The sequence below is a fragment of the Nocardia jejuensis NBRC 103114 genome, from assembly GCF_001613145.1.
Lineage (GTDB): Bacteria > Actinomycetota > Actinomycetes > Mycobacteriales > Mycobacteriaceae > Nocardia > Nocardia jejuensis.
This window is the reverse complement of sequence record NZ_BDBU01000016.1, coordinates 1-57671: the sequence shown is the minus strand read 5'-3', so window position 1 is coordinate 57671 and position 57671 is coordinate 1. Positions and strand designations below refer to the sequence as shown.

The 57671-nt window shown below is 68.1% G+C and carries 53 protein-coding genes and 1 tRNA gene (1 of these 54 running past the window's edge); 25 read left to right on the top strand and 29 right to left on the bottom strand.

The features are described from left to right. Nucleotides 1-1373, top strand: the 3' portion of a protein-coding gene (gene xylB / locus NJ1_RS12325; protein ID WP_067692190.1) for a xylulokinase. 16 nt of this gene lie to the left of the window's left edge; the window shows 1373 of its 1389 coding nt (coding positions 17-1389); its start codon lies beyond the left edge, outside the window; its stop codon occupies nt 1371-1373. Between the two features lie 9 nt (nt 1374-1382). Here the strand turns inward: xylB and NJ1_RS37915 are convergent, their stop codons facing one another. Both NJ1_RS37915 and NJ1_RS12320 read right to left on the bottom strand, forming a co-directional pair. Next, nucleotides 1383-1553 (bottom strand): ribbon-helix-helix domain-containing protein, encoded by a 171-nt coding sequence (locus NJ1_RS37915; RefSeq protein WP_157573918.1) that lies wholly within the window; start codon nt 1551-1553, stop codon nt 1383-1385. Between the two features lie 185 nt (nt 1554-1738). Further along, complete coding sequence (locus NJ1_RS12320) at nt 1739-3214, bottom strand: FGGY-family carbohydrate kinase (protein WP_067692187.1); 1476 nt, start codon at nt 3212-3214, stop codon at nt 1739-1741. 213 nt (nt 3215-3427) lie between these two features. Here NJ1_RS12320 and NJ1_RS12315 point away from each other — a divergent pair, with 213 nt between their 5' ends. Further along, entirely contained in the window at nt 3428-4519 is a 1092-nt protein-coding gene (locus NJ1_RS12315) for a winged helix DNA-binding domain-containing protein (protein ID WP_067692184.1), read from the top strand. A 224-nt stretch (nt 4520-4743) separates the two neighbouring features. After that, nucleotides 4744-7428 (top strand): AAA family ATPase, encoded by a 2685-nt coding sequence (locus NJ1_RS12310; protein WP_067692181.1) that lies wholly within the window; start codon nt 4744-4746, stop codon nt 7426-7428. Here the strand turns inward: NJ1_RS12310 and NJ1_RS12305 are convergent. The 4 genes from NJ1_RS12305 to NJ1_RS12290 form a co-directional block, all read right to left on the bottom strand. Continuing rightward, entirely contained in the window at nt 7388-7939 is a 552-nt protein-coding gene (locus NJ1_RS12305; RefSeq protein ID WP_067692179.1) for an anthrone oxygenase family protein, read from the bottom strand. The two genes, NJ1_RS12310 and NJ1_RS12305, sit on opposite strands and share 41 nt — an antisense overlap. Nucleotides 7940-7979: 40 nt before the next feature. Next, entirely contained in the window at nt 7980-9356 is a 1377-nt protein-coding gene (locus tag NJ1_RS12300) for an FAD-binding oxidoreductase (RefSeq protein ID WP_067692175.1), read from the bottom strand. Between the two features lie 33 nt (nt 9357-9389). Beyond that, on the bottom strand, nt 9390-9764 hold the full coding sequence (locus tag NJ1_RS12295) for a DUF4267 domain-containing protein (RefSeq protein WP_067692172.1): 375 nt from the start codon (nt 9762-9764) through the stop codon (nt 9390-9392). Between the two features lie 86 nt (nt 9765-9850). Continuing rightward, nucleotides 9851-10495 (bottom strand): class I SAM-dependent methyltransferase, encoded by a 645-nt coding sequence (locus tag NJ1_RS12290; protein WP_067692169.1) that lies wholly within the window; start codon nt 10493-10495, stop codon nt 9851-9853. An 85-nt stretch (nt 10496-10580) separates the two neighbouring features. On the opposite strand from NJ1_RS12290, the gene NJ1_RS38965 reads away from it, so the two are divergent. From NJ1_RS38965 to NJ1_RS12275, 4 genes are all read left to right on the top strand, one after another. Beyond that, nucleotides 10581-10796, top strand: coding sequence for a hypothetical protein (locus NJ1_RS38965; RefSeq protein WP_157573917.1), 216 nt, complete (start codon nt 10581-10583; stop codon nt 10794-10796). A gap of 182 nt (nt 10797-10978) precedes the next feature. Continuing rightward, nucleotides 10979-11052 (top strand) — tRNA-Met (locus NJ1_RS12285). A 361-nt stretch (nt 11053-11413) separates the two neighbouring features. Further along, a complete protein-coding gene (locus NJ1_RS12280; RefSeq protein ID WP_067692165.1) occupies nt 11414-12886 on the top strand; it encodes an MFS transporter in 1473 nt (490 codons plus the stop codon). After that, a complete protein-coding gene (locus tag NJ1_RS12275) occupies nt 12873-13532 on the top strand; it encodes a TetR/AcrR family transcriptional regulator (protein ID WP_067692162.1) in 660 nt (219 codons plus the stop codon). Before NJ1_RS12280 ends, NJ1_RS12275 begins: the two co-directional genes overlap by 14 nt. Nucleotides 13533-13567: 35 nt before the next feature. On the opposite strand, the gene NJ1_RS12270 is transcribed toward NJ1_RS12275, so the two are convergent. From NJ1_RS12270 to NJ1_RS12250, 6 genes are all read right to left on the bottom strand, one after another. Next, complete coding sequence (locus tag NJ1_RS12270) at nt 13568-15040, bottom strand: DUF1254 domain-containing protein (protein WP_084478056.1); 1473 nt, start codon at nt 15038-15040, stop codon at nt 13568-13570. A 108-nt stretch (nt 15041-15148) separates the two neighbouring features. Beyond that, complete coding sequence (locus NJ1_RS12265; RefSeq protein ID WP_067692159.1) at nt 15149-16552, bottom strand: DUF1254 domain-containing protein; 1404 nt, start codon at nt 16550-16552, stop codon at nt 15149-15151. Nucleotides 16553-16589: 37 nt separating this feature from the next. Continuing rightward, nucleotides 16590-16730: a hypothetical protein gene (locus NJ1_RS38960; protein ID WP_157573916.1), complete on the bottom strand. Its 141-nt coding sequence runs from the start codon at nt 16728-16730 to the stop codon at nt 16590-16592. Nucleotides 16731-17064: 334 nt separating this feature from the next. Next, nucleotides 17065-18303: a fatty acid desaturase family protein gene (locus tag NJ1_RS12260; protein ID WP_067692156.1), complete on the bottom strand. Its 1239-nt coding sequence runs from the start codon at nt 18301-18303 to the stop codon at nt 17065-17067. An 8-nt stretch (nt 18304-18311) separates the two neighbouring features. Then, the gene (locus NJ1_RS12255; protein ID WP_067692153.1) at nt 18312-19427 is read right to left on the bottom strand and encodes a ferredoxin reductase; all 1116 of its coding nucleotides are present in this window, start codon (nt 19425-19427) and stop codon (nt 18312-18314) included. 257 nt (nt 19428-19684) lie between these two features. Next, nucleotides 19685-20518 (bottom strand): class I SAM-dependent methyltransferase, encoded by an 834-nt coding sequence (locus NJ1_RS12250; protein WP_169813131.1) that lies wholly within the window; start codon nt 20516-20518, stop codon nt 19685-19687. 411 nt (nt 20519-20929) lie between these two features. On the opposite strand from NJ1_RS12250, the gene NJ1_RS12245 reads away from it, so the two are divergent. Beyond that, on the top strand, nt 20930-21211 hold the full coding sequence (locus tag NJ1_RS12245) for a helix-turn-helix transcriptional regulator (RefSeq protein ID WP_218025177.1): 282 nt from the start codon (nt 20930-20932) through the stop codon (nt 21209-21211). Here NJ1_RS12245 and NJ1_RS12240 read toward each other — a convergent pair. Beyond that, nucleotides 21205-22074: an alpha/beta hydrolase gene (locus tag NJ1_RS12240; protein WP_067692145.1), complete on the bottom strand. Its 870-nt coding sequence runs from the start codon at nt 22072-22074 to the stop codon at nt 21205-21207. The genes NJ1_RS12245 and NJ1_RS12240 overlap by 7 nt on opposite strands. A 414-nt stretch (nt 22075-22488) precedes the next feature. On the opposite strand from NJ1_RS12240, the gene NJ1_RS12235 reads away from it, so the two are divergent. Genes NJ1_RS12235 through NJ1_RS12210 form a run of 6 tightly spaced genes read left to right on the top strand, consistent with a single transcriptional unit; the run spans nt 22489 to nt 28097 of the window. Further along, entirely contained in the window at nt 22489-23679 is a 1191-nt protein-coding gene (locus tag NJ1_RS12235) for a lipid-transfer protein (protein ID WP_067692142.1), read from the top strand. Further along, entirely contained in the window at nt 23676-24134 is a 459-nt protein-coding gene (locus NJ1_RS12230) for a MaoC family dehydratase N-terminal domain-containing protein (protein WP_067692139.1), read from the top strand. Before NJ1_RS12235 ends, NJ1_RS12230 begins: the two co-directional genes overlap by 4 nt. Further along, complete coding sequence (locus NJ1_RS12225) at nt 24131-24541, top strand: MaoC/PaaZ C-terminal domain-containing protein (RefSeq protein WP_067692136.1); 411 nt, start codon at nt 24131-24133, stop codon at nt 24539-24541. The genes NJ1_RS12230 and NJ1_RS12225 overlap by 4 nt, the downstream gene beginning before the upstream one ends. Nucleotides 24542-24554: 13 nt before the next feature. Then, the gene (locus NJ1_RS12220) at nt 24555-25385 is read left to right on the top strand and encodes an SDR family NAD(P)-dependent oxidoreductase (protein WP_067692133.1); all 831 of its coding nucleotides are present in this window, start codon (nt 24555-24557) and stop codon (nt 25383-25385) included. Continuing rightward, the gene (locus NJ1_RS12215) at nt 25385-26539 is read left to right on the top strand and encodes an acyl-CoA dehydrogenase family protein (protein WP_067692130.1); all 1155 of its coding nucleotides are present in this window, start codon (nt 25385-25387) and stop codon (nt 26537-26539) included. Before NJ1_RS12220 ends, NJ1_RS12215 begins: the two co-directional genes overlap by 1 nt. A gap of 10 nt (nt 26540-26549) precedes the next feature. Continuing rightward, nucleotides 26550-28097, top strand: a complete 1548-nt coding sequence (locus NJ1_RS12210; protein ID WP_067692127.1) for a long-chain-fatty-acid--CoA ligase — start codon at nt 26550-26552, stop codon at nt 28095-28097. A 61-nt stretch (nt 28098-28158) separates the two neighbouring features. On the opposite strand, the gene NJ1_RS12205 is transcribed toward NJ1_RS12210, so the two are convergent. From NJ1_RS12205 to NJ1_RS12195, 3 genes are all read right to left on the bottom strand, one after another. Beyond that, complete coding sequence (locus NJ1_RS12205) at nt 28159-29367, bottom strand: TetR/AcrR family transcriptional regulator (RefSeq protein WP_067692124.1); 1209 nt, start codon at nt 29365-29367, stop codon at nt 28159-28161. Between the two features lie 350 nt (nt 29368-29717). Continuing rightward, a complete protein-coding gene (locus tag NJ1_RS12200) occupies nt 29718-30488 on the bottom strand; it encodes a tyrosine-protein phosphatase (RefSeq protein ID WP_067692121.1) in 771 nt (256 codons plus the stop codon). Continuing rightward, the gene (locus NJ1_RS12195) at nt 30478-32643 is read right to left on the bottom strand and encodes a pyruvate, phosphate dikinase (protein ID WP_067692118.1); all 2166 of its coding nucleotides are present in this window, start codon (nt 32641-32643) and stop codon (nt 30478-30480) included. The genes NJ1_RS12200 and NJ1_RS12195 overlap by 11 nt, the downstream gene beginning before the upstream one ends. Before the next feature lie 197 nt (nt 32644-32840). Here NJ1_RS12195 and NJ1_RS12190 point away from each other — a divergent pair, with 197 nt between their 5' ends. Then, a complete protein-coding gene (locus tag NJ1_RS12190) occupies nt 32841-34502 on the top strand; it encodes a FadD3 family acyl-CoA ligase (RefSeq protein WP_245717347.1) in 1662 nt (553 codons plus the stop codon). Nucleotides 34503-34611: 109 nt separating this feature from the next. Here NJ1_RS12190 and NJ1_RS12185 read toward each other — a convergent pair whose 3' ends face one another. The 4 genes from NJ1_RS12185 to NJ1_RS12170 are packed head-to-tail and all read right to left on the bottom strand — an operon-like array spanning nt 34612 to nt 38736. After that, nucleotides 34612-35427 (bottom strand): SDR family NAD(P)-dependent oxidoreductase, encoded by an 816-nt coding sequence (locus NJ1_RS12185; protein ID WP_067692116.1) that lies wholly within the window; start codon nt 35425-35427, stop codon nt 34612-34614. Between the two features lie 44 nt (nt 35428-35471). After that, complete coding sequence (locus NJ1_RS12180) at nt 35472-36203, bottom strand: glucose 1-dehydrogenase (RefSeq protein WP_067692112.1); 732 nt, start codon at nt 36201-36203, stop codon at nt 35472-35474. Between the two features lies 1 nt (nt 36204). Further along, a complete protein-coding gene (kstD, locus tag NJ1_RS12175) occupies nt 36205-37965 on the bottom strand; it encodes a 3-oxosteroid 1-dehydrogenase (protein WP_067692109.1) in 1761 nt (586 codons plus the stop codon). A gap of 15 nt (nt 37966-37980) precedes the next feature. Next, a complete protein-coding gene (locus NJ1_RS12170) occupies nt 37981-38736 on the bottom strand; it encodes a glucose 1-dehydrogenase (protein WP_067692106.1) in 756 nt (251 codons plus the stop codon). 151 nt (nt 38737-38887) lie between these two features. On the opposite strand from NJ1_RS12170, the gene NJ1_RS12165 reads away from it, so the two are divergent. From NJ1_RS12165 to NJ1_RS12150, 4 genes are all read left to right on the top strand, one after another. Next, entirely contained in the window at nt 38888-40015 is a 1128-nt protein-coding gene (locus NJ1_RS12165; protein WP_067692103.1) for an LLM class flavin-dependent oxidoreductase, read from the top strand. Between the two features lie 82 nt (nt 40016-40097). After that, complete coding sequence (locus tag NJ1_RS12160; protein WP_067692100.1) at nt 40098-40853, top strand: SDR family NAD(P)-dependent oxidoreductase; 756 nt, start codon at nt 40098-40100, stop codon at nt 40851-40853. 11 nt (nt 40854-40864) lie between these two features. After that, nucleotides 40865-41824: a LipP1 family hormone-sensitive lipase gene (lipP1, locus tag NJ1_RS12155; RefSeq protein WP_067692097.1), complete on the top strand. Its 960-nt coding sequence runs from the start codon at nt 40865-40867 to the stop codon at nt 41822-41824. 134 nt (nt 41825-41958) lie between these two features. Next, a complete protein-coding gene (locus NJ1_RS12150; protein ID WP_067692094.1) occupies nt 41959-42381 on the top strand; it encodes a DUF4189 domain-containing protein in 423 nt (140 codons plus the stop codon). A gap of 174 nt (nt 42382-42555) precedes the next feature. Here NJ1_RS12150 and NJ1_RS12145 read toward each other — a convergent pair whose 3' ends face one another. Together NJ1_RS12145 and NJ1_RS12140 are read right to left on the bottom strand one after the other, a co-directional pair. Beyond that, on the bottom strand, nt 42556-42924 hold the full coding sequence (locus tag NJ1_RS12145; protein ID WP_174557072.1) for a DUF5313 family protein: 369 nt from the start codon (nt 42922-42924) through the stop codon (nt 42556-42558). Beyond that, complete coding sequence (locus NJ1_RS12140) at nt 42921-43397, bottom strand: MarR family winged helix-turn-helix transcriptional regulator (RefSeq protein ID WP_067692091.1); 477 nt, start codon at nt 43395-43397, stop codon at nt 42921-42923. Before NJ1_RS12140 ends, NJ1_RS12145 begins: the two co-directional genes overlap by 4 nt. Before the next feature lie 366 nt (nt 43398-43763). Between NJ1_RS12140 and NJ1_RS12135 the strand changes: the two genes are divergently transcribed. Beyond that, complete coding sequence (locus NJ1_RS12135) at nt 43764-44987, top strand: RtcB family protein (RefSeq protein ID WP_067692088.1); 1224 nt, start codon at nt 43764-43766, stop codon at nt 44985-44987. 60 nt (nt 44988-45047) lie between these two features. Here NJ1_RS12135 and NJ1_RS12130 read toward each other — a convergent pair whose 3' ends face one another. Next, the gene (locus tag NJ1_RS12130; protein ID WP_067692084.1) at nt 45048-45530 is read right to left on the bottom strand and encodes a hypothetical protein; all 483 of its coding nucleotides are present in this window, start codon (nt 45528-45530) and stop codon (nt 45048-45050) included. Between the two features lie 222 nt (nt 45531-45752). Between NJ1_RS12130 and NJ1_RS12125 the strand changes: the two genes are divergently transcribed. Next, nucleotides 45753-47909, top strand: coding sequence for a RecQ family ATP-dependent DNA helicase (locus NJ1_RS12125; protein ID WP_084478049.1), 2157 nt, complete (start codon nt 45753-45755; stop codon nt 47907-47909). Between the two features lie 172 nt (nt 47910-48081). Here NJ1_RS12125 and NJ1_RS12120 read toward each other — a convergent pair whose 3' ends face one another. Beyond that, nucleotides 48082-48564 carry a MarR family winged helix-turn-helix transcriptional regulator gene (locus tag NJ1_RS12120; RefSeq protein ID WP_067692080.1) on the bottom strand — a complete coding sequence of 161 codons (483 nt, stop codon included), beginning with the start codon at nt 48562-48564 and terminating at the stop codon, nt 48082-48084. A gap of 111 nt (nt 48565-48675) precedes the next feature. Here NJ1_RS12120 and NJ1_RS12115 point away from each other — a divergent pair, with 111 nt between their 5' ends. From NJ1_RS12115 to NJ1_RS12100, 4 genes are all read left to right on the top strand, one after another. Then, nucleotides 48676-49518 (top strand): NAD(P)H-binding protein, encoded by an 843-nt coding sequence (locus tag NJ1_RS12115; RefSeq protein WP_067692076.1) that lies wholly within the window; start codon nt 48676-48678, stop codon nt 49516-49518. 94 nt (nt 49519-49612) lie between these two features. Continuing rightward, complete coding sequence (locus tag NJ1_RS12110; RefSeq protein ID WP_067692073.1) at nt 49613-51001, top strand: DHA2 family efflux MFS transporter permease subunit; 1389 nt, start codon at nt 49613-49615, stop codon at nt 50999-51001. A gap of 60 nt (nt 51002-51061) precedes the next feature. Next, a complete protein-coding gene (locus NJ1_RS12105) occupies nt 51062-51466 on the top strand; it encodes a winged helix DNA-binding protein (protein ID WP_067692070.1) in 405 nt (134 codons plus the stop codon). Between the two features lie 230 nt (nt 51467-51696). Next, a complete protein-coding gene (locus NJ1_RS12100; protein ID WP_067692067.1) occupies nt 51697-52794 on the top strand; it encodes a methyltransferase in 1098 nt (365 codons plus the stop codon). A 107-nt stretch (nt 52795-52901) separates the two neighbouring features. Here the strand turns inward: NJ1_RS12100 and NJ1_RS12095 are convergent, their stop codons facing one another. The 5 genes from NJ1_RS12095 to rplU form a co-directional block, all read right to left on the bottom strand. Beyond that, the gene (locus tag NJ1_RS12095; RefSeq protein ID WP_245717346.1) at nt 52902-53414 is read right to left on the bottom strand and encodes a DUF4254 domain-containing protein; all 513 of its coding nucleotides are present in this window, start codon (nt 53412-53414) and stop codon (nt 52902-52904) included. A 405-nt stretch (nt 53415-53819) separates the two neighbouring features. Next, nucleotides 53820-54920, bottom strand: a complete 1101-nt coding sequence (proB, locus tag NJ1_RS12090; protein WP_067692822.1) for a glutamate 5-kinase — start codon at nt 54918-54920, stop codon at nt 53820-53822. Nucleotides 54921-55005: 85 nt separating this feature from the next. Continuing rightward, on the bottom strand, nt 55006-56457 hold the full coding sequence (gene obgE / locus NJ1_RS12085) for a GTPase ObgE (RefSeq protein ID WP_067692820.1): 1452 nt from the start codon (nt 56455-56457) through the stop codon (nt 55006-55008). A 170-nt stretch (nt 56458-56627) separates the two neighbouring features. Then, entirely contained in the window at nt 56628-56894 is a 267-nt protein-coding gene (gene rpmA, locus NJ1_RS12080) for a 50S ribosomal protein L27 (RefSeq protein ID WP_067692064.1), read from the bottom strand. 87 nt (nt 56895-56981) lie between these two features. Continuing rightward, the gene (rplU, locus tag NJ1_RS12075; RefSeq protein ID WP_067692061.1) at nt 56982-57293 is read right to left on the bottom strand and encodes a 50S ribosomal protein L21; all 312 of its coding nucleotides are present in this window, start codon (nt 57291-57293) and stop codon (nt 56982-56984) included. Nucleotides 57294-57671 lie beyond the last annotated feature (378 nt).

The window sequence follows — 57671 nt, the reverse complement described above, 5'->3', positions numbered from 1 at the left end:
GAGTGGACTCCTCCACTCAGTCCTGCAAGATCGTGGTGTGTGACGCCGACACCGGAACGGTGTTGCGACAGCGCCAGATTCCACATCACGAGGGCACCGAGGTGCCGCCGGACATGTGGTGGGAGGCGCTACGCGCGGCATGCGATCGGATGATGAGAGATGTGGAGGCCATCGCGGTGGCCGGGCAGCAGCACGGGCTCGTCGTCCTGGACGCGGCTGGACACCCGGTCCGGGACGCGCTGCTGTGGAACGACACTCGTTCGGCCGAGGCCGCCGGGCAGCTGGTCGACGAACTGGGCGGTCCGCAGGCGTGGGCCGACGCGGTGGGCAGTGTGCCGCTGGCCGCGCACACCGTGGCCAAGCTGCGGTGGTTCGCCGACCACGAACCCCGGCTGGCCGACCGCACCGTGCGGGTCCTGCTGCCGCACGACTATCTGACCTGGCAGCTGCGCGGCGGGGATCCCGATACCGAACCCACGACCGATCGCGGCGACGCGTCGGGCACCGGCTACTGGTCCCCCGCCGAGGAGCACTACCGCACCGATCTGCTGTCGATGGCGTTCCGCGGGCGGACTCCGGATGTGCCGCGGGTGCTGGCTCCGTCCGAGGTCGCCGGGCACACCCCCGGCGGGCGGATGGTGGCCGCCGGAACCGGCGACAATGCCGCCGCCGCACTGGGTCTGGGCATCGAGGACGGCGATGTCGTGGTGTCCCTGGGCACCAGCGGCACGGTGTTCACCCGAGCCATGAGCCCCAGCGCGGATCCGTCCGGCGCGGTGAACGGCTTCGCCGATGCCACCGGCGCGTTCCTGCCGCTGGTGTGCACTCTGAACGCGGCCCGGGTGCTCGATTCCGCGGCCATCCTGCTCGGCACCGATGTGTCGGGGCTGGAAGTGCTTGCCGCGCAATCACCGGCGGGCGCCGACGGTCTCACGCTGATCCCGTATCTGACCGGTGAGCGGACTCCGAATCTGCCCAATGCCACCGGCAGCCTGCACGGTCTGCGCCCGCACACCATGCGCCCGCATCTGCTGGCGCGCGCGGCCATCGAGGGCATGCTCTGCAATATCGCCGAGGCCTTCGATCGGCTGCCGAGCACTCCGCGCCGAATCCTGTTGATCGGCGGCGCATCCCGCTCACGGCTGATCGCCCATGCGGCGGCGACCATTTTCGGGCGGACCGTCACCGTGCCCGATCCGGGCGAATACGTCGCGCTCGGAGCGGCTCGGCAGGCGGCCTGGGCGCTACGGGGCGGTCCGCGCCCGCCGCGCTGGGCGACGCCGCCGGGGACCGAGTTCTACACGCTGGTGGCCGGGGCCGGGGATGCGATTCGGCAGCGCTACACGGAAGTTCGCGATCAGCACTACCCGTAGACGACCGGACTATCCGTAGACGACCGGCCCCTCGGACAGGTATTCGTCCCAGGTCCGATGCCGGTTGATGTAGTTGCGGAGCGCGTCCCGGGTGATCTCCTGTTTCGATCGCCCTTCCGCCTCCGACTGCGCGCTCAACGCAGCCTCTTCGTCATCGCTGAGCCGCAGAGTCCATGCCACCGGCAAAGTAATACCACCTCCCACGAGTTATGTCCTCGATTCCGCGATTGCCCGGCAACCGCCGATAACCCGCAGGTGGTAGCCGATACATCGAGGCGGCGACCGATACGCCTACAGCCAGTGGCCATACGAAAAAGCCATGGTTCACCAACGGCACAGGAATTCTCCCGGTCGGCCGCACGGAGCTACCCGGCCGCGCGATGCTGTTCGGCGGCGAGGAAATGGGCGGTGGCGCGGGTGGATTCGTAGAGGGTTCGGTAGTGGCGGTAGTACGGGTCGTAGTGGGCGGTGCGGACGGGGTCGGGGTCGATGGTGGTGATGATCGGGTTCCAGGTGGAGGTGTCCATGCCGATGGCCTCGGCGGCGAGCAGTGCGTCGCCGAGTGCCGCGCCGACCGTATCGGCCGGAAGTTGCTGGGAGAGGCCGGTGACATCGGAGACGATGCGGGTCCAGAGTCCACCCTTGGTGCCGCCGCCGACCGCGACCAGCCGCGTGGCGTGCCCGCCCGCCGCGGCCATGGCCTCGAGATTGTGGCGCACACCGTAGGCGGTGCCCTCGAGCACCGCGCGGTACAGCTCGGCGCGCTGATGGGTGAGGGTGAGACCGGCGATCATGCCGCGTGCGTCGGGATCGAACAGCGGTGTGCGTTCCCCGGCGAAGTAGGGCAGCACCAGCAGCCCCCGGCTGCCCGGCGGGACGCGCGCCGCCTCGTCCACCAGTTCGCCGAAATCGCCTCCGGTGAGCGCGCGCAGCCAGTCGGTGACCGCTCCGGAGGTGGCCATGCCCGCGGCGCAGGTGTAGGTGCCGGGCCAGGTTCCGCAGGTGGTCCACAGACCCGGCTGCGGCGAGGGCGCGGTGAGCACCTGGGTCAGGAACATGGTGGTGCCGTACATGATCATGATGTCGCCGGGGGCGCGCACGCCCACACCGGCGGCCTCGGCCCAGGCGTCGATGGTGCCGGTGGTGACGGGCAATCCCGCCGGCAGGCCGGTGGCCTCGGCCGCCGCCCGGGTGACCTCTCCGACTATCTCCGCGGGCCAAGCCAATTCGGGCAGACGCAGGCCCGGCGCGACCGACTCGGCCCAGTCGATCGCCCATTCGCGGGCCATCAGGTCGTACATGGGCACGCACTGGCTCGCGGACTGGTGATCGAGCACGTACCGTCCGGTCAACCGGTGCACCAGAAACGAACTCGCCATCAACAGCATTCGCGTGTCACGCCAGACCCGCGGCTCGTTGCGCATGAGCCAGCGCACCTTCGGGCCGACCGCCTGACTGGTGAGCGGCGAGCCCGCCCGCTCCAGCACCGTCGCCGCACCCAATTCGGCTTCCAATTCGGCGATTTCGAGCCCCGCGCGGGTGTCGATGCCGTACAGGATCGCGGGCCGCAGCGGCGTGCCGTCGGCATCGGCGGCCAGCAGGCACGGCCCGATACCGCTCACCGCGAGCGCCTCGATCGGCTCGCCGTCCGCGGCCGCCACCAACTCGCGCGCGATGGCGACGAAATCAGCCCACCACACCGTCTCCGCGTCGTGCTCGGCCCAACCGGGCCTGGGCGTCGAGACCCGGTGCGGGCGTTCGACTCTCAGTTCGACCAGACCGCGCCGGTCGACCAGCACGCCCTTGGATCCCGAGGTTCCGATGTCTATGCCGAGGAGCATGTCAGCTCACTCGGGTGAAGAAGATGACGCCGATCCTGGCCATGCCTGCCTCCCCGCGCTGGGTGGACTCTCGACTTGCCCTACAGAATCCCAGCACGGTCGGTTCGCCATGCCCGAAATCAGCAGAATCGGGTTCGGTCCGGGCGGATCGGATTGTCCGCACTCCCGGAAGATAGGACCGAAGCTGACCTATATGGCCGAGACAATGGGCTCATGCCGGACATTTCACTGCGCGAGCTGAATCGCACGCTGCTGCAGCGCCAACTACTGCTGGACCGGGTCTCGATGCCTGCCGCCGACCTGGTGCGGCACTTGATCGCGGTGCAGGGGCAGGAACCGAACTGGCCGTATGTCGGGTTGTGGGCGCGGCTCACCGACTTCCGGCACGAGGATCTGATCGCGCTGCTGCAAGAGCGAAGCGTGGTGCGTGGAACCACCGTTCGCCGGACCGTGCATCTGACCGATGCTCAGGACTTCCGCTGGTTGCGGCCCACCGTGCGGCCGATGCTGGAGCAGACGGCGCGGTTGGCGTATTTCGGCGATGTCGTCGCGGGCCTGGATCTCGGCGCATTCGCCGCCGCGGGACGGGAATTGCTCACCGGCAGGACCCTGTCGCGCCGCGAACTCGGCAGGGCTTTGGTGGAACGGTTTCCCGATCGCGCGCCCGGCAAGCTGAATCACCTACTGGGAGTTCTGGTTCCCATGCTGCACGACGCCGATGCCGGACGCTGGGGGCGCTGGCGCACCAGGTACGTCTCGGTGTCTTTGGCCGAGGAGTGGATCGGCGCGCCGCTCGCCGACTCCCCGCAGCCGGAGACACTGGTGCTGCGCTACCTCGCGGCCTACGGTCCGGCGACCGCCGCCGATGTGCAGGCGTTCTCCGGGGTGACCCGGCTGGCGGAAGTCATCGCGCGCCTGCGCCCCCGGCTGCGGGTCTATCGCGACGAGACCGGTCGCGAACTCTTCGACCTCGCCGATGCCGTCCTCGCCGATCCCGATCTACCCGCGCCGGTGCGCTTCCTGCCCGCGTTCGACAATTCCCTGCTGGGGCACCGTGACCGCAGCCGCATCTTCAGCGACGAGGATCGCGCCCGCATCGCCAAGGAGGCCTCCGCGGGCGTGCCGATGTATCTGGTCGACGGATTCGTGCACGGTCGATGGGCACTGGACGGGAACACGGTTCGCATCACCCCGTGGCATCCGCTCTCCCCCGCCGACGAGGACGCCGTCCGCGCCGAGGCCGACTCGCTGTTCCCGGTGATCACTCCGGGCGAGGACGGCAAGGTCGTCATCGAGCGCCGCTGACGCGAGAGCGCCGCGGCACGGCGACTCGGTTCCCGATTTCGGCGGGCCGGATTCGCGAAGACCCCCGCGCCACCGGTATCGCCGAGCCGGTTAGTCCGCGTGTTTCCTGGTCGACGGGTCTGCCGCACCCGTTGTGTCGTGCTAATACCCTTGCCCATAACGATAATTCGTGCAGGAATCAACCAGGTTTGCCGAAATGTTTTCGGGCGCTTACCTTGACTGGCGTGTTGTATGGGCGTGGCTTCGAGGAAAGCAAGATTCGGGGGCTGCTCGACGACGCGGCCGGGAGTTCGAGCGGGTCACTGGTCGTCGTGTCCGAACCGGGACTGGGTAAGTCCGCGCTGCTCGAGCACGCGGCGAACTCGGTGGACGAGAGCTGGCAGGTGTTGCGGTGCACCGGAGTCAAGTGTGAGTCCGAGTTGCCGTTCGCCGGGCTGCAAATGCTCGTCGGGCCGCTGACGGCGCCCTTCGAGGCGCTACCGGAACGGCAGGCCGACGCGCTGCGGGGTGCGCTCGGAGTCGGCGCGGCGCCGCGCACCGGGGACCGATTCCTCGTCGGGCTCGGAATGCTGGCGCTGCTGGCCGAGATTTCCGCCGCCGGACCGCTGCTGTGCCTGATCGACGACGCGCAGTGGGTGGATCAGCCGTCCATTCAAGCCCTGCTGTTCGCCGCCCGCAGGCTGGGCGACGAACCGGTCGTGATGCTGTTCGCCGGGCGTGAGGAGTTCGCCGCCCAGGGCGTGCCGGAGCTGCGATTGACCGCTCTCGACACGCGCGCCGCGCGAAAGCTCCTGGCGGACAAGTTCCCCGAACTGACTCCCGAAATTCGCGACCGGGTGCTCGCGGAGGCGGCGGGCAATCCCCTGGCGCTGCTGGAAATGCCGGCCATGGACCTGGACCTGCTGCCCGTCGGCCCACTGCCCCTGCCGGATCGGCTGCGCAGTGGCTACGAGCGCGCGCTCGCGGGTCAGCCCGACCGGGTGCGCACCGCGCTGCTCGTCGCGGCCGCGGAGGAGACCGGCGATCTGGGCCTGGTGCTGCGCGTCCTGGCCGCGCTCGGGCTGACCGACGAGGCATTGGCCGCCGCGGAATCGACCGGCATGCTGCTGATCTCGGAGCAGGCGATCAGCTTCCGGCATCCGCTCAGGCGCGCGGCGGTCTACGAGTCGGCGGACTTCACCCGGCGCAGGAGCGTTCACGCCGCCATCGCCGCCGCGATCACCGAGGATGCCGATCGCCGCGCCTGGCATCTCGCCGCCGCCGCGAACGGACCCGACGAGCAGGTCGCCGCGGCGCTCGAGGAGGCCGCCGAGCATGCCCGGTTCCGGACCGGATATGCCACGGCCGCAGTCGCTCTGGAACGGTCGGCGCGATTGTCCCCGGAGCCGGACGAGCGACAGCGCCGATTGGCGCTCGCGGTCGAGGCCGCCATGGACTCGGGACGCCACGAGCGGGCGCTGCGGCTCATCGCCGACACCGAACAGACCTCGCCGAGTCCGATCGTGCGGGCTCGGCTCACCGCGGCCCGCGCGCGCATCGAGATCGAACACGGCTCTCTGCGTACCGCATACGAGCTTCTCACCGCGGGCACGGCCCAGGTCCGCGGATCGGACCCGGACCTGGCCGCGCGCATGCTGGTCGAGGCGGCGCACGCCGCGTGGACCGCGGGTGATCTGCCGGCGGTGGCCGCGGTGCGCGCCCGACTCGCCGAGCTGGACGCCGACTCCGCGCTGCTCGATCTCATCGACGGCCCGCTGGCGCTGCATTCAGCGGATCCGGCGGCCGGAGTGCGGTTGATTCGCGCGAATGCCGCACGCACCGAAGCGATTCCGGGCGAGGGCCCCGCGATCCGACTCGATGTGGCATTGCAGTCCCTCGTGACCGGCGATCTGGACGAGGCCCGACATCTACTGTCGGACTTGACCACCGAGTGCCGGGATCGAGGGATGGTGGGCTGGTTGCCCGCGATCGGTTGCGGGCTGGGGAAATCGGAACTGCTGCTCGGCCGATTCCGGGAGGCGGAAGCCGCGCTGACCGATGCCCTGCGGATCGCCGAGGACATCGGCCAGCCGGACCGGGTCGGCCAGGCACAGGCCATCCTGTCCGTTCTCGCGGCCTATCGGGGCGAGGATGACCGGTGCCGCACGCTCGCGCGCAGTGCGCTGCGGCAGGCAGATCGAGGCTCCAACTCCGTGGTCGCCGCGCACGGCGGATGGGCGCTGGCCCTGCTCGACCTGGGGTACGGGCGGTACGAGCAGGCCCTGGACCGACTCGAGGCGATGTACCGCAATCCGAATCACGCTCTCGGCCAATGGATTCATCTGATGAGCGACCGGGTTGAGGCCGCGGCGCGATTACGCTCCCCCGAACGGGCGGCCCAGCCGCTGGCCATCCTCGAGGGTTGGCTGGCCGCCACCGGATCGACCTGGGTGCAGGCCCACGTCCTGCGCTGCCGGGGCCTGCTCGAGAACAACGGCGAGCTGTTCGCCGAGGCCATGAAAATACATGTCACCCAAGGACGTTCGTTCGATCAGGCCCGCACCGGTCTGCTGTACGGGGAATGGCTGCGGCGCGAGCGATACAAGAGCGAGGCCCGCGCCGAACTGCGCACGGCCCTGGAGATCTTCGAGCGATTGCGTGCCGAGCCGTGGGCCGAACGCACCCGCGCCGAGCTGCGGGCCGCCGGAGCCGGTGCGGCGCAGAGCGAGCGGGCCGCCTCGGATCCGGCCGCCGTACTCACCGCACAGGAGTTCCAGGTGGTCCAGCTCGCCGCCGCCGGCGCGACGAACAAGGAGATCGGAGCCCGGCTGTTCCTGAGCCCGAAAACCGTGGGGAACCATCTCTATCGGGCGTATCCGAAACTCGGTGTCACGAACCGGGTCGAACTGGCTCGACTGGAGTGGGAATGAACCGCGGTGCGGGAGCCGCCTGCGGGCTCCGGCTGAAAAGCACCAGCGCCCAGGTGAAGCTCACGAACGCGACCAGGTTCGCCAGCGCCCGCACGATGTTCCACACCACCCAGGTGTCCTCGAAATCCGAGCGGACCGCGGCCAGGTCGATCTGGTTCAGATCACCCACGGCCAGTTGGTCGTTCAACGGCACATTGATACCGCTCGTCACACCCAGCATCACCACATAGGACGCCACCCCGGCCACGAGCCACAGCCGCAGCCGGGCGCTCACCTCGGGCCACAGACCCAGCATCGCGATCACACCACTCATCAGGCCGCCGAAGAACAGCGTCATGAACAGCGGATTCACGATGACCACATTGATGTTTCGCATGACCTCGACGAAGGCGTGATCGTCGCTGCGCTTCAGGCCGGGCATCACCGAGTACGCGAAGCCCGCGAACAAGCCCGCCGTCAGGCCGGAGGTGAGCGTGGCCACGACCAGCGCGCCGGTCTTCCAATTCTTCACAATCGTTCCCCTTCGTTCTCGGGTGTGGGTCCGGTGCGAACTACCAGCCCCACGGGGGCATGGCGGGCCGATGGCAGTCGCAGTCTCTGCGAAACACCGCGCGCATCTCGGCGCGGTGGATCGGGAAGTTGGCGCGAAAGACGGTGTACGGGTCGCGGATTCGCTTGAGGTCGCTGAGGCGATCGACGGTCGGGCCGTCGAAGGCGGCCGCGATGCTCTCGCCGGGGATCAGCGAGGTGAACGGCTTACGCGCGCCGATCCGCCCGCCCAGGCCGACGACTATGCGGCGCTGGGTGTCCCGCACTGTCCGCGCCGTGGCCGGGCTGGTCGCGAGACCGTGCAGGTGAACCGAAAAAGGTTCGGCCACAGCGGGATGCGCGCCCGAGTGCGGTTCGGCGAACGCGCCGCCGAGCAGGCGCACCTGCACGCCGATCAGCGGGCTGATCGATTCGGCGAACAGGATCTCCACGGCCTCGTCGTCCAGCTCGGTCAACAGCTCCGACCGGGTGATTCCCGGTCCCGGATCGACCGGTTCCGAGGTCAGCGCACCGAGATTCGAGGGGGTCAGCGGACCACGGGTGTCCGCGACCGGAGCGTCGATGGCGTCGAAACCCCGCAGCAGCGCACGCGCCTCGTCGGCGTCGCCCAGGTAGGTGGCGGCGATCGCGATCCGGCCCTCGGCCCCCGGCAGCTGCCGCCGCTCGGCCCACACCGACAGCTCCGGCGGAGCGTGCCGGACGATCTCCCGATAGGCGGCGAGCACCTCACCGGTCCGGTCCGCGCTCCACATGAGTTGCCCGCCGTACAGATTCGGCGCGGGATACAACTCGAGCTCCATGCCGGTGACGATCACGAGGTCGCCGCCCCCGCCGCGCAGCGCCCAGAACAGTTCGGGATCGGAATCGGACGTGACCCGCGCTCGCGCACCCTCGGCGTCGACCACGTCGAAGGCGCGCACGCCCGCGGAGGCGAGGCCGTACTTGCGGCCGAACCACGACATTCCGCCGCCCAGCGTGGAGCCCACCACATTGACCACCGGCGAATTCCCGGCCGGGCCGATCAAGCCGTGCGGCTCGGCCGCCGCGAGCAGTTGCCCCCAGGAGACGCCCGCGCCGATCCGGGCGATGCGCCGCGCCGGATCGATCCGGATCTCGTCGAAGCGGCTGGTGCGCAACAGAATCACGCCCGCGGTATTGCCGGACGCGCAGGATCCGGTGGGTTGCACCGCCACCGTGGAGCTGGTTCGGCGCGCGTAGCGCACCAGCGCGACCACGTCCTCGACGTCCCGAGCCTCCACGACCGCCGCCACCGGCTGCTCGACCGTGAGATGCCACGCCTGGCGGGCCACGTCGAATCCACGTTCACCCGGCAGCCAGACCCGGCCCTCGACGACCGTGCGCAATTCGTATTTGGTCATCCTCGACACTCCGGTGTGGTGATCGTCGACGCGTCAGGCCGCGAGCAGCAGTGCGCCACTGAGCACCACGACCACGGCGGTGGCGAAGTGGATGCCGAAGGCGGCGGCCTTGGTGCCCCCGTTGCGCAGCACGATCGCGGTGTCGCCGAACGGAGTCAGCGACACCGCCAGCATGGCCCAGCCCGCCGGATGCGCTCCGGCGAAGGCCAGCACCGCCAACCCGATCACCCCGGAGGTGACGTCGCGCAGACCTTTGACCGTGAGGTACGTACCGGCATCGCCGTCGGACCGAGCGGGGACGCCGAAGGCCGTGGCCGCGGCGTCGGGAACCAGGAAGAATCGGACTCCGATGAAGATGATCGTGAGGTCGAGCACGATGGCGAGTCCGTAGGCGATGGGGCTGAGCACGTTTCTCCTTGTTCACTGGTGGTGAGGAGAAACGTATGGCGGAACACAGGTCCGCGGTATGGGGCGATTGCCCTAATTACCGTGCCCTAGTCCGGCTTGTTCCAGACCAGGAGATACCGCCAGAACAGCAGGCGTCGCACTCGCGCGCCGGACAGCAGCGCGGTCGCCTGTTCGCGCACCTGGTGTGTGGTCAGCGGCGGGTCGAGCAGCACCGGCATCTCATCGTGTGTCGATTCCCTGGCGTACCAGCTCCCGCGACCGATCGTCCGCAGCGCCGCGAAGGTGAGCGTGCCGACCCGCTGCGCGAGGAACGCGGCCAGTTCCACCGGAATATCGCGAACCGGATCGAATTTCGGCAGTGCGATGGCCACGAGCACTCCGCCCGGACGCAGGGCGCGATCCAGGATCGGCAGCACCTGCGGCAGCGGGAGATGATGCAGCGCGGTGACAGACACGATCGCGTCGTAACTCCCGGCGGGCAGCGGCTCGGTCAGAATGTCGCCGAGAATGCAGGTGACGTTCACCGGGACCGTGCGCCGCGCCTGGGCGATCATCACCTCGGACCGGTCGATGGCATCCACCCGACCGCCCCGGGCGGCCACCTTGCTCGCGAAAACCCCAGCGCCACAACCGACGTCGAGAACACGGGTCGCCGACGCCGGAATTCTCCGCAGCAGCAGGCGGTGATAGAACGCGTTGTGATCCCACAGATTCCTGGTCACCCAGCTCACCCGCGCAACCCTACCGACACTCGGATAACCGGCCTCTCCCCCACCGAAATCGGTTTCGGTCGGACCACCCCACTAGGCTGTCGGAATGAACGACGACCACCACCCCTCATGTCCGCAGTGCGGCACCCCGGCGACGCCGGTCCATTACGGCCTCCCCGCCGCCGCTGCCTCCGAGCAGGCCGCCCGGGGTGAAATCGTGGTCGGCGGCGGTGTCCTGGGAGCCGGCTCTCCCCGCTGGGCCTGCACCCGCTGCGACACCCGCTTCGGCGACATCCGCCCCCTTTTCTCTTCCGGAAACTGACCTCTCGATACCCGAATAACCCGATCCAGCAACACCTTTCGGTCGCCCGTCGGTGGGGGAACAACCACGGCCGACCGCTTCACCAGCCCACGAGGCACACCTGGGGTACGCGACACGCGCCCCGAAAGCCGCCCCACCGCGAGCACCCGCCACACCTTGCGCTACAGTTGCTCTCACAACGACGCGGGGTGGAGCAGCTCGGTAGCTCGCTGGGCTCATAACCCAGAGGTCGCAGGTTCAAATCCTGTCCCCGCTACTACGAAAGGCCCGGAACCATTGGTTCCGGGCCTTTTTCGCGTCGATTCGACACCCACTGATCAGCCAGGGCCGATCCGAGCGCGGCCTTCGGCCGTGACGACGTCCTTCGCCGGTCGGCCATTCCTTCTGTCCTCGAACAACTTTCGCGCATGCCCAGAACTCGTTCTGCCTCAGTGCTTCTACACATCCCCCTTCGCAACCGCGGTCGCCCGACACCCGGCAGGTCCGTCGTAGATGTGATCGGGACCGCTATCGCGTACCCCCTGTGACCCATCCCCTATGCGGAGCGGGTACTCCGCTTCAGATGCTACTTTTCTCAGCATCCGGAGTCTGTTCTCCGGTTCGACGAGGAGTCTTGAATGGAAACCGCCCGTCGAGCGCACTATCAGGTGACGTTCGTAGTTCTCGCGCTCGGGGTCGGCGCTTTCGCGCTGTTGCAGTCGCTGGTGATGCCCGTATTGCCGACCATCCAGGAATCGCTGGGTACCAGCCAGACCGATGTCACGTGGGTGCTGACGGCGTATCTGTTGTCGGCGTCGATCTTCACGCCGATCATGGGCCGCCTCGGTGACATGCACGGTAAGAAGCGGCTGTTCGTGATCGCGCTGGTGGCGCTCGGAGTGGGCTCGCTGCTCGCCGCACTGGCCACCAGCCTGTCGGTCATGATCGTGGCGCGGGCGATCCAGGGCATCGGTGGCGGTGTGCTGCCCTTGGCATTCGGCATCATTCGCGATGAGTTCCCCGGGGAGAAGGTGCCCGGCGCGGTCGGCATCATCGCGGCTCTGACCGCGGTGGGCGCGGGTCTCGGAATCGTGTTCGCCGGCCCGATCGTCGACGTGCTGAGCTACCACTGGCTGTTCTGGATCCCGCTCGTCATGATCGCCATCGGCGCGGCGGCGGCGTACTTCCTGATCCCGGAGTCGCAGAACCGCAACGAGGGCAAGGTCAACTGGGCCACGGCGCTGTTGCTGTCCGGGTGGCTGGTCGCGCTGCTGCTGGCGGTGAGTCAGGCGCCGAGCTGGGGTTGGGGTTCGCCCAAGGTGCTGGGCCTGCTGGTGGCCGCGGTGATCATCCTGGTCACCTGGGTGGTCGCCGAGACGCGCTCGGCCAATCCGCTCATCGACATGAAGATGATGCGGATTCGTACGGTGTGGGCGGCGAACCTGGTGGCCCTGCTGATGGGTGTCGGCATGTACGCGAACTTCGGTTTCCTGCCCCAGTTCCTGCAGACTCCGACCTCGGCCGGTTACGGCTTCGGCGCGTCGGTGACCCGGTCCGGTCTGATGCTGCTGCCGATGACCGTCGGAATGTTCTTGCTGGGCTTGGCATCCGGGCCGCTGGCAGCACGCTTCGGTTCCAAGAACGTGCTGTTCGCCGGCTCGCTGATCGGCGCTGTCGGCTACTTCATGCTGGCGTTCCTGCACGACTACGAGATCGACATCTACATCGCGATGGCCATCATCGGCATCGGCTTCGGCGTGGCCTTCTCGGCCATGTCCAATGTCGTCGTGGCCGCCGTGTCACCGGCGCAGACCGGCGTCGCCAGCGGTATGAACGCCAATATTCGGACCATCGGCGGTTCGCTCGGCGCCGCGTTCATGGCCAGCGTCATCAGCATCGGGGCCGCGCCCTCGGGCCTGCCGAAGGAATCCGGCTACACCAACGGATTCGTGATGCTCGGCATCGCGGTCGCCCTGGCCGCCTTCGCCGCACTGTTCATCCCCGCGATCGCACGGAACCGGGACTCGCGTCTCGAGGATCCGGCCGAGCTCGCCCACGGCGAATTGGCGCTGGTCGCGGGCGGTACCGTAGTGGGCGATGAATCCGAATGAGCCCAAGGTTCTGCGCCGCGACGCCGCGCAGAACCGGCAACGGCTCCTGGACGCGGCCGAGCTGGTCTTCACCGAGTCCGGGATGGACGCCAGCGTCGATGAGATCGCCCGCGTCGCCGGAGTCGGAATGGGCACGCTCTACCGCCGTTTTCCCACCAAGGACGCACTGATCAGCGCCCTGGTCCGCAAGCTCCTGGACGACCTGGTGGTCATCGCGAACACGGCGCGCGACCGCACCGACGGCCGCGGCCTGGAACAGCTGCTCTACCGGACGGGCGAGGTCATCGCCTCCCAACGGGGCTGCCTCCCGCGCCTGTGGAACGACGAGGAAACCCAGGCCCTCAAGGCCGAATACTGGCGAATCGTTGCCGAATTGCTGGTCGCGGCCAAGGCCGCGGGCCACATTCGCGAAGACCTCACCGACACCGACCTCGAGGTCCAATTCTGGGCGATGCGCGGCGTGATCGAGACAACCCGCGGCGTCGCCGACACCGCGTGGAAACGCCATCTGGCCCTGTGCATCGCCGGAATGCGCCCTGGCGCAGAGGAACTCGTAGAGGAACCCCTCGACGAACAACTCGCGTTCCGAGCCAGGGCCCGCCTGCATTCGCGTGGCCACACCACCGAGAGCCACTCGCCCGAGTAGTCCGGCCGCGCGAGTTCAGCTCTCGATGGTGCGGGTCATGAGACGGTGTTCAACGCGGGCACTTGCCAGCTGCCGTCGATGACGTTGTCCTTCGGTGAATACATGCGCAGGGTGAGAGAGAAGGGACCGGCGGCCGGGATGGGCAGCCAATTGCCCTGCGGCACATCGGGTCCCGGGTCCGCGTTCTGGACCACCAGGTTCAGTGAACCATCCGGATCGAGTGTGACCGGCACCTGGTGGCCGATGGCGTAGATGGCCGCCGAATTCGGGATCAGGAAGCCGTCGGCGTCGTAGGCGGTGATCGACCAGAACGCGTCGACCGGCGGGGTTTGTCCCGCAGCGAAGCGCAGCCGGAAGCGCTTGGGTGTGCCGTTGGTGTCGGCGGTGGTGAAGATCGTCGGGTAGACCGCGTCCCGTGGAAGATTCGCCCCCAGCCCCTGCAGAGCGATATTGGCGCGCAACAGGTAGTCGGTGCCGTAGGTGCCTACGTCGGTGGCGAATTTCCAGCCGTTCTCATCTTTCTGCTCGGGATCGTCGAACTGCTGAATCCGCTGTGCGGCCGCACTTGCCGCCGCGGTGAGATCCTCGGCAGAGATACCGGTCACGGTGCCGCCGGGTGTGACGCCGATCTTGGCGAACCGGCTCATCGCATCGGCGTCGGCGGCTGCGGGCGGATTCACCGCCAGTAGCGCGTCGACGCGCTGGAAGAACGCCGCGGCGTCCATCGCGGCAACCTCCTTGACCGGCGGCATGGAGGTGTCCGCCGGTACGGTCGGTGCGACCGGAGCATCGCGCCCGGCCGTCCAGTCGCTCAGTGGTACCAGCTTCATCTTCTGTTGCACGGCTTCGACATTGGGGATGTCGTCATTGCCGTTGACTTCGATGCGCCCCAGAATCCAGGCCGTCGGCGTCGGCACGGCCAATTGCGTGACGCTGTCGGGCAGGCTGCCCGACCAGCCCGGCCCGGTCAGCGCGTAGGTGTAGGGCGGGGCACTCGCACCCGATTTCACCTGTGGCCGAACGCTTCCCGGGTCGTGCTGGGTGTTGCTCCACGCGTCCATGATCTGCATGAGCCAGTACCGGTTGTCCGGCACCTCGGGTATCTGCAGCACGACCGGCTCGGCCGCGAGATCCAGCCAGGCCATCGAGTACAGGGTGTCGAGGTTGAGCCGGACCACGTCCCGGCGCTCCGGACCGGGCAGGGTGGTGGCGTGCTGGAACCGATTGACTGGTGTCACCGCCTCCGCCTGTGTCCGGGTGACGTCCATGAGCACCAGCGGATATCCGAATACGTAGGCGTCGATGGCAATCGACTTGGGGTCCTCGGATCCGGAACCGGCGGCACTCGACCCGGAACCGCTGTCCGAGGATGTGTTGTCCGAGGAGCAGGCCGCCAGCGCGAAGGCCGCGGTACCCGCCGCGGCGAGCCCGAAGAACGAGCGTCGCGACCGCCCACCCCGGGCGCCTGACCCGGTTCCCCGCTGGGCGACTTCCCGGTCTTCACGCATGATTCTCCTCTGGACGGCAGGTCTCGGGACAGAGCGTGAGGCGCAGTGCGGTATCGCTGTTGGAACCGGAAATCAGTCGGATGTCTTGTGCCGCAGGGTCGTAACGCGTTAGCTACTCGAGGCCCGGGCCGCGCGGGTGATGTCACCGAGCTTCCAGCTGCGATCGAAGTACGGTTCCAATGGACCGTAGAAGCGGGCGTAGGAGAACCAGTGCTTGCCGGGGATGGTCTGGATCCAGTTCGTGGTGCCGCTGTCCGGCGGCGTCGGGCCGAAGTACACGTCGACCGATCCGTCCTCGTTCATCACGAGTTCCGGATCGCGAGAACCGCGATCCCCGCGCTGCTGCTCGTTGTCGATCAGACAGCGAGTCCAGGCGTCGTACACCGTGACCGACCAGAAGAGTTTCGCGGGCGGGTTCGCCGGAACACGCAGGGTGTAGGACTCTCCGCCGTCGAGCCACTCACCGTCGGCATCGGTGTAGGCGCCCAGGTAGGCCTGGCCGACCCCCGGGGTCTGACTCTTCATCGCGGAGGAGAAGCTGACCGCCTCGTAGAACCAGGCGGCGCGTTCGAGCAACTGGTCGTAACCGGACGCGCGCTGATTCGAGTGGTCGAGTTGCAGGACCAGATCCCAGCGCCGATCGGGCCAGTACATCGCGCCCGGGAAGCGTTTGGCGAACGAGTTCGCCTGTGCCATGAGCTCTCCCGCCGCCGCACCGTCCCGCAGGATGGCGGAGAGTCGCTCGTCGGGCTCGAAGGGTGTGCCCTTCTCGATGCCCAGTTGTTTGAGCATGGCGAGGTAGAAGCGGTCGCGTTCGTCGACGATTTCGCGCTGATAGATATCGTGCAGGCGAATCCAATAGTCGAGGCCGCGCGGCTGGTCGCCGGACCAGGGCCGGCCCTGCGGCGAGATGAGTCGAGTCGGGGGCGCCTCACCGGTGAGGGGCCGGACCCGCACCTGATCGACCAGGGCGCGCGAGCGTTCCGGGTCCGGGTCCAGGGTGCGGAATCCGAACATCACGTTCGTCCCGGTTGCCTGATGAATGTAGTAGTCGCCGTCCAGCTTCGGCGTATCGTGGCCGGGCGGCAGGATCAGGTGGCGGCCGCCGCGTCCGCCGTCGGGCCCCATTTCGCCGAGGATTCCGAATTCACGCTGCCAGAAGTCGGAGAACCCACCCGCGGTATGTCCGGCGGGCACCTCCACGACCAGCGGCCCGGTCGCGTCGAGGTCGATGAAGTTCAGGATGTACGGGGTGGTGGCGTTCGCGGTGATCAAGCCCAGGCGGTCGGCGTAGCTGACGTAGTGAACCAGGTCGAAGTCGGTGGCGCCGAACACCTCTCGATGCTGCTGTTCCCACTGGGCGTACGACACCAGCGGCAACGCCCACAGGTACACCTGGCAGGCGAGCTGATAGTCCAGCTCGTCGAAGATCACCGGCAGATCCGCGCGCTCGGGCAGCTCGCCGGACATACCGACCCGCGCCAACCGGCCGGGCAACGACGGATTCACCATTCGTCTCTCCTGTTCACCAGTCGTCGGGGACATGCGCTCACAGGCCACCCGGATCCTTGCCGATCACCGCGCCGCCCGCATGCGCCGACAGCGGCCGCGAGATGGCGGCTAGCATCGGAATCGGCGAGATCGCCATACCGACCGCCACCGGCGGCGCATCACCGATCACCGTTCCCATACCGGGAACATAAGGCGGTTTTCCGTGTCTCGGCCTCACCCTTTACGGGTGAAACTGCCGATCGCCACGTGAGATGGGTATATGTGCCCACGACGGCGTGTCGCGGACTGCGTGATCAGGATTCGGAACGGAGATTGTCAGCGGGTGTGGCATCGACGATCCGCAAGCCGCCCCGATCGGCACCATCGCATCGGTGCGCGCCCATCTGTACCCGCACGGCTCCGGCCGCGATCATCGGCGGACTGGACTGCGGCGGCCGATATCGCGCAGGCCCAGGCGTGGTGTGCCGGCCGGTCCGCACTCTCCCGAAGGTCCCGGAATTCGTAACCCGGCGTCAGCTGGTTCGTACCGGCGCCCGCTTCAACTCGCGCAGGGCCGTGCGGAGCCCGCGGCGCTTGCCCGTTTCGGGGTCGGCACCGAAGTGGGTCTGGATGCCTTCGCGAATGGCGAATCGGAGTTCCGACGCGGTTTCGGGGGCGTCGTCGGTGGTCGCTCGGAGCAGGGCGTTCGGCAGGGCCAGTTTGGCGATCGTGCGGAACGACTGCAGGTACTGGCCGCCGAGGGATCCGGTCGTGTACGGGAGGTCGTACTTGTCGCACAGTTCCCGCACGCGCACTCCGATCTCCTCGTAGCGGTTGCTCGGGAGGTCGGGGTACAGGTGGTGTTCGATCTGGTGGCTGAGGTTGCCGCTCATGAAGCGCATCAGCGGTCCGGCTCGGAAGTTGGCCGATCCCAGCATCTGCCGCAGATACCAGCGGGGCTGATCCTCGGCTTCGAACTCCGCGACGGTGAATTTCTCCGCGCCGTCGGGGAAATGGCCGCAGAAGATCACCATGTAGGTCCAGTAGTTGCGGACGAAGTTGGCGGTGGCATCGGCCGTGAGGGTTGTCTTCCAGTTCTTTCCGGCCAGCGCGGGGAAAATCAGGTAGTCCTTGGCGGCCTGCTTGCCGACCTTGGTTCCGATGATGCGCAGATCCCGGAACGCCTGGCGCCACTGCTTGTCGCCGCTGCGAAGCTTCTCCACCTCGAGGTGGTGCAGGGCCACGCCCCACTCGAAGAACGTGCCGAGAATCAGGTTGTAGACAGGGTTTCCGACGTTCCACCATTCCCAGCGCTGGTCACGCGTCACGCGCAGGATGCCGTAACCGACGTCGTCGTCCATCCCGACGATATTGGTGTACTTGTGGTGCACGAAGTTGTGCGAATGCTTCCACTGCACGCTGGGGCAGGTGGTGTCCCACTCCCACGAGGACGAGTGGATCTCCGGATCGTTCATCCAGTCCCACTGCCCGTGCATGACGTTGTGGCCGAGCTCCATGTTCTCGATGATCTTGGCCAGCGAGAGCATCGCGGTGCCCGCGAGCCAGGCGGGCTTGCGGTTGCTGAACATCAGGGCGACGCGGCCGGCGACCGCCAGTGCGCGGTGGATCGCGATGGCGCGCCGGATGTAGCGGGCGTCATCGACGCCGCGCGACTCCTCGATGTCGCGGCGGATGGCGTCGAGTTCGGCGCCGAGAGCCTCGACGTCGTCCTTGGTCAGATGTGCGTAGGTATCGATGTCGGTAATGGCCACGGGGCCTCCTAGATATCGAGAGTGCATTCACCAGAGGCACTGCTGATGCACGTTTGAATTCGTTCTCCTTCGCGGCGCTCCTCACCGGTGCGCAGGTCGCGGACGTAGCCGCCCGCGAGCGGCAGGACACAGGTCTTGCAGATGCCCATCCGGCAGCCGAACGGCATCTGGATGCCCAGCTTTTCGCCCGCCTCGAGAAGTGTTGTCGCGCCGTCGATCTCGACCGTCTTGTCCGAGACGGCGAACCGCACCGTCCCACCCTCACCGCCGTGATCGGTGCGGGCGATGGCGAAGCGTTCGACGTGCAGGCGTTCGCGCAGGCCGCCGCCCTCGTAGTGCGATTCCATCGCGTCCAGCAGGGCCGGCGGTCCGCAGGCCCAGCATTCGCGCTCACGCCAGTCGGGTACCCACTCTTCGAGACGGGACACCGAGACCTTGCCCATCTCCCTGGTGAGCTGCAGGCGCAACTCGTAGCTCGGCACCTGTTCGGCGAGAGCTTCCATCTCGTCGAGGAAGATGACGTCGTCGCGGGTCGGCGCGGAATGTATGTGGTGGATATCGGGCCGCTGGCCGCGTGCTGCGAGCGAGCGCAGCATGGCGATCACCGGGGTGATCCCACTGCCCGCCGTGACGAACAGGATCTTGCCCGGAATCGGTTCCGGCAGATGGAAATCACCCCGCGGCGCGGCCAATCGGATGATGGTGGAGGGCTCGACCCCGTCCACCAGATGCGACGACAGGAACCCGTCGGGATTGGCCTTCACCGTGATCGCGATCGTCTTGTTGTCCGCCGACCCCACGATCGAGGTGAGCGAATAGGACCGCCACCGCCACCGCCCATCCAGCTGCAACCCGATCCCGACATACTGACCCGGTTTGTACGCGGCCGGAAACCCCCACCCGGTACGGATCGTCACCGTAGCGGTGTCCTCGGTCTCCTTCACCACGTCGATGACCTTCCCGCGATGTTCACGGGCGGTCCACAGCGGATTGATCAGGTGCAGATAGTCGTCAGGCAGCAGCGGCGTGGTGGCCCGCGCCAGCAGTCCACGCAAGACGTTGACCTGGGGTTTCTTCGCGTCGATGTCGACGGTCGGACGAGTGCTCCATTTCAAGAGGCCCACAGCAACTCCTCAATTTCTGTGTACAACTGTACACTGAAACTGTCGATTGCCGACCGGAACCAGCCCGGAGACCCCCTGCGTCGGACCGATCCCGGCAGCTGCGTCGGACCGATCCCGGCAGCCCGAACTGTCACGAATCCTTCTGCGCAACTGCATGATTCAACCGATCGAAGACGCGTAGGATCCGTCGAGCCGCGACGCGCGACCTTGTCGAGCCGGCGCCGGCCATGCTGCCGCTGTGCACCGAGAGGGCGTCCCTAGCGCCGGGTGGCGTGGGTGATGTGGCCGGAGAAGACGTCGTGGTCGGGGGTGGGGGTGAAGCCGTAGCGAGTCAGGACTTCCGGGACTGTGGCGTCGGTGATCTCGTCGTAGCCGAGGGCTTCGAGTTCTCGGGTCAGTTCGGGCGGGGTGAAGAAGCATTGCCAGGGTTCGCCCTGGTCGGCGACTTCGGACAGGACCGCGTCGCCGACGGCGCGGCGGTGGGCGGGTTGGGCGGCGGAGGGGTCGGTGTAGTCGAGGATGAGGTGGGTGGGGGCGTCGAGTGCGGCGGTGCGGGAGAGCAGGTTCAGGGTGGCGGGGCGGGTCAGGTACATCACGACGCCGAGGCAGAGGAAGATCGTCGGGGCTGTGCGGTCGAAACCGACGGGGTCGAGTGCCTCGTCCCAGCGTCGGTCTTCGAAGTCCGCGGGGACGAAGCAGACCGACGGCGGGACCTCGATATCGGCCGCCCGCAACCGTTCTCGCTTCCATGCCTGGGTGCTCGGATGGTCCACTTCGAACACCACCAGATCGGGATGGGGGTTGCGGTAGGCGAAGGTGTCGAGGCCGGCGCCGAGGATCACCAATTGGCGGGTTCCGGTAGCGGCGGCGGCCGCGATCGCGTCCTCCGCCACCTGGAACCTGGCGAGGATCCAGGGGTGCAGCTGCTCCGGGATCCAATTCTCGTGTGCGGCGGTCACTTCGCCGAGCGGCACCCCGGAAATCGCCGCGGCCAGCGGGTCATCACACAGCCTCGGCGGCGGGCTCGCCTGGTGCACGGCTCGAATCAAGGCGATCGACAATGCCGTGCGACTCGGCTGCCCCTGCTCCACGATGCCCCCGTTCGCGAGACCTGTTCCAGCCCAGCGTATCCGGCGACTCGTCGATCGACAGGCCTTTCCCACACACCCGCGACCGCCCGACCAGCAAACCTTCCGGTATTTTCTCCCGATATGCTCCGCCGGTGATCGAAGGCTCCATCCCCGCGCGCACCGCGCTCATGCTCCAGCGGACGGCGTTGTCCCTGGGGATTTCACCGGCGCAGCTGACCGGTTCCGTCGCGGTGGACACGGCGCAGTTCGCGAACGACCGGGTGCGGGTTCCCATCGAGTCCGCGTGGCGGATGTGGGAGATCATCGGGTTCGCGGGCGGGCCCGGAGCGGGGTTGTGCGCCGTCGTGGCTCGACCGCTTCCACCGCGCGGTCTCCGATGCGCTGGCACGCGGCGACTTGAGCCTCGCGGTGGTGGCCGCCCGATTGGCAACCAGCCCACGCACTGTGCAGCGCAGGCTGACCGACCTCGACACCAGCTGGCGGGACGAGGTCGACCAGGTGCGCCGGGCGCGCGCCATGGATCTGCTGCGCGACACCGAACTCACCGTCCAGGCGGTGGCGGCCCGCGTCGGCTATTCCGACGCCAGGGCGCTACGCCGGGCGTTCGTCCAGTGGACGGGGCGGAGCCCCGGCAGCTTCCGGACCGACCCCTCGCCGGTCCGCACCGACGGGCGCGCCTCGATCGTTCAGTGAGCCAGCGTGGTTCGGAACAGTGCGGCGGCCGCGTCCGCGGCGGCGTCGATGAGTCGCGGATCGTCGTAGAAGTCGATCTGCCCCACCGAGTCCAGCCACAGCTCGGACTCGGGGCTCGACACCGTCGCGTAGAACTTACGCGCGAAGGCCGGGACGAGCGCGTTCTCCGAATGCACCATCGTGTACGGGACCGCGAGCCGGGCGGCGGCCTCGATGGTGTCGAAATCGCTTGTGTACGCGAAGGATTGCACGGCGAATCCGTTGGTGTAGTTGGGCACCGCGCCCCGGGCGGTGCCGTAGTACTCGTAGGCCTCTCGCAGCGGCATGCCCACATCACCGCCGTCCGGCGCGACCGCCGGGATCGTCTCCGCGACGCCGGTGTCGCGCCATACCCGCTCGGCGGCGCGCCCCCGCGCGATGGCCTCCTGACTGGGCGGGGCGGCGGCGATGTCGGAGTAGTACCCGGCCACGCCCGCGAATGACCGAATCCGCGGATCGTCCGCGACCGCGCGGGCCATGTATCCGGCTCCCGCGCAGACGCCGACCGCGACCACGGGCAGCTCCCGGGTCCGCTCATCGGCGAGCAGCGCCGTCACGGCCCGGCGAATGTCCTGCGCCTTGCCGATCGGATTCTCGAACTGCCGCGGCTGCCCTTCGCTCTCACCGAAGGTGCGGTGATCGAAGGCCAGCGCGGCGAATCCGCGCTCGGCCAGGGCGCGGGCGTACGCCCCGGATGCCTGCTCCTTGACCGAGGTGAGCGGACCGCTCGTGACCACGGCGGCGAGGGCGTCGCCCTCGGGCAGGTGCAGAACCCCCACCAGTCGATCGCCGTCGTTGCTGAAAATGAATTGTTCGGTTCTCATCGTCCGGATCCCTCGAAGTGGTGCTGACCGGAAAAGCCTAGAGCCGGTTCCGCGTCGACCGGCGGCCATCGGATGACGACTGGGGGACCACGCACGCCACCCACCGGACCACACCGCACACCCGCGTCGGTCGCACCCGCGCGGAACGCCCCGGTATCCGCGACACGAACGGCTCCGACAGCGTGATGCACCTCTGGCACACACCACCCGGGGTCCACGACCTGCACGTCGGCCGAACTCACGCGAAGGCTCCGCCATCCGCGATGCGGAGGGCTCCGACGGCGTGGAGCACGTCCGGCACGCCACTACCCCCGGCTCCACGACCGGCGCGCCGCATCCTCTCACTCATCGGCTATTGCGGATTCACTTGGCGTGTGTTGTGCTATGTGAATCACCATTAGCTAGGAGGTTCCCATGGGGACGCGGGTTTTCGTGGCGGGCGTTGGGATGATTCCATTCACCACTCCGCGGCACAGCCAGACGTACGACGTGATGGCCGAGCGGGCCGTGCGGGCGGCGCTGTCCGATGCCGGGGTCGAGTACGACGCCGTCCAGCAGGCCTACGCCGGGTACGTGTACGGGGATTCGACCTGCGGGCAGGCGGGGCTGTATCGGGTGGGGCGCACCGGCATTCCGGTGGTCAACGTCAACAACAACTGCTCCACCGGGTCGTCGGCGCTGTATCTGGCGCGGCAGGCGGTCGAGTTCGGGATCGCCGATGTCGTCCTGGCGGTGGGATTCGAGCAGATGCAGCGCGGGGCGCTGGCCTCACAGTGGACGGATCGGCCGACGCCGTTCGACCGGTTCGACGGCGTCGTCCATCGCGTGCAGGGTGCAAGTGAAGCGCCGTTCGCCGCACAGTATTTCGGTGGAGCCGGGCGGGAATACTGCGAACGCTACGGAGTGGATCCGAAGGTGTTCGCGGAGATCGCGGTGAAGGCACGCCGCCACGCGGCCGGCAATCCGTACGCGGTGTTCCGCGATCCGGTCACGGCGCAGGAGGTGCTCGACTCCCCGCGGATCTACGGTCCGCTCACCCGGCTGCAGTGCTGTCCGCCCACCTGCGGTGCGGCAGCCGCGATCCTGGTCAGCGAGGAGTACGCCCGCGCACACGGCCTGAACCGCGAGGTGGCGATCCGGGCACAGGCGATATCCACCGACTTCGACTCGACGTTCGCCGAGGACTCGATGATGAAGATCGTCGGCTACGACATGACCAAGGCTGCCGCGGACCAGGTCTATCGCGAATCCGGCATCGACCCGGCCGAGATCCCGGTCGTCGAACTGCACGACTGCTTCACCACGAACGAACTGCTCACCTATGAGGCGCTCGGGCTCACCGCCGAGGGCACCGCGGAGAAGTTCATCGCCGACGGCGACAACACCTACGGCGGCCGGGTGGTCACCAACCCGTCGGGCGGACTGCTGTCCAAGGGACATCCGCTCGGCGCGACCGGTCTGGCCCAGTGCGCCGAACTGGTGTGGCAGCTGCGCGGGCAGGCCGAGACCCGCCAGGTCGAGGGCGCGCGAATCGCGTTGCAGCACAATATCGGCCTCGGTGGCGCCGCGGTCGTGACCCTCTACGAGAAGACGAGCCGCGCATGAGCCTGGATCCGAGCGTGGTCGGCACCGAATTGCCCGCCACCGAACTGACCCTCGACGCGGGACGGCTGCGCTTCTTCGCCGCCGCGATCGGTGAGACGAATCCGATCTTCACCGATCTCGCGGCGGCGCGGGCGGCCGGTCACCCGAGCGTGCCCGTCCCGCCCACATTCCTGTTCGCGATCGAGCTCGAGAATCCGGACCCGTTCGGCTGGGCGGCCGCGCTCGGCATCGATCTGCGCTTCGTATTGCACGGTGAACAAGAATTCACTTACCACTCGGTGGCGCATGCCGGTGACGTGCTCACCGCGACGCCGCGCATCACCGACGTCTACAGCAAGAAGGGCGGCGCGCTCGACTTCCTCGTCAAGCACACCGCGGTCACCCGCGCGGACGGCAGCCTCGTCGCCGACCTGAAGTCCGTCATCGTCGTTCGCAACCCGGGAGTGACCTCATGACCGCCGTCGACTCGCTCACGCCCGGAACCGAATTGCCGCCACTCGCGATCGCGCCGATCAGCCGCACGACGCTGGCACTGTTCGCGGGCGCCTCCGGCGATCACAACCCCATGCACATCGACATCGATGTGGCGAAGTCCGCGGGCCTGCCGGACGTGTTCGCGCACGGCATGCTCTCGATGGCGTATCTCGGCCGCCTGCTGACGAATTGGTTCGCGCCCGAGGCGATCCGCTCCTACGGCGTGCGGTTCGGGGCGATCACCCCGGTGCTCGCGACTCCGACCGCCACCGCGACCGTCGTGACCGTCGAGGAAACCGACGGGGAACGCCGCGCCACTCTCGATCTGACGATCACCCTCGCCGACGGCACCGTGACGCTCACCGGCTCGGCCGTCGTCGCTCTCTGAAAGGAACTGCCCCATGGGAAATCTCGACAACAAGGTTGCGATCGTCTCCGGCTCCGGCCGCGGCATCGGGCGTGAGATCGCACTGAAGCTGGCCGCCGAGGGCGCGCGCGTGGTGGTGAACGATCTCGACGCGGAACCCGCGAAGGAGACCGTCGCCGCCATCGAAGCCGCGGGCGGCGCGGCCGTCGCGTGCCCCGGATCGGTGACCGACCCGGACTTCGGCGAGCTGTTCGTCGCCAAGGCGGTGGACACCTACGGCGGGCTGGACATCATCGTGAACAACGCCGGGTACACCTGGGATTCGGTGATCCAGAAGATGACCGACGAACAGTGGGACGCCATTCTCGACGTCCATCTCAAGGCGCCGTTCCGCATTCTGCGCGCGGCGCAGCCGGTGATCGCCGGATCGGTGAAGCAGGCCAAGGCTTCCGGTCAGCCGGTCCCGTGCCGCAAGGTCGTCAATATCTCCTCGCTGGCCGGGACCGGAGGCAATGCCGGACAGGCGAACTACTCGGCCGCGAAGGCCGGCGTCACGGGCTTGACCAAGGCGCTGGCCAAGGAGTGGGGCCGCTACAACGTCACCGTCAACACGGTCGCGTTCGGGCTGATCAAGACCCGGCTCACCGAGGCTCCGGCCGATTCGGGCGGCACCATCGACGTCGCGGGCAAGCAGATACAGGTCGGGGTCAACCCGAACCTGCTCACCGCGATGGAGCAGATGATTCCGCTCGGCCGAAGCGGCACGCCCGCCGAGGCCGCGGGGGCGGTGTACCTGTTCTGCACTCCCGAATCCGATTACGTCAGCGCGCAAACGCTGGTCTGCGGCGGCGGGTTCAATCTCTGATGTCCGCGGTGGTCAGATCGTCGTGGATGGACGACGAGGTCGTCGCGCTCAAGAAGATGGCGACCGCCTTCTTCGAGGCCGAGGCGCTGCCGCATCGGGAGCGATGGATCGAGCAGAAGCACGTCGATCGTGAATTCTGGCGCAAGGCAGGCGAAGTGGGACTGCTGTGCGCGGCGATTCCGCAGGAGTACGGCGGCGGGGGCGGCACCATCGCCCACGATCTCGTGGTCGCTCAGGCCGCGATGGAGCTCACCGAGATGGGCTTCGGCATCGGCGTCAGCGTGCACAGTGGGCTGGTGGCGCACTACCTGCTCACCTACGGCTCCGAGGAACAGAAGCTGCGGTGGTTGCCGAAGATGTCCTCCGGCGAATACATCGGAGCCATCGCGATGACGGAGCCGGGTGGTGGTTCGGACCTGAAATCGCTGCGTACCACGGCCATTCGCACCGGGGACCATTTCGTGGTCAACGGCGCCAAGACCTTCATCTCGAACGGTATGCAGGCCGACCTGGTGGTGCTGGTGGTCCGCACGGATCCGTCGGCGGGCACCCGGGGATTCTCGCTGCTGGTTCTCGAAACCGCCGGGGCACAGGGGTATCGCGTCGGGCGCGTGCTGGACAAGGTCGGACTCCGCTCTCAGGACACCGCGGAGCTGTTCTTCGACGACGTGCGGGTGCCGACGGCGAATCTGCTCGGGCAGGAAGGGCAGGGCTACGCCTACGCGATCAAGCAGCTCGCCCACGAGAGGGTGCTCATCGCCGACGGCGCGGTGGCGGTCGCCGAGGCCGCACTCGCCGAGACTGTCGCATACACCAAGGCGCGCAACGCCTTCGGTGCACCGCTGTTCGACATGCAGAACACCCGCTTCGAGCTCGCCCAGTGCGCGATCCTCACCAGGACCACGCGGGTCTTCGTCGATCACTGCCTCGAGGCGCGTTTGCGCGGCGAACTGGACGCGCCCACCGCGTCCATCGCGAAGGCGCATGCGACCGAGGTGCAGTGCGAGGTGATCGATCGATGCGTTCAGTTGTTCGGCGGGTACGGCTACATGCTCGAGTACCCGATCGCGCGCCGCTATGCCGACGCCCGGGTCCAGAAGATCTACGCCGGCGCGAACGAAGTCATGAAAGAACTCATCGCCCGTTCCTTGTGAGGGATCAACCATGTATCTGACGCAATCGCTGCATCGCGCGCTTCAGCACGAACCACAGCGCATCGCGACAATTTTCGGCGATCGAGTGCGCACGGTCGCCGAGTCCGCCGACCGCATCGCCCGGCTGGGCGGCGCCCTGCGCGCGCTGGGGGTGCGCCCCGGGGATCGAGTCGCCTATCTGGGGCTCAATTCCGACCGCTATCACGAGTATCTGTTCGCGGTGCCGTGGATCGGGGCGGCGGTCAATCCGGTCAACATTCGCTGGAGCCCGGACGAGATCGCCTACTCACTGACCGATTCCGGAACCCGCGTGTTGTTCGTCGATGATGCCTTCGCGGGCGTATTGGACGCTGTGCGGGCGCGATTCGACGGATTGTCGACCGTGGTGTTCACCGGTGAGGCCGACACTCCGCCGGGTGCGCTGCGGTACGAGGATCTGATCGCGGACACCGAGCCGGTACCCGACACTCGCACCGGCGGCGCCGAGCTGCTCGGGGTCTTCTACACCGGAGGAACCACCGGGCATCCCAAGGGCGTGATGCTCAGCCACGACAATCTCGTCGGATCCGCCATGGGCACACTGTCCACCGGATACGTGGTCTCGCACGGAGGCCGGGTGCTGCATGCCGCGCCGATGTTCCACCTCGCGGCCATCGGCATGTGGTCGATCGGCAATCTGGCCGGTGCGACGCACGCGTTCATTCCGGTGTTCACCCCGGCGGGGACGCTCGAGGCGATCGGCGCCCACTCGATCACCGACGCGCTGTTGGTACCGACCATGATTCAGATGCTGGTGGATGATCCCACTGTCCACGAGCACGACCTGAGCAGCGTCACGAACTTTCTCTACGGGGCGTCACCGATCTCGGAGTCGGTGCTGCAGCGGGCTCGGAAGGTCTTTCCCGCAGCGGGTTTCACCCAGGCGTACGGCATGACCGAGCTGTCTCCGGTGGCCACCCTGCTCTCCCCCACCGACCACGACGACCCCGGCCTGCGCCGCGCGGCCGGACGCGCCGCCCCGCATGTCGAGGTGCGCATCGTCGATCCCGAGGGCACGGAGGTACCGCGCGGGACCGTCGGTGAGGTGGCGGTCCACGGCGACAATGTCATGCTCGGCTACTGGGGCAAGCCCGAGGCCACGGCCGAGGCGGTGCGCGAGGGTTGGATGCACACCGGCGACGGCGGGTACATGAACGACGACGGGTACGTGTTCATCGTGGATCGGCTCAAGGACATGATCATCACCGGCGGTGAGAACGTCTACTCCGCCGAGGTCGAGAACGCGCTGGCCAAACATCCGGCGGTGGCCGCCTGCGCGGTGATCGGGGTGCCCGACGAGCGCTGGGGCGAACGCGTGCACGCCGTGGTCATGCTGCGGGCCGGAAGCGAGTGCACCGCAGCGGAACTCACCGAGCACTGCCGGGAACTGATCGCGAACTACAAGGTTCCGCGCAGCGTGGATTTCACCGATGCGCTGCCCATGTCCGCAGCCGGGAAGATTCTGAAAAGGGCACTGCGGCAGCCCTATTGGGAAGGTGTGGCCACCGAGGTCTCGTGAGGCCCGGCACGCGCGCGGCCGGTTCGGGATCGACTGTCCGAACCGGCCTTTCGTGCGTCCGTCACATGCCCTGGCGGGGCGGTTGGATCCCGAGCAGTGTCGCGCAGACCGCGACGATCGCCGCGCCCACGTCGGAGTGGGCCCGCACGTGCGGGGTCGAGGCGAGGTCGTTGACCACACCCAGCACCGCCTGCACTCGAATCCGCGCCTCGACGGCGTCCTGGTCGGGATGGATCTGGCGCACCAGCTGCACCCACTCGGCGACGTACGCGAGTTGGACGTCGCGGATGCGGCGATGTTCCGCGGGGTCCAGTATGTCGACCTCGAGGGCCAGCAGGCCGAACAGCGCCGGATTGGTCAGCACGTAGGTGCTGTAGGCGACCACCAGAGCGCGCAGCGCGTCCTGCGCGCTGTCGGCCGCGTCCAGGGCGCGGATGAGATCGGCTCGCAGGATCACGCTGCCCTGATCGAGCACCTCCACCAGGATCTCGGCCTTGCCCGCGAAATGCTTGTAGATGCTCGCGCCGGCGATGCCGACCGCCGCGCCGATATCCTCCATGCCGACGCTCGAGTATCCGCGCTGGGCAATGAGTTCCGTTGCGGCGGAAATGATTTCAGCCCTGCGCGAGGGGTACCAGCGCGGGGCGGGCGTCCGGCGCGGCGAACGCGGGCCCAGGGCCGCAAACTCCGCCGAGCACACCGCCTCCAGCATGCTCGCGAGCACGCGGGTGAATCGTTCCGCGGGCAGCTTCAGACCGTGGAACGAGATGCTGGTCGCCACCGCGAGCAACGCCCAGGCCAGCAGATCGGCCTCGGCCTGTCGCAGCTCCGGACGACGATCCCGCACGATCTCGGTGAGCCGCGCGGAGATCGCCAGTACCTGATCCTGGATCTCCGCGCGCGTCGACTCGGCCAGGTGGCGCGATTCGCGGCGCCACAGCACACCCACCCGGCGAAACTCGAGAGCCGTGGCCGCGACCCGGGTCAGCAGGTCCGGTGAGTCGGTCCGCGCTCGGTCCAGGACGTCGCCGACCGCCGAAAGCGACTCTTCCACAACGGCGGCCAGCAGATCATGCTTGCTCGAGAAATGCCGATAGAGCGCCGAGGGTCCGACCGCCACCGCCTCGGCAACCCCGCTCATGCTCACCGCCGCGTACCCGTCGCGGTAGAACATCTCCTCGGCCGCGGCGATGATCAATGCGCGCCGATTGGACGGCCTGGTGCCCCGAACCGGCCGGGTGGTGGCGACTCGGACGCTGCCAGAACTCACGTGCCACTCCTTCGCGCCGCCCGCCGGGACTCGATCCAGGTCATCGAACGCCGCCGAACGGTTCGACCAGGATTCACTTACATTGGCACCATCAGAGCATATTCAGCCAACATCGAGCAAGTCGCGCTATCTGCGATTCACTTATGCCGGTGGATCCGGACCGACCGCAGACGTGCTCGATCCTCGCCGACCTCGATCCTCGCCGACTCCGATCCTCGCCGACCCCGAACTCCCGAGGGCGATGAGGCCCACCCTGATCATCGTCCGGCACCCCGCGTGGCGGGCCCGCACCTTCCCGATCCCCGTGCTGATCGTGTTGCGCGGCGATTCGCGGGTGCGGGGGGACGCGATCAGTCGGCGATCAGCACGCGGCGGAGTTGCTCGAGTTCGGTTTCCGACAGGCCGTTCGACCGGAGCCAGGCGGCTGCTCCACCGTGGTCGGCGTGCAGGTTCTTCAGGAAGCCGAGCATCACCTCCTCGGTGATGGCGAGAATGCCCGTGTTCGCCTGGGGCAAGCCCGCGTACGACGGGAGGGCGTCGAGGCGGTCGCGGACTCGTTGCATGCGCAGGTTGGTGAGTGCGTAGTCGGCGGCGATGTGCTCGGCGGGGACGCCTACCGCGTCCAACAGGACCGCGGCCAGCACGCCGGTGCGGTCTTTGCCCGCCGCGCAGTGGAACAGGACCGAACGGCAGTCGGGGTCGATGATCAGGCGGACCGACTCGACGATGTGCTCACCGCTGCCGGCCAGCAGCAGGCCGTACAGCTCGGTGAGGTCGACGCGGGTCTTGTCGGGGACGAGATCCCTTGCCGCCAGCGAGGACTGGGGCGACTTGCGGATCGGGAGGTTGGCGATGTGCACGGCCGCGCCGGCGATCAGGCCGTAGCCCTCACGCTCGACCTCGTCGGCCAGGCGCAGGTCGATGACCGTGCGCAGGCCGAGAGTGCCGGTGAGGTGGGCGAGGTCGTCGCCGGTGGCCTGCTGCAGCGTGCTGCTGCGGAAGACCACCCCGAATCGGGTGCTGCGGCCGCCCTCGACCGGCAGCCCGCCGAGATCTCGGACATTGTCGATCTCGGCGAACTCGATCCACCGGGGGCCGAGGTCGCAGGAGTCAGTGGGCACGGCCGGCCGCCGCTTCTTCGGCGCGGGTGAGACCGCACAGGCCGATCAGGTCTTCGTGGAGTTCGAACCACACGGTGTGGTAGCTGTCCATGATGGGGCGCGCGACGTAGGTGTGATCACCCTCCCCGATGCGCTCGACGGCGCGGTCCAGGCGGTCGATGTAGCGGACCAGGCGGGGCGCCAGGGCACCGATGCGCGCGATCAGCGGGCGCAGGCTCCGGTGCGTATCGCTCAGGCGGGCAAGCACTCCGGCGTCGTAGTCGGCGTCGGCGTGATCGTTGACGGTGCCCGCGTCCTTCATCTGCCAGTCGGTGATGATGACCTTCAGGTCGGCATTGAAGACGCAGAACTCGTCGTAGGCCGCGATCATGGCGGCGTGATCGACGGTGGCGCGCTCGGCCTCCAGCAGTTCGGCCAGGCGGGGCCTGCCCTCGGGGGTGAGCCGGAAGCCCGCCGGAGTGGAGGCGCTCAGCCCCGCGGTCACCAGATCCGCACAGCACGAAGCGATCTCGGCCGTGTCGGCGAACAGTCCGGCCGCCAGGTTGTCGACATTCACCCGGCCCTTGATGCCGATCAGCCGCAGCACGGCCAGTTCGGTCACGGGTGTCGCCACGGCGGTGGTTCCCTGCTGCTCAGCACTTCCGGGTGCGGCGGCGCGCTCCTCGAGCCGGGCCGCGAGCTGTTCGCTCGACACGCCCGCCCACTGCGCCAGCTGTCGCACGTCGTCGAGGATGATCTGTTCCACCGGTTTGCCGGTGACCTCCCCCGCCAGCACCAGACCCGCGCCACCGTCGACGGTCACGGTCTTCCCGGTCAGGGCGGCCACCACCCCGGGGCCGCAACCGACCACACACGGGCGACCCAGTTCCCGGCTCACCAGCGCGGCATGCGATGTGGTGCCACCCAATTCGGTGACGATGGCGCGCGCGGCGATCATGCCGTGCAGATCGTCGGGACTGGTGGTGGGGCGCACCAGAATGACGTCCTCACCGGCCTCGGCACGGGCCTCGGCCTCGTCCGGATCGGTGACGACGACACCGGATGCCAGTCCGGGACAGGCGGATTCGCCACGCGCGAGGGGCTCCCGCCCGCCGGACTCCCCCGAAGCGGGGCGCAGCACATCGCGCACCTGATCGGCGGTGATCCGGCGCAACGCCTCCTCGGTGTCGATCAGACCCTCGGCGACCATGGCGACGGCGGTGCGCACCGCGGCCCGTGCCGAACGCTTGGCCGAACGGGACTGCAGCATCCAGAGCGTGCCGGATTCGACGGTGAACTCGATGTCCTGCAGATCGCGGCCGTCGCGCTCGAGCAGTTCGGTGGCGGCGATCAGACGCTGGTGCACCGCGGGCTGCGCGGCGGCCAACTCGTCCAGCGGTCGCGGCGTGAGGCGACCGGACACCACGTCCTCGCCCTGCCCGCCGACCAGCCACTCGCCGTACACCGGTCCGTCGCCGGTGTTGGGGTTGCGACTGAAAAGTACTCCGGTGCCGGAGGATTCGTCGAGGTTGCCGAACACCATGGCCTGCACGGTCACCGCGGTGCCCAGGGTGTCGGGCACGCCGCGATTGGCGCGATAGGTCTTGGCGCGGGCGGAGTCCCACGAGCGGAACACCGCTTCGACCGCACCGCGCAGCTGATCCCAGGGATCGGCGGGCACCGCGCCGTCGGCGTCACCGAGCACGGTCTCGCAGTACTGGTGCACGAAACGCTGCCGAGTATCGATGGCGTAGCCGGGATTTCGGGTCTCGTCCGCCAGCGCCCGCTGCACCTCGTCGGTCATGCCGAGATTCAGGACGGTGTCCATCATGCCGGGCATGGAGATCGCGGCGCCCGAGCGCACCGACACCAGCAGCGGTCGATCGGGCGAGCCGAACCGGCGGCCGGTGCCGCGCTCGATCATGGCGACGCCGGCCAGCACCTGCTCCCAGATCTCGGCGGCGATCGAACCCCGCGAGGTGAAGTCGGCCCACGCGTCGGTGGTGATCACGAACGCCGGCGGCACCGGCAGCCCGAGCGCCCGCATATGGTTGATGCTCCACGCCTTGCCGCCGACCTTCTCCCGCGACAGCACGCGGCCGCCGTCGAGTTCGACAACGGTCACGGCGTCGGCCGCCACCTCAGGTCGCTGCGCAAGCTCGGCTCCCGCGGTCATGTCACTCCTTCGATGCGCTGAACAATCCCCATCCCCGCCCCGGCTCGGGTCCATATATCGAGCGTGCCGCGTGATGACCCACACACCCAACCCGCATCCCGATCAGCGGACCGCCGCTCCCGCTCGCGGTCCCGCTCACCGCGCTGGGGCGGCGCGTCACTCCTGGCACGCCCGGTCAGCGGGATGGCACTCGAAATGTGAGCGACAAGGGTGGGGTGGTGCGGCAGGATGGGCGCATGGATCGGCGGCATTCGGCGTCCATCGGCTCGCACACAGTGGGCGCACCGATTTCGACCATTCCGGCCCTGGTGGCGGACCGGGCGCGGCGGTACCCGGACGCCGTGGCCGTTTCCGGGCCGCTGGGGCGCCTGAGCTTCGCCGAACTCGCGATCGAGGTGCAGGCGGCGACCCGTGCGGCCATGGCCTCCGGAATCGAGCCCGGTGACCGGGTTGGCATGTGGGCGCCCAACAGCGTCCGATGGATCGTGAGCGCCCTGGGCATGCTCGGTGCGGGCGCGACCCTGGTGCCGATCAGCACCCGGCTGCGCGGTCCGGAGGTCGCCGAGGTCCTGGCCCGCAGCCGAGCCACCGCGGTCTGCACGGTGCAGACGTTCCTGGGCAACGACTATCCGGCGATGCTCGCCGACTCCGGTCGCGAACTGCCCGCGCTGGAACACCTGATCCTGCTCGACGATTCACTCGGAGAAAGCCCGGCGCAGTGGGACATCAGTTCGTGGGCGGGGTTTCTGGCCCCGGGCACGGTCATCGCACCGGACGACGCCTGGGCGCGCACCGACGGGATCGATCCGGATTCGGTGTGCGACATCCTGTTCACCTCCGGCACCACCGGAGCACCCAAGGGCGTGCTCGCCACCCACCGCCAGACCCTGGAGGTGTTCGCGCAGTGGGCCGACGCGGTCACCCTGCGCCCCCGCGACCGGTACCTGCTGGTGAATCCCTTCTCGCACACCTTCGGATACAAGGCCGGAATCCTGGCCTGCCTGCTGCGCACGGCGACGATGGTGCCGATCGAACGCTTCGATCCGGATGTCGCGCTGCAGCTGATCGAGAACGAGCGGATCACCGTATTGGCCGGTCCCCCAACCCTGTTCACCGACCTGCTCAACGCCGGATACCGCGAATACATGCTGGGGTCGCTGCGGCTGGCGGGCACCGGCGGGGCCACCATTCCCGAGGAGCTGGTGGATCGCATTCGCGAGGACCTGCGGGTGCCCTACGTGTTCACCGCCTACGGGCTGACCGAATCCATCGGCGTGGTGTCGGTCTGCCCGCCCGCCGCGGCCACCGAACTCGTCGCCGGAACGGTCGGAAAGGCATTGCCGGGTACCGAGATCCGCATCATCGATCGCCAGGGGCAACCGGTGATCACCGGGGCGGCGGGCGAGATCACGGTCCGTGGGCCGAACGTCATGCTCGGATACCTCGACGACCCCGCGGCCACCGCCGAAGCCGTCGACGGTGAGGGGTTCCTGCACACCGGCGATGTCGGAACCCTGGACGAGAGCGGCTATCTGCGGATCACCGACAGGTTGAAGGACATGTTCATCGTCGGCGGCTTCAACGCCTATCCGGCCGAGATCGAGCGAATCCTGTTGCAGCACCCCGATATCGAGGATGTCGCCGTGGTCGGCGTTCCCGACGAGCGACTCGGCGAGGTCGGCCGGGCGGTGGTGGTCGCCACCCGCGGCGTCACGGTGGATCCGGCCGCCCTCATCGCGTGGTCAACCACGCGGCTCGCGAGTTACAAGGTGCCCCGGGAGGTGCTGTTCGCCGACAGCCTGCCCCGCAATGCCGGCGGCAAGGTGAACAAGGCTTCGCTGCGAAAGCCGCCCGCCTGAACCATATTCACGACCGATAGCCCCGGGCTGCAGGGGCTCGGGGCTACGGTCGCCGTCCGGAGACCGGGATCGCGGATAGGCGACCGGACGCGGATCCTGGTGGCGGGACTCAGATTTCCTTGCGCATCTGCGAGGTCAGCGGCTTCATGTAGCCCGACCCGAGCAGACGGCGCATGACGTTCATGGCCTTGGCGTCCTTGCCGATCAGGATGAGCGGCTTGTTCTTGCGGATGCCGTCCAGGATGGTCCGGGCGCATTCCTCGGGGGTGGTCTTGGCCAGCCCGTCGAAGTTGGCGGCCAGGGCATCACGATCGCGATTCGCCGAAGCGCGTGCCTTCCAGGCGATCTCGGTCTTGATCATGCCCGGGTGCACGCTCGAGACGCCGACATTGTTCTCCGCGATGATCATCTCCTGGCGCAGCGCGTCGGTGAACGCGTGCATGGCGTACTTCGAGGAGCTGTATCCGCTCTGGCTCGGGCAGGCCACCAGTCCGAACATGCTGGACACATTGGCGATATGGCCGTCACCGGAGGCGATGACGTGCGGCAGGAACGCCTTCGTGCCGTGCGCGGTGCCCCAGAAATTGATGTTGAAGATCCATTCGAAGTCGTCCCAGGCGACGTCCTCGACATTGGCGGTGAGCGAGACACCGGCATTGTTGATCACGATGTTGACCGTGCCGAAATCGGATACGACCTCATCGGCGTGCGCGTACACGGCGGCGCGATCGGACACGTCCAGCTTGTAGGCGCGGGCCTTGGCGCCCTCCTTCTCGCACAGCGCCGCGGTCTCGGCGACGCTGTCGATCGAGCGGCCCGACAGCGCCAGCCGCGCGCCGTTGCGAGCCAGTTCGAGCGCGAGCGCCCGGCCGATGCCCGCGCCGGCACCCGTGATGACGGCGACCTTGCCGTGGAAGTCCTTCATGGCCAATGTCCTTCGAGAAGTCGGTCGTGCTGACGTTGGTCGTGCTATTGAGTGGTGAAGCCGCCGTCGGCGATGAATTCCGAGCCGGTGCTGTAGGAGGAGTCGTCCGAGATGAGGAACAGCACCAGATTGGCGAGTTCCTCGGGGGTGCCGGGGCGCGCGATCGGCTGAGTGGCCGCGATCGAGCTGGAACGTGCGGACGTCGCGACCATCTCGGTGGCGACGATGCCCGGATGTACGGAGTTGACCCGGACGTTGTCGGGCGCGAACTCCTGCGCGGCGGTCTTGCTCATCCCGCGCACCGCCCACTTGGACGCCACGTAACCCAGGATGTTGGAGTAGCCGATCAGGCCGCCGGTCGAGGAGATGTTCACGATCGATCCGATGCCCGCGCGGCGCATGGACCCGATCACGGCCTTCATCCCCAGGAAGACGCCGACCTGGTTGACGTCGATGACCCTGCGGTAGTCCGCTTCCGAGAGCTTCTCGATCGGATCCACGTGCACGATGCCCGCATTGTTGACCAGCCCCGAGACCGGGCCGAACGCGGCCTCGGCGGTGGCGACCACCTCGTTCCACGCGCCCTCGTCGGTGACGTCCAGCGGCAGGAACAGCGCGGATTCGCCGATCTCGGCGGCCAGCGCGGCGCCCTCCTCGAGCAGCACGTCGGTGATGACGACCTTCGAACCCTCGGCGGCGAGCGTGCGGGCGAATGCCGCACCCATGCCGCGCGCGCCACCGGTGACGATGACGTGCTTGGTGTCGACCCGTCCCATCTCAGCGCTCCTGGTTCTGCGCGGTCGCGCGGCGGGAGGCGCGCGTGGGCGCTGCGGTTTCCGGGACGCCGTCGGCAGCCGAAGTCGCCACGGCCGCAGCCGGTTCCAGATCGGCGAGGTGATTGGCGGCGATGTAGCCGAAGGTCATGGCGGGACCGATCGTCGCGCCCGCGCCGGCGTAGTCGTTGCCCATGACCGCGGCGGAGTTGTTGCCCGCCGCGTACAGGCCGCGGATCACCGCGCCCTGCTCGTCCAGGACGCGGGCGTGCTCGTCGGTGACCAGACCGCCCTTGGTGCCCAGGTCGCCGGGCACCATCTCCACCGCGTAGAACGGGCCGCGTTCGAGCGGTGCGAGAGTCGGATTCGGTGTGACGGTCGGATCGCCGTAGTAGCGGTCGTACGCCGAATCCCCGCGCTGGAAGTCCTCGTCCCGGCCGTTCTTCGCGAACACGTTGAAGCGCTCCACGGTCGCGGCCAGCCTGTCCGCCGGAATGCCCAGCTGCGCAGCCAATTCCGCGAGCGTCGCGGCCTGCTTGACGATGCCGGTGTCGTAGTACTTCTGCGGCAGCGGGCGCTTGGGGAAATTGCCGAGGAACAGGTACCGGTCGCGGAAGTTCTGATCGAAGATGAAGTGCGCCGGAATGCTGCCCACGCCCTGGGCGTGCATCTCGTACATCTTGTGCACCACGTTCACATACGGCGCGGACTCGTTGACGAAGCGCTCACCGTTGTCGTTGACCATGATGGCGCCGGGCTGCGAGCGCTCGGCCAGGCAGAAGAACGGCGGCCGGTTCTCGGGGCTGCGCACCGACGGACCCCACCAGGCGTCGTCCATGAGATCGACCGCGCCGCCGACGTTCTGGCCCGCGAGGATGCCCTCACCGACGTTCTCGACCGCGCCCACGGTCCACTCGGTGGACTGCGGACCGGAGAGGTACTGCTTGCGCATCTCCAGGTTGTGCTCGAAACCACCGGCGGCCAGGATCACCCCGCGCCGCGCCTTGATGGTGACCGCACGCCCCTCGTGCTCGACCCGCACGCCGACGACGGCGCCGCCCTCGGTGATCAGCTCGGTCAGCGGGGTGCTCAACCACACCGGAACGCCCGCGTCGCGCAGCGACAGCCACAGCCGCGCGGCCAGCGCCTTGCCCAGGCTCAGCGGCAGCGCGCCCTTGATCATGTTCAACGCGGTCAGCGCACCGACCTTCACGGCGGTCTTCTTGCCCGCCCAGGTGCGCGCGATCATGTTCAGGTCGTGGAAGTCCTTGACCGTGATGGCGATTCCCTTGGGCGCGGACATGGTCGGCTGGTTGATCTTGTGCAGATCACCGCCGAGCAGACGGCCGTCGATCGGCTTGGGCTCGATACTGCGGCCCTGCGCCAGACCGCCCGGGTACTCCGGGTGATAGTCGGAATAGCCGCGATCGTAAGCGAATTCCCAGTGCTTGGAGCGAGCCCCGATGTAGGACATCATCTCCGGGCCCCTGTCCAGGAATGCCCGCTGCTTCTCGTCCGGAACCCGATCGCCGACAACGGCTTTCAGGTAGGTGCGGGCCATTTCCGGGCTGTCCGGCACTCCGGCGGCGTTCAGCACCGGATTGTTCGGGATCCAGATGCCGCCGCCCGAGCGCGCGGTGGACCCGCCGAACAGGCGGCTCTTCTCGATCAGGGTGACCGACAGGCCACGGTAGGCGGCGGTCAGCGCGGCGGTCATCCCCGCGGCGCCGGAACCCACGACAACGACGTCGAATTCGAATTCCATGTGCAGTATCAGTCCTTAGTAGCCGCAACTGGTGAGCATGCCGCCGTCGACGACGAACTCGCCGCCGGTGCAGTAGCTCGAGGCGTCGGACGCCAGGAACAGCGCCACCTCGGAGACCTCGGCGGGCTGACCCCAGCGCGGAATGGGCAGTTCGGAGAAGAAGGTGTTGCCGTCCACACCGCTCGCGCCGGCCACGGACGCGGTCATCGGGGTGGCGATACCGCCGGGATGGATCGAGTTCACCCGGATACCCGAGTGCCCCAATTCCCGAGCGGCGGACTTGGTGAGACCGCGCAGCGCGAACTTGCTCGCGCTGTACGCGGCCAGGCCGGACGCGCCGACGAAGCCCTCGACCGAGGACACGTTGACGATGGAACCGCCGCCGGCCGCGGTCAGGGCGGGCGCGGCGGTCTTGATGCCGAGCCACGAGCCCGTGACGTTGATCGCCATGATGGTGTTGAACTCGTCCAGGCTCATGTCCGCGATCTTCGAGAAGCGCAGGATGCCGGCGTTGTTCACCAGCACATCGAGGCGGCCGAACCGCTCGACGGTCTCGGAAACGGCTGCCTGCCAGTCACTTTCACTGGTGACATCGTGGTGCACGTAGTGGACGGCCGCGCCGAGTTCGGCGGCCAGGGCCTTGCCTTCCTCGTCCAGCACATCACCGAAGACCACTCGCGCGCCCTCGGCGACGAAGCGGCGCACATGCTCCGCGCCCATCCCCCGTGCGCCACCCGTGACCAGGGCGACCTTCCCGTCCAGCTGTCCCACCGATTCCCGTCCTTCCTGAGCCTTGGATTCCGACGCTAAGGGCGATGGGGACCCCCGGCACGATGTGGTCCCGGCCACTGAGACACCTGAATGACCTGAAGGTATGGGTCCTGAACTATTTCGGTTAGGCATAGCGATTCAGGAGCCCCGGATGAAGTTCTCGATGATCTTCGAAGCGCAGATGGCCGACCCCACCGCCGCGCACGAGGCCCAAGTGCTGCGCGAGTGCGTCGAGCAGGCGATCCTCGCCGACCAGGTCGGATTCGACACCGTCTGGGCGGTCGAGCACCACGGGCTCAAGTGGTACGCCCACATGAGCGCGCCGGAGATCTTCCTGACCTGGGTGGCCGCCAAGACCGAGCGGATCCGGATCGGGCACGGCGTGGTGTGCATGCCGTTCCACTTCAACCATCCGGTGCGGGCCGCCGAGCGCGCCGCCATGCTCGACGTGCTCTCCGGCGGCCGGCTGAACCTCGGCGCGGGGCGCGGGGCGACCGCGGTGGAGACCTCGATGTGCGGGGTGGATCCGGCCCGCACCCATCGGGAGGTCGAGGACTCGCTGCGGATGATCGCGGCGGCCTGGCAGGATCCGGAGGGCGAATTCGAGTACCGCGGTGAGCTTCTCGACATCTCGCCGCACCACCTGCTGCCACGCCCGGTCCAGCGGCCCCATCCGCCGCTGTTCATGGCGTGCACCAGGAAGGACACGCTGAAACTGGCCGCCGACTACGGAATCGGCGCGCTGGTCCTGGGTTTCGCCGGCGTCGAGGAGATCGCGGAGCTGCGCGGCATCTACGACGCCGCGATCGCCGAGCGCACCGGGGAACGGTTCGTCTCCACCGTGGTCAACGATCACTTCGCGGCGCTGTGCCCGACCATCGTGCTGGAGGATCGAGAGCGGGCACGGCAGATCGGCGCGCGCGGACAGCGGTTCTTCGCCCAGGCCATCAAGCACTACTACGGCGCGGGGCCGGTACCCGACGAGGCCGTGGAACCCGGCGTCGACCAGGTCGCCAAGATGCGGGAAGCGGCCGAGGAACACGTCGCCTACCTGCACGAAGCCAGGATTCCGGTGAAATCCGGGTCCACCGCCATCTTCAATACCGAGCACGCCTACGGCAACGCCGAGGACGCGATCGCCTACGTCGAGCGGCTGCGGGCCGCCGGGGCCGACGAGATCCTGTGCCTGATCCAGATGGGCACCGTCCCGCAGGACGCGTGCCTGGAGACCATCCGGCAGTGGGGCGAGAAGGTCATCCCGCACTTCCGCGAGAGGTAGTGACGGAGCGAGTCCTCGTGTCGCCACCACCGAAACCAGCACCGACGCAACGACAAATCCATCCCGAAGACAAGGAATCGAAATGGCTGAACTGAACGGCAAAGTCGCCCTGATCACCGGCGCCGCTCGCGGTCAAGGCGCGGCCGAGGCGCGACTGTTCGTCGAACGCGGCGCGAAAGTGATCATCACCGACGTGCTCGAGGCAGAGGGCAAGGAGCTCGCCGAATCACTGGGCGAGGCAGCGATTTTCGTGCGCCACGACGTGACCGACACCGAGAGCTGGGATGCCGCCGTCGCGGCCGGAATCTCGGCCTTCGGCAGGCTGGACGTCCTGGTGAACAATGCCGCCATCTACCTCATGAAGCCGCTCGTGGAGACGAGTTCCGAAGAGCTGGAACGAATCCTGAAGGTCAACCTCCTCGGTGCGTTCAACGGAATCAAGGCGGTGCTGCCCGCCATGACGGCGGCCGGGGGCGGTTCGATCGTGAACATCTCCTCGCAGGCCGGGCTCGAAGGTCTGATGAACCACTCCGCCTACGGCTCGTCCAAGTGGGGTCTGCGTGGCCTGAGCAAGATCGCGGCGCTGGAGCTGGGCCCGTCTCAGATCCGGGTCAACTCGGTGCATCCCGGGCCGATCGCCACCCCGATGGTGCCGTACCTGACCACCGGGCCGGGCAGCTTTCCGACGCTGCCGCTGGAGCGCTCGGGGCTGCCCGAGGAGGTCGCCGAACTGGTCGCGTTCCTGGCCTCCGATGCCGCCGCGTACATCACCGGTGCGGAGGTCACCGTCGACGGCGGACTCGCCGCCGGCAAGTTCATTCCGCGAAACATGCAGTAGGGAAACCAGCGATGCCCCTGTCCCCCGAATGGCGAGACCTCGTGGAGGCCGCGACGGCCGCGTTCCCCGCGCTGGGCACCGAGGTGCTCGACGCCGCCGAAGCCCGCGCGTTCCTGGCCGCACGATCCACACCTGTCATGGAACCGATTCCCGTTGCGGGAGTAGAGGAATGGCTGGTTCCCGGACCGGCGGGAGCGCCGGAAGTGCCGGTGCGGCTCTATCGGCCGCTCGATGCCGAGAGCACGCCCGGGGTGGTGGTGTTCTATCACGGCGGCGGATTCGTGCTGTGCGGCTTGGACAGTCACGACCGGTTCTGCCGGACCATGGCGAACGAGGCCGGGGTGATCGTGGTGTCGGTGGACTACCGCCGGGCGCCCGAGGCCCGGTTCCCCGCCGCCGCACAGGACGCGTACGCGGTGCTGCGCTGGGTCGCGGACAATGCCGAATCCCTCGGGGGTGATCCGGATCGGATCGCGGTCGCCGGTGACAGCGCGGGCGGCAACCTCGCCACCGTCGCCGCGCTCCACGCGCGCGACAACGGCGGACCGGACATCGTGTTCCAGCTGCTCATGTATCCGATGCTGGATCCGGCCTGCGACAGCGCCTCGTACACCGAGAACGCCGAGGGCTACTTCACGACCGCCACCCACCTGCGCTGGTACTGGCGGCAGTATCTGAGCACCGGAGCCGATGCGACGGACCCCTACGCGAATCCGACCGTCGCCGATCTCACCGGGCTGCCGCCCGCGCACATCGCCACCGCGGAGTTCGATCCGCTGCGCGACGAGGCCGAGGAGTACGGTCGCCGCCTGCGCGAGGCGGGCATCGAGGTCGAGATGCACCGCTGGGACGGGACCGTGCACGGGTTCATGTCCATGGCGTTCCATCTGCGAGAAACGCAGCGCGCCAACGCCTCCGCGTTCACCGCGCTGCGACGCGCGCTCACCCGCACGGTCACCGAGGTGCCGTGATCGCGCGGCGGGGCGCCGTTCATCCACGAGTCGACTGTTTCTCAGCGCGGTCCCAGCCGAAAGACACTCGCGCGTAGTTGATCACCGTCTACCATCGCGGCTGTTGGATGATCGTCTAAACAACGGGGTTTCACTTGTCGTTCGCACGTACCGCCGCATTCGCCGCCGCCGTCACCGCCGCGGGCTGTTCCGTGGCCGCCGCCGGGCCCGCCGACGCGGCGGCCCAGTACTACGGCAATATCGCGGTCTCCCGGCTCAAGAACACCGCGGTCGTCACGACCGACCAGACCAGCAAGGTCAAGGCCGACGCCGCCGCGATCCGCGACTGCGCCAATTACGACTGCGAGATCGTGCTGAACTTCGCCGACGGCTGCGGGGCCATCGCGCGGGGCGCGGACGGGCGCTGGGGTTGGGCCGCGGGCGGTTCGCTCGCGGACGCCGAGCAGGCGGCGGTCGCCGGGCTCGGCGAGAGTGCGCCCGCCTTCCCCGATCTCGGCAGTTCGACCCCGCGGGCGGCCGCCGTCGTCGCATCGGGGTGCACGAAAAACGTTCAGTAGGAGGGCGGTTCATGCCGTAGTGCCGGGTGAGCGATCGGCGTCGCCGGTCGATCACCCGTATCGCGAGCCGACCGCCCGCGGCACGAGGACGCCGGAGTCTCGGAGCCGGTGCGCGATCGCGCTCACCCCCACGCGTAGGCGGTCCGGGGAGCGAGCCCGCTCCAGGGTTTCGGCTCAGTGCGGGTAGCGGGCCTCGTAGGCCGCCCGCTCGGCCGCGCGACGCGAGGCTCGCTGCGGATTCTCCAAATCCTGTGGGAGACCGTGCTTCGCGAGCCGGTGGGCGCGATTCATCGGCATATAGGCGACGATGTAGAACAGCGCCAGCAGCACCGCGAGCAGAATCATCGCGCCGCGAATCCAGAGTTCGCCGGGGAACAGCAGAAACAGGGCGAAGATCGGAATCAGCGGAAACAGCCCGCGTACGAGATGCCGTGGGAACGCGAAGGTTCCGGTGAGATCGTTACGGACCCACTGCTGCATGGAATCCGGCAGCCGGCGACCGCAGGCGTAGCCGACCCACTGGATCGGATTCGGGCGTTTCATGCGGGCGATCCCTTCTCGGCGGCAGCGGGAGCGGGACGCCGAGCTGCCTGATTGACGCGGTTGAGCACATCGCGCAATTCCTCCAGATCGGCCAGGCTCACACCCAGCCGCTCCACCACCGCGGGCGGAATCCGCTCGGCCTGCGAGCGCAACTCCCGGCCCTGCGCGGTCAGGTCGACGACGAGATTGCGCTCGTCCTGCACGTCCCTTCGCCGCGTGATGAGCCCCGCCGCCTCCAACCGTTTGAGCAGCGGCGACAGCGTCGGCGAATCGAGCTGAATGGCCTCCCCGATGTCCTTCACCGACATCGGCGCCTCGCCCCACAGCGCCAGCATCACCAGATACTGCGGATGCGTCAGCCCCATCGGCTCCAGCAGCGGCCGATACACCGCCAGCACCGCCCGATTGGCCACCGCCAGCGCGAAACACACCTGCCGATCCAGCCGCAGCGGATCCTCGACACTCGCTTCCACGACCGACCTCCTCGATCACCATCTGTTAGGGCAATAATAGTTAATGCACTAACTGTTGGCACGCGATCGGAGAGTGAGGGACGTCACCGTCGGACCAGCGCCCGCGACAGCGCACCGTGCGGTCCGACGACTCCGGGGCGATGTGGTCGGCGTCGCGTAGCCACCGGGCAGCCCGGCCCTCGCGCAGCTCACGGTGATGCCGGACGCGCCGCATGGACAGCTGCCGCACGACACGATTGGCGCCGGGTCAGGAAATATCGGGCCGGAAAGCCTGGGCGCGAATCCGCTCGCGGGCATCGAATAATGAGGTGCAGCCGGATGGTTACGACATTTACCGTGGTGGACAGTCAAGGAAAGGACAGTCCAATGTTTCCCGTCGAGCTGCGCGGTACGCGAGCGCGGACGCTCATGTGGGCCCACGAGCACGAGGTCGACGCTGCTGCGCTGCAACAGCTTCGGAATATCGCGAATCTGGAATGGGTGCACGGGGTGCGGGTGATGCCGGATGTTCACCTGGGGAAGGGCGCGACGGTCGGGTCGGTCATCGCCATGCGGGATGCGGTGTCGCCGGCGGCTGTCGGTGTCGATATCGGGTGTGGAATGGAAGCCGTGCGGACGTCCCTGCGGGCCTCGGATCTACCGGATAGCCTGCGGTCGTTGCGGTCTCGGATCGAGGCGGCGGTGCCGGTCGGATTCGGGGCGCACGACGAGCCGGTGAATGTGAATCGGCTCAATGCCGAGATTTCGGGGCAGCGCGCTGCGGGCACCACCATGCGCGCTGGATGGGAGCGGTTCTGGAAGGCATTCGAAATGCTGGATCCGGCCGTTCATGCGCGGGAATCCAAAGCGCACAAGCAGATCGGCACGCTTGGATCAGGGAATCACTTTGTCGAACTCTGCCTCGATACCGAGCAGCGCGTGTGGATTCTGCTGCATTCCGGGAGCCGGAATATCGGTAAGGAGATCGCGGAGCGGCATATGTCGGTGGCGCGGGGGTTGCCGCACAACAAGAATTTGGTGGATCGGGATTTGGCGGTATTCCTTTCCCGAACCTCGGAGATGGACGCCTATCGGCGAGATCTGAGCTGGGCGCAGGAGTATGCGGCGCGGAACCGGGCCGTCATGCTGGCGCTGGTGTGCAAGGCCGTGCGCGAGGAATTCGACGGGCACACCGTGGGGTTCGACGAGACCATCTCGTGCCACCACAACTACGTGTCCGAGGAGGTCATCGACGGGGCTCCGATGCTGGTGACCCGCAAGGGCGCGGTGCGGGCGGGCAAGGGTGATCTCGCGCTGATTCCGGGATCGATGGGGACCCGGTCGTATGTGGTGCGCGGGAAGGGGAATCCGGATTCTTTCCAGTCCGCATCACACGGGGCGGGACGCCGGATGAGCCGGAACGCGGCCAAGCGGCAGTTCACGGTGGCCGACCTCGTCGCACAGACCGAGGGGGTCGAGTCGCGCAAGGACGCCGGAGTGGTCGATGAGATTCCGGCGGCCTACAAGGACATCGATCAGGTCATCGCGGCGCAGGGGAACCTGGTGGATGTGGTGGCGACGCTGCGGCAGGTGCTCTGCGTCAAGGGGTGAACCGGCCGAGGCCGGAGCGAAAATGTCGCGCCCGCAGTGGAATCCACTGCGGGCGCGGTGTCATCGGCGGCGCAGCGTCGTCGCCACACCCGCGCCGATCAACAGAATGCCGACTATGAGCGGGAATCCGGTCGAGAGCCATTCGAACAGGGCCACGTGCATCTCGTCGGAGATCCCGGGTAGATCGCCGATCAGGCGGAAGGTGTCGTGCGGGAAGATCATGTGGATCAGGCCGGGCAGCACGCCCCAGACCAGGCCCGCCACCAGGGTGCCCACCGCCGAGTAGCCCGCCATGGCCGCCACCAGCAGGAACAGGGCCGCGCCGACCAGGATCTGCAGGGTGGCGCCGAGCCGGTCGCCGAAGTCGCCGAGGATCACCCATTCCCGGGTGGAGGCGGCGCCACGGGCCGCGAACGCTATGCCGATCGGCGTCACCACCAGGCCCACTATCGTCCCGGTCACAGTGCGCGAGACGGTGCCGGTGGTCCGGAACTGCGCACCGGGCGGAGTCCAGCCGGCGGGGGATGGGAACTTCTCGGGCATCACGCCTCCTGCACCAGGGGGCACCACACAGCCCCCCGAACCCCTATTGTCCTTCGCCGGAGGGGATTACGCCTGATCTTGACTCCACCGCAACGAAGGTGCGCTCGCGGCTTCATCTACTTTCGGACAGTTCAGACAATCCACTCCAGAATCGAGCCGATAGCGGCGCGCCGGGGTGCGAAGGTGAGCGGCAAGGGTCGAGTGTCGGTGCGGTAGGGCAGCATGGAACGCGTGACCTCGACCGATCCGGATACCGCGCCCACCACCGAACCGACCCGTGACCTGCCGGGAGAGCAGTCCGGAGCGGGTGATCTGCGCGAGACCGCCGAGGCACTGCTGCGCGAACTGGCCGGTCCCCAGGCCCGGCTGCGCGAGGATCAGTGGACAGCCATCGAGGCGCTCGTCGTGCAGCGGCGGCGCGCGCTGGTGGTGCAGCGCACCGGCTGGGGTAAATCGGCCGTCTACTTCATCTCGGCGAAACTGCTGCGGGCTGCCGGGCGCGGCCCGACCGTCATCGTGTCCCCGCTGCTGGCGCTGATGCGCAACCAGGTGGCCGCCGCCGAGCGCGCGGGAGTCGTCGCGGCGACCATCAATTCCGGCAATGTCACCGAGTGGGACGAGATCCACGCCAGCGTCGCCTCCGGCGATATCGACGTGCTGCTGGTGAGCCCCGAGCGGCTCAACAATCCGGACTTCCGCGATTCGGTGCTGCCCAAGCTGGCCGCCGACGCGGGCCTGGTAGTGATCGACGAGGCGCACTGCGTCTCGGACTGGGGTCACGACTTCCGGCCCGACTACCGCCGAATCCGCACCCTCATCGCCGATCTCGGCTCGGACGTCCCGGTGCTGGCCACCACCGCCACCGCCAACGACCGCGTGGTCACCGACGTGGCGACCCAGATCGGCACCGACACCCTGGTGCTGCGCGGCACCCTCGATCGCGAATCACTGCACCTGTCCGTGGTCCGGATCGCGGATTCGGTCGAACGCACCGCTTGGCTCAGCAAGCGCCTACACGAACTGCCCGGTTCCGGCATCGTCTATTCGCTCACCGTCGCCGCCGCGCAGGACCTGGCCGACGTGCTGAACTCACACGGCCACACCGTCGCCGCGTACACCGGCCAGACCGACCCGGACGAACGCGAGGCCCTGGAAGCCGCGCTGCTGAACAACGAGGTGAAGGCGCTCATAGCCACCTCGGCCCTGGGTATGGGATTCGACAAACCCGATCTCGGGTTCGTCGTGCACGTCGGTGCGCCCTCCTCCCCCATCTCGTACTACCAGCAGGTCGGCCGTGCCGGACGCGGCACCGAACGCGCCGAGGTGGTGCTGCTGCCCGGGCCGGAGGACCGCCAGATCTGGAGCTACTTCGCATCGGTGGCCTTCCCGCGCGAGCACATCGTGCGTTCGGTGCTCGAGGCGCTCGGCTCGGACCGCCCGCTCTCCACCGCCGCGCTGGAACCGCTGGTGGAACTCAATCGCTCGCGCCTGGAAATGGTGCTCAAGGTGCTGGATGTGGACGGCGCGGTGCAGCGGGTGCGCGGCGGCTGGATCGGCACCGGGCAGCCGTGGGTCTACGACACCGAACGCTACGAACGGCTCTCGATCGCCCGGGAGTCCGAGCAGCAGGCGATGATCGAGTATCAGTCCACCGCCGAATGCCGGATGAACTTCCTGCGCCGCCAGCTCGACGATCCGGGCCTCACCGCCGACGCTCCGGGGTGCGGCCGCTGCGACAACTGCACCGGCACCCGCGCCGACACCGCCGTGGACACCGAGGATCTCAGCGCCATCCGGGCCCGCCTGGACCGCCCGGGCATCGACCTCGCACCCCGGAAGCAGTGGCCGACCGGTATGTCGAAGCTGGGAATCTCGCTGTCCGGCAAGATCTCCGGTGGCGCCGAGACCGGCCGGGTGCTGGGCCGGCTCAGCAATCTCGGCTGGGGTCAGCGCCTGCGCGCGATTCTCGACGGACCCGACGCGCAGGTTCCCGATGAGGTGTTCAAGGCGTGCACGACCGTACTGCGCGAATGGAATTGGGCCCAGCGCCCCACCGCCGTCATGGCGCTGGAGTCTCCCCGGTATCCCCTGCTGACCACCTCGCTGGCCGCCCGCCTCGCCGAGGTGGGCAGGCTGGAGAATCTCGGCATCCTGCACCTGCGGCCCGACACTCCCCCGGTCTCCGCGGCCAACTCCGCCCACCGGGTGGCGGCTCTCCACAATGCCTGGGAGACACCGGATCTCACCGATGTGCAGGGGCCGATCCTGCTGGTGGACGCACTCTCGGACTCCGGCTGGACTTTCACCATGGCCGCTCACCTGCTCCGCGCGGCCGGAGCCGACGCGGTCCTGCCGTTCGCCCTGGCCACGCCGTCCTGAGTGCCGCCCGCGGCGCGGAACCGAGCCAGCGGATGCTCCTGCGGCCGAGCCGAGCCACCGGGCGAGACGGGCTTCGGCGGCTGGCTGTCCGCACGCGATCCCGGCACCGTGGCCTACCCGGATTCACCCGTCGGGGAACCGTGAGCCTCGAGCCGGCCGGCGCCCCGACGGCCTAGGCGTCCTTGGCCAGGCCGCGGTCCTTCAGGCCTTCGAGCGAGTCGACGTACTTGATCATCAGGCGCGCGAATTCCAGGCGGTCCTGGTCGGGCCACTCCGCGGTGATGTAGTCGTACGCGTCGCGCTGGTGTTTGCGGTAGCGCGCCATGAGGTCGACCCCCTCGGGGCTCAGCTGCAGAACGGTGCGGCGGCCGTCCTCCTGCGAGGCCGCCCGGATCAGATATCCGGCCTTGATGTTGTCGCTGACCATGCGGCTGGCGACCGAGGGGTCCACGCCCAGGAACTCCGCCAGCATGCCGACCGTCACCTCCGAGTTCCGGCTGTGCTCCAGCACCAGATTGAGCACCAGCGTTCGGTTGAGATCCTTTGCGGAGATGGGGTTTTCGACCTCCAACAGTGCCGTCCGCCGCAGCTTGCTGAAGGCCGGTCCCACGGCATTCAGCAGGTCATCGGCGGTGCGTGAGTCTTTTGCAGTCATATGCGCATCGTATATGCATGTCCACTCGAATACATGTGTTGACACTCAATCGTGTGCATGAGAACATGTAATTGCACAACGGCACACATACTTTCTCGAACGGAGAACCCCATGACCACTCTCGTCACCGGCGCTCGCGGCAAGATCAGCCGAGCTCTCGTCGCCCGCCTGCACACCGCCGGCCTGCCCGTCCGCGTCGCCGGCGCCGACCCGGCCGCCCTCACCGCCCCGGACGGTGTCGACACCGCCGAACTGCGACTCACCGATCCCGAGACCTTCGACGCCGCACTGAAGGGCATCCGCCAGGTGTTCCTCTACGCCGAACCCGCCGGAATCGACGCCTTCATCACCGCGGCCCGCGCCGCCGGCGTCGAGCACATCGTGCTGATGTCCTCCTCCGCGGTGCTGGCGCCCGACGCTGCCGACGACCCGATCGGCGCCCACCACCTCACCGTCGAGAACGCCCTCGCCGCATCGGATATCACCACCACCGTCCTGCGACCCGGCGCCTTCGCGAGCAATTCCCTCGGCTGGGCCTACTTCATCGGGAACGATCTGCCCATCCAGCTCGCCTACCCCGACGCGGGCATCACCCCCATCCACACCGACGACATCGCCGATATCGCGTTCGCCGCGTTCGAGGGTCACGCCGTGCGCGGCGGCACCTTCAGCCTGTCCGGCCCGCACGCCCTGACCTTCCGCGAGCAGCTCGCCATCGTCTCCGAGGTGCTCGGCCGCGATATCCCGCTGGTGCACATCAGCCACGCCGAAGCCCTCGACCAGATGACCGCGCACATGCCGCCCGCCATGGCCGGCACCCTGCTCGACTTCTGGGCCTCGGCCACCGAACATCCCGAGACCGTCGCCGACACCACCGACACCCTGCTGGGCACCCCCGCCCGCGACTTCGCGCAGTGGGTTCGCGACAACGCCTCGGCCTTCTCCCGCTCCTGACCCCGCACGCCCATGAGCCCGCAGCCGCACCTGCGCCCTCGCACACATCAGCTTTCGGCCCGGCCCCGCCGGGCCCCTCCCGACTAGGTCTCTCATGTCCGCAGTACTGACCCCCGCCACGCCCGTCTCCGCTCGCCTGCGCTGGGCCATCCTCGCCGTCATCCTCTTCGCCGAGATCATCGATCTGCTCGACTCCACCATCACCACCATCGCCGCACCCACCATCGCCGCCGATCTCGGCGGCGGCGCCTCGCTCATCCAATGGCTCGGCGCCGCTTACGCATTGGCGATGGGCGTGCTTCTCGTCGTCGGCGGGCGGCTCGGCGACAAGTTCGGCCGCCGCCGCCTGTTCCTGATCGGCATCATCGGCTTCACGCTCGCCTCGGTCGCCTGCGGTCTGGCCGGTGAGCCCGCCTCGATCATCGTGTTTCGCATACTGCAGGGCGCTTTCGGCGCCCTGCTCATCCCGCAGGGCTTCGGCATCCTCGGGGCCGTCTTCCCCCGCGAGGAGCTCGGCAAGGCGTTCGGCGCCTTCGCCCCCATCCTCGGCCTCTCCGCCGTCTGCGGACCCATTCTCGCCGGATTCCTCATCGACGCAGACCTTTTCGGCCTCGGCTGGCGCTCGATGTTCCTGATCAATATCGTGCTCGGCGGCCTCGCCACGGTGCTCGCCGTGTGGCTGCTGCCCCGCGACGAGGGCGATCGCGCCGTCGTGGTCGACGGCCTCGGCTCCGGACTGCTCGCCGCCGCCATGCTCGGGGTGCTGTACGGCCTGATCGACGGCCCCGCCAACGGCTGGACCGCCCGGCCGATCCTCTCGCTGTTGATCGGCCTCGGCTTCTTCGCCCTGTTCTGCCTGCGCCAGCACCGTGCGGCCCACCCACTCATCGAACCGTCGCTGCTGCGCAATCGCGGCTTCACCGGCGGCCTGCTGCTCGGGCTCGGCTTCTTCGCCGCCACCGCGGGACTGCTGTTCGTGCTCTCGCTGTATCTGCAGGAAGTGTTGCACCGCAACCCGACTCAGGCCGCGCTCAACCTCGCGCCGCTGGCCGTCGGCATCATCGTCGCCTCCATCGCCTCGCATCAGCTACTCGATCGCCTGGGCCGCGTCCTGGTCGTCATCGGCCTGCTCCTGACCCTGTCCGGCGCACTGGCGCTGCTCACCGTCATCGCCGTCACCGACCCCACCCCGTGGACCCTGACCGCACCGATCTTCCTCACCGGCCTCGGCATGGGCGTGTGCTTCGGCAGCATCTATCGAGTCGCCCTCGGCGATATCGACCCCGTCGAAGCCGGCAGCGCGAGCGGTTCGCTCTCCGCCGTCCAGCAGCTGGCCAACAGCATCGGCGCCGCCGCCGTCACCACCGTCTACTTTCACACCAGCGGCGCCGTCCCCGCCCTCGCGGTCATCGCGGGCACCGTGATCGCCTGCTGCGCACTCGCGCTGCTGCTGCCCCGGCACGCACAGCCCGAATCCCACTGATTCCCACACCCTTGTTTTCCCACACCATCGTTCCCACACCCTTGGAAAGAGAGTGATCCCATGAAACCGATCGGCTACTGGCTCAACCGCACCGACGCCGCGCTCACCGGCTACATGAACACCATGCTCGCCGAGTTCGCGCTCACCCGCCTCGGCTGGCAGATCCTCAATGTCGTCCAGGACGGCACCGATGTCGCCGACACCGAGGTCTACTCGATTCTCGAGGCCAATGCCGATCGCGAGAGCCTCATCGCCGCCGTCGACACGCTCCTCGCCGCCGGATGGACGCGGCGTCCCCGGGCCGACCGGCTCGTTCTCACCGCGGAGGGCGCCGAACGGCTCGCCGCGGTCGCGGTCCGCGTCGACGCCTTCCGCGAATTGTCCACCGCCGGAATCACACTCGACGACTACCGCACGGCCGTCTCGGTCCTCGAGCGCATCACCCACAATCTCGAATCCCACTGAGTATCCCGGCGACCGGGCGCGGACCACCCTTCGGTCCGCGCCCGGTCGTTTGTCGCGTCGTCGGTACCCCGATCCCCCTGTCCGGTTACCCCGAGCTCGCACGGTGCGCACCGGACCCCGGCTCCAGACCGCGCAGTATCCGCGCGGCAACGCCGGGCAAACCGCCGCGTTCAGGCCGAATGCGCGTAATCTCGATTCGTCCGTGCAGCCCGCGACCTTTGGGAGTCGTCATGGCGTCCGAATCACCGAAGCTTCCACCACTCCCCCTGCTGCGCGCGCTGGGCATGTTCCGCGACGCGCTGGCCGCGCTCCATCGGCGGCTGGTTCCCGGGCATATCGCACTGCTCGAAATGCAGATGACCGGATTCCTCGCGCAAGCCATTCCCGCTGCCGCGCAACTGGGTATCGCCGACGCGCTGGCGGAGGGACCCCGGCAGCCCGAGGACCTGGCCCGCGCCATCGGCGCCGACGAGGACGCGCTGCGGCGGCTCATGCGGCTGCTCGTCAGCTTCGACATCTTCCGGGAGCGCCGGGACGGCTCGTACGAACTGAACTCGATCTCCCAGGCGCTGCGCAGCGAGGCCCCGGTCACGCTGCGAGATCTGTTCCTGTTCTTCGGATCCGGTTATCACCGCACGCACTGGACGCATCTCGCCGATGCCGTGCGCACCGGGCAACCGGTCGGTCCGGCCGTGGACGGCGCGAGTTTCTTCGAGTACACCGCCGAGCACCGCGACATCGGCGACCTCTTCGACAATGCCATGACCAGCATCAGCACGCTCTCGGTGGATCCACTGCTGGCAGCCTACGATTTCGGGCGATTCGGCACCCTGGTGGACCTGGGCGGCGGACAGGGCAGTCTGCTCGTCGACATTCTGCGCCGCACCGAGGCCGCGCGCGGCATCGTCTTCGACCTGCCCGAGGTGGTGAAGGAACTCTCGGCGCACTTCGAGCAGGTCGGGCTCGGCGATCGGCTGAGTGTGGAGGCCGGATCGTTCTTCGAGGCGGTCCCCGGGGGCGGCGACGCCTACATCCTCAAACACATCGTGCACGACTGGTCGGACGCGGAGGCCGAGCGCATCCTTCGCACGGTGCGCGCGGCCATGAAACCCGATGCGACGCTGCTCGTCATCGAGATCGTGATCCCGAAACACGGCCGCCCGCACCCCGGTAAGTTCATCGACCTCGAAATGCTGATCAACACCACCGGTCGCGAACGCAGCGAGACCGACTTCGGAAACCTTCTCGCTCGAGCCGGATTCGCGCTCACCCGCGTCGTCTCGACGGCCGCACCGGACTGTGTGCTGGAGGCTCGGCCGATTCGGTGAGCCCCGCACGCCCGAGCCGGACTCGGTCGGTACGTGTGGCTCGCGGTGACCAGCCCCCTGCGCCGGTCACCGCGAGAATCAGGCGGTCAGAATCACGCCCGCGGCGATCACGCGGAGCGCCGTTCCCGGGGCACCACGACCTCCGCCGCGCGATCGGTCCAGCCATCGGCCATGCGCGCCAACAGGAACCAGGCCGCGTGCACCTCCTCGTCGGACACCTTCCGTGCCGTCCGAAGCAGGTGGATCGCGTACACGTGCGCGGCGGCCATATCGTCCACGATCGCTCCGAGTGAATCGGCGCGCGCTACACCCCTCGGCAGCGCCCGGCCGGTCACCCACTCGTCGATGAAGCTCACGCGTTGCACCCGTAGCTCGTCGATGCCACCGGCGTCACCGGGCAGTTCCCGGCGCACCAGGTGCAGTTCGGCGAGCTCCCGGGCCCAGCGGGTCACCGGATGGTCGTCGGGCTCATCCCCGATGTGACCGCAGAACGCGGCCAACAGTTCATGCCAGTCGGGCAGCGGGGGGCGAAACTCGAAGGCCCGGTGACGATTCCCGAAGGAGCCGTCGCGGCCGCTCGCCCGCCACATACCTGTGCTGTCAGGTTGCGGTACATGCATACCTACCTCCACGGCGGTGCGGGCGCACCCGGCGCCGCGGGCGGTAGCTGGGACCGCGAGCCCGGCGCGGCAAGGGCGGACCGCGCCGGATCCTGGCAACCGCTTATCGGCGAAGGGCACATCTCGATTCGGCGCCGGGTGCAATTCCAGGATGCGCCGGGAACGGCGTCCGCCCACTGCCCTTTCCACGGCTTTACGCCGCCCTTCACCCCGCCACGCCGGTCGACACACGACTAAAAAAGCGGCCGACCAGTATTTATGACCGCAATTACCCTGTGGGAGAGCAGAATACGACCGACCTCGCCCCGCGATCGACACCCGATCGGAATGTCCAGGAGGATGACACTCGGACCCGGCGATGACGCGCGCGCGGGTGCGACCCCGACGAGGGAACCCGCCGTGCGCTCAGACCTTGACCAGATCGTCCGCGTGCACGACCGGGCGCTGCATGCTGTCGGGGAGTTCGCTCGTGGAGCGCCCGCGCATGGATTCGAGTTCGTCGCTGTCGTAGGAGACCACGCCGCGACCGACGATCCGGCCGTCGGGATCGATCAGATCGATCACGTCACCGCCGTGGAAACGACCGGCCACCTCCGTGATTCCCGCGGCCAGCAGCGAACGACGGCTGCCCGCAACGGCATCGACGGCGCCGGCGTCCAAATGCACGGCGCCGTGCGAATCGGCGGCGTGGCGGACCCAGAACTTGCGGGCGGACAGTCGAACCGGGCGCGCGGCGAAGGCGGTGCCGGTGGTCGCGCCGGCCAGGGCCGCGGCGGCGTCGGAGGCCGCGGCCAGCAGCACGGGCACGCCGGCATCGGCGGCCAGGCGCGCGGCGGAGAGTTTGGAGGCCATCCCGCCGGTGCCGAGCGCACCACCGCTACCGGCGATGACGCCGTCCAGATCGGCGCTGCTGCGCACCTCGGGGATGAACGTGGCGGCGCCCTTGCGGGGATCACCGTCGTAGAGTCCGTCCACGTCCGACAGCAGCACCAGCGCGTCCGCGCCCACCAGGTGCGCGACCAGCGCGGCCAGCCGGTCGTTGTCGCCGAAACGGATCTCTTCCGTTGCGACGGTGTCGTTTTCGTTCACCACGGCGATGGCGTGCAGCGACCGCAGTCGATCCAGAGTGCGCTGGGCGTTGCGATGATGCTCACGCCGGCCGAAGTCACCGGCGCTCAACAGCACCTGACCCACGACGCGGCCGTACCGCGCGAACGAGGTGCCCCAGGCGTGCGCGAGCGCCAGTTGACCGACGCTGGCCGCGGCCTGCTTGGTCGCGAGATCCTTGGGGCGCTTGGACAATCCGAGCGGCGCCATCCCCGCGCCGATCGCGCCCGAGGAGACCACCACCACATCGGAACCGGCCCGCATGCGGGCCTCCACCGCGTCGGCGAGCTGATCCAGCCGATCGGTGTCCAGGCCGCCCGCCATGCTCGTCAGCGCGGAGGATCCGATCTTGACGACGACACTGCGTGCGGTCGCGACGGCGTGCCGGGCCCCGCTCAGCCCGGACTCCGCCCGCGTGATACTCGAACTCACCTGCACCACACCTCAATTCGCCCGCGGTAAGGCTACCGCCGCACCGGACCGTCTAGTCGTTCTCGTCCAGCAGACCACGGCGCGCACGCGAGGCGTGCTTGCGCTCCGAGGCGCCGATGCGCTCGTTCTGCTCGAGTCGCGGATCCACGCCACGACGGGTCAGCAGCGTCTCCACACCGGCGGAGACCTGCGGCTCCCAGTCGAACATGTAATCACCGATGGTCACCGAGCAGCCCGGCTGGGCGCCCAGCTTGACCAGCGCGTCCTCGACACCCAGGCGAGCCAGACGATCCGCCAGGTAGCCGACGGCCTCGTCGTTGTCGAACTGGGTCTGCGCCACCCAGCGCTCCGGGCGCTCACCGATGACCAGGAAGCCGCCGGGCACCTCGGGATCGGGCTTGACCTTGAATCCGCTCTCGCCCTTGGCAACCGGGCGAATGACGGTGCGGGTCGGCTCGACGACGGGGGCCTTGGCACGATACTCCGAGACCAACTCGGCCAGCGCGAAAGTCAACGGCCGCAAGCCTTCCCGGCTCACGGCCGAGATGGTGAAGACCGGCCAGCCGCGCTTGGCGAACTCCGGGGTCACCATATCGGCGAGTTCCTGGGCGTCCGGGATATCGGCCTTGTTGAGGATGACCACGCGCGGACGATCCGCCAGATCACCCAGGCTGGCGTCATCCTTCAATTCCGACTTGTACGAAGCCAATTCGGCCTCGAGCGCGTCGACATCGGAGATCGGGTCGCGACCCGGATCCAGTGTGGCGCAGTCCACCACGTGGGCGAGCACCGCGCAGCGCTCGAGATGGCGCAGGAAGTCCAGGCCCAGACCACGGCCCTCGCTCGCACCGGGGATCAGGCCCGGCACGTCGGCCATGGTGAAGGTGGTGTCACCGGACTGGACCACGCCGAGGTTCGGCACCAGCGTGGTGAACGGGTAATCGGCGATCTTCGGCTTGGCCGCCGACAGCACCGACACCAGCGAGGACTTACCGGCCGACGGGAAGCCGACCAGGCCCACATCCGCGACCGACTTCAGTTCCAGGACCAGGTCCCGTTCCTGCCCGGCCTCACCGAGCAGCGCGAAACCGGGAGCCTTGCGCGCCTTGGAGACCAGCGCGGCATTGCCCAGACCGCCGCGACCACCCAGGGCGGCGGTGTAGCGGGTGCCGACACCGACCATGTCGGCCAGCAGCTCACCGTCGCTGCCCAGGATCATGGTGCCGTCCGGCACCTTCAGCAGCAGACCCTCACCCTGTTTGCCGTTGCGGTTGTTGCCCTCACCGGGCTTGCCGTTGCCGCCCTTGGCGTGCGGATGGAAATGGAAGTCCAGCAGCGTGTGCACATTGGGGTCGACCTCGAGGATCACATCCCCGCCGTTGCCGCCGTTGCCGCCATCGGGACCGCCGAGCGGCATGAACTTCTCGCGGCGCACCGAGGAGCAGCCGTGCCCACCCTTGCCCGCGCTGACATGCACTACGACACGGTCGATGAATTTGGACATATCGGTGATCATCCTCCTTCAGGACTGGTCGTCTACGCATTGGTCAGGAGAACAACGCGGGTATTCGAACGCTGTGTGGAACGAGCGCCGTGTTGAAACAAAACGAAACGGGCCAGGGTGTGTTGCACCCTGACCCGCTTCGAAGAGTGTGGAGAAAAGCTCCGGGCGGCTCAGGCCGAGACCGGCTCCGGAACCACGATGTTGATGGTCTTGCGGCCACGCTTGGTGCCGAACTCGACCGAGCCCGCCGCGAGGGCGAACAGGGTGTCGTCGCCGCCACGGCCGACGTTCACGCCGGGGTGGAAGTGCGTGCCACGCTGGCGAACCAGGATCTCGCCGGACTTGACGACCTGACCGCCGAAGCGCTTCACGCCGAGCCGCTGGGCATTCGAGTCGCGACCGTTGCGCGAGCTGGATGCACCCTTCTTATGTGCCATTTCAAACTCCTCGTGCAGTGTCTTGAGTATGAGCGGGGCGGTGAGCCCAGCGCTCGTACCCGGGGCGCTGGCCCCTGGTCGGACTACTTAGTTGATGCCGGTGACCTTCAGGACCGTCAGCTTCTGACGGTGGCCCTGACGCTTGTGGTAGCCGGTCTTGTTCTTGAACTTGTGGATGCGGATCTTCGGGCCCTTGGTCTGCTCGACCACTTCAGCGGACACCGAGACCTTGGCCAGCTTGGCCGCGTCGGTGGTCAGCTCGGCGCCATCAACAAGCAGCACCGGCGACAGCGACACGGCGGTACCCGGCTCACCCTCGAGCTTCTCGACCTTCACCAGGTCACCGACCGCGACCTTGTACTGCTTTCCGCCGGTCTTGACGATTGCGTACGTTGCCATCGGTCGGCTGCCCTTCTCTCATGTCTTCATTAGTGCTTCGCACTAGGCTCACACGGCTAATCACCGGTTCTCACCGGAAACCGCCGTACGACTGGTCTGGTATACACCGCCGCCTCGGGGCATATGGCTCCTGTAGAAGAACCAGGCCCACGCTCTCACAGCACTACATTCACAGCAGAGTGCTGACGCCGGGGGCAGCGACTGTCAAAGACTACAGGACACGCCCAACCCCAGCAAAACCGGGGGTTAACGCCATCTCCGGGTACCGAAAACCGCCTCGGCCTCGCCGTACTGCGGCGAGGCCGAGGCGGTTCAGGTGTGGGAGATCAGTTGCCGCCCTCCGGGGCGCCTGCGGGGCGACCAGCGGTGCGGCGGCGC

Bases quoted from the DNA above. Each gene is read 5' to 3' on its own strand.
- NJ1_RS12115 (WP_067692076.1), top strand. From the start codon at position 48,676: ATGACCACTCTCGTCACCGGCGCTCGCGGCAAGATCAGCCGAGCTCTC.
- NJ1_RS12215 (WP_067692130.1), top strand. From the start codon at position 25,385: ATGTCCGCGGTGGTCAGATCGTCGTGGATGGACGACGAGGTCGTCGCG.
- NJ1_RS12225 (WP_067692136.1), top strand. From the start codon at position 24,131: ATGACCGCCGTCGACTCGCTCACGCCCGGAACCGAATTGCCGCCACTC.
- NJ1_RS12180 (WP_067692112.1), bottom strand. From the start codon at position 36,203: ATGGGACGGGTCGACACCAAGCACGTCATCGTCACCGGTGGCGCGCGC.
- rplU (WP_067692061.1), bottom strand. From the start codon at position 57,293: ATGGCAACGTACGCAATCGTCAAGACCGGCGGAAAGCAGTACAAGGTC.
- NJ1_RS12110 (WP_067692073.1), top strand. From the start codon at position 49,613: ATGTCCGCAGTACTGACCCCCGCCACGCCCGTCTCCGCTCGCCTGCGC.
- NJ1_RS12265 (WP_067692159.1), bottom strand. From the start codon at position 16,552: ATGGTGAATCCGTCGTTGCCCGGCCGGTTGGCGCGGGTCGGTATGTCC.
- kstD (WP_067692109.1), bottom strand. From the start codon at position 37,965: ATGGAATTCGAATTCGACGTCGTTGTCGTGGGTTCCGGCGCCGCGGGG.
- rpmA (WP_067692064.1), bottom strand. From the start codon at position 56,894: ATGGCACATAAGAAGGGTGCATCCAGCTCGCGCAACGGTCGCGACTCG.
- NJ1_RS12280 (WP_067692165.1), top strand. From the start codon at position 11,414: ATGGAAACCGCCCGTCGAGCGCACTATCAGGTGACGTTCGTAGTTCTC.
- NJ1_RS12300 (WP_067692175.1), bottom strand. From the start codon at position 9,356: ATGACCAAATACGAATTGCGCACGGTCGTCGAGGGCCGGGTCTGGCTG.
- NJ1_RS12160 (WP_067692100.1), top strand. From the start codon at position 40,098: ATGGCTGAACTGAACGGCAAAGTCGCCCTGATCACCGGCGCCGCTCGC.
- NJ1_RS12320 (WP_067692187.1), bottom strand. From the start codon at position 3,214: ATGCTCCTCGGCATAGACATCGGAACCTCGGGATCCAAGGGCGTGCTG.
- NJ1_RS12315 (WP_067692184.1), top strand. From the start codon at position 3,428: ATGCCGGACATTTCACTGCGCGAGCTGAATCGCACGCTGCTGCAGCGC.
- NJ1_RS12185 (WP_067692116.1), bottom strand. From the start codon at position 35,427: ATGAAGGACTTCCACGGCAAGGTCGCCGTCATCACGGGTGCCGGCGCG.
- NJ1_RS12165 (WP_067692103.1), top strand. From the start codon at position 38,888: ATGAAGTTCTCGATGATCTTCGAAGCGCAGATGGCCGACCCCACCGCC.
- obgE (WP_067692820.1), bottom strand. From the start codon at position 56,457: ATGTCCAAATTCATCGACCGTGTCGTAGTGCATGTCAGCGCGGGCAAG.
- NJ1_RS12235 (WP_067692142.1), top strand. From the start codon at position 22,489: ATGGGGACGCGGGTTTTCGTGGCGGGCGTTGGGATGATTCCATTCACC.
- NJ1_RS12210 (WP_067692127.1), top strand. From the start codon at position 26,550: ATGTATCTGACGCAATCGCTGCATCGCGCGCTTCAGCACGAACCACAG.
- NJ1_RS12095 (WP_245717346.1), bottom strand. From the start codon at position 53,414: ATGCATGTACCGCAACCTGACAGCACAGGTATGTGGCGGGCGAGCGGC.
- NJ1_RS12125 (WP_084478049.1), top strand. From the start codon at position 45,753: ATGGAACGCGTGACCTCGACCGATCCGGATACCGCGCCCACCACCGAA.
- NJ1_RS12195 (WP_067692118.1), bottom strand. From the start codon at position 32,643: ATGACCGCGGGAGCCGAGCTTGCGCAGCGACCTGAGGTGGCGGCCGAC.
- NJ1_RS12135 (WP_067692088.1), top strand. From the start codon at position 43,764: ATGTTTCCCGTCGAGCTGCGCGGTACGCGAGCGCGGACGCTCATGTGG.
- NJ1_RS12100 (WP_067692067.1), top strand. From the start codon at position 51,697: ATGGCGTCCGAATCACCGAAGCTTCCACCACTCCCCCTGCTGCGCGCG.
- NJ1_RS38960 (WP_157573916.1), bottom strand. From the start codon at position 16,730: ATGGGAACGGTGATCGGTGATGCGCCGCCGGTGGCGGTCGGTATGGCG.
- NJ1_RS12220 (WP_067692133.1), top strand. From the start codon at position 24,555: ATGGGAAATCTCGACAACAAGGTTGCGATCGTCTCCGGCTCCGGCCGC.
- NJ1_RS12275 (WP_067692162.1), top strand. From the start codon at position 12,873: ATGAATCCGAATGAGCCCAAGGTTCTGCGCCGCGACGCCGCGCAGAAC.
- NJ1_RS12230 (WP_067692139.1), top strand. From the start codon at position 23,676: ATGAGCCTGGATCCGAGCGTGGTCGGCACCGAATTGCCCGCCACCGAA.
- NJ1_RS12145 (WP_174557072.1), bottom strand. From the start codon at position 42,924: ATGAAACGCCCGAATCCGATCCAGTGGGTCGGCTACGCCTGCGGTCGC.
- NJ1_RS12240 (WP_067692145.1), bottom strand. From the start codon at position 22,074: ATGAGAACCGAACAATTCATTTTCAGCAACGACGGCGATCGACTGGTG.
- NJ1_RS12105 (WP_067692070.1), top strand. From the start codon at position 51,062: ATGAAACCGATCGGCTACTGGCTCAACCGCACCGACGCCGCGCTCACC.
- NJ1_RS12270 (WP_084478056.1), bottom strand. From the start codon at position 15,040: ATGCGTGAAGACCGGGAAGTCGCCCAGCGGGGAACCGGGTCAGGCGCC.
- NJ1_RS12130 (WP_067692084.1), bottom strand. From the start codon at position 45,530: ATGCCCGAGAAGTTCCCATCCCCCGCCGGCTGGACTCCGCCCGGTGCG.
- NJ1_RS38965 (WP_157573917.1), top strand. From the start codon at position 10,581: ATGAACGACGACCACCACCCCTCATGTCCGCAGTGCGGCACCCCGGCG.
- NJ1_RS12120 (WP_067692080.1), bottom strand. From the start codon at position 48,564: ATGACTGCAAAAGACTCACGCACCGCCGATGACCTGCTGAATGCCGTG.
- lipP1 (WP_067692097.1), top strand. From the start codon at position 40,865: ATGCCCCTGTCCCCCGAATGGCGAGACCTCGTGGAGGCCGCGACGGCC.